Source organism: Martinezella rhizogenes (assembly GCF_027460065.1).
In the GTDB taxonomy this organism is placed as follows: domain Bacteria; phylum Pseudomonadota; class Alphaproteobacteria; order Rhizobiales; family Rhizobiaceae; genus Agrobacterium; species Agrobacterium rhizogenes_C.
The window spans coordinates 1-57,306 of record NZ_JAPYZZ010000023.1 but is presented as its reverse complement, the minus strand read 5'-3'; the positions used below and the strand labels follow the sequence as shown (position 1 = coordinate 57,306).

56 protein-coding genes, 1 tRNA gene and 1 pseudogene are annotated in these 57,306 nt (G+C 59.2%); 25 read left to right on the top strand and 33 right to left on the bottom strand.

The window, feature by feature from the left end; translation table 11 throughout:
* Positions 1–16 precede the first annotated feature (16 nt).
* A complete protein-coding gene (locus O8B93_RS24495) occupies positions 17–1,000 on the top strand; it encodes a polysaccharide deacetylase family protein (protein ID WP_269712422.1) in 984 nt (327 codons plus the stop codon).
* 54 nt (positions 1,001–1,054) lie between these two features.
* Here the strand turns inward: O8B93_RS24495 and sbmA are convergent, their stop codons facing one another.
* The 5 genes from sbmA to O8B93_RS24470 all read right to left on the bottom strand — a co-directional run bounded on the left by sbmA (position 1,055) and on the right by O8B93_RS24470 (position 6,086).
* A complete protein-coding gene (gene sbmA / locus O8B93_RS24490) occupies positions 1,055–2,323 on the bottom strand; it encodes a peptide antibiotic transporter SbmA (protein WP_269712421.1) in 1,269 nt (422 codons plus the stop codon).
* 183 nt (positions 2,324–2,506) lie between these two features.
* Entirely contained in the window at positions 2,507–3,697 is a 1,191-nt protein-coding gene (locus O8B93_RS24485; protein WP_269712420.1) for an MFS transporter, read from the bottom strand.
* Between the two features lie 316 nt (positions 3,698–4,013).
* Positions 4,014–4,766 carry a type I methionyl aminopeptidase gene (map, locus tag O8B93_RS24480; RefSeq protein WP_269701985.1) on the bottom strand — a complete coding sequence of 251 codons (753 nt, stop codon included), beginning with the start codon at positions 4,764–4,766 and terminating at the stop codon, positions 4,014–4,016.
* Between the two features lie 54 nt (positions 4,767–4,820).
* A complete protein-coding gene (locus tag O8B93_RS24475) occupies positions 4,821–5,882 on the bottom strand; it encodes an LLM class flavin-dependent oxidoreductase (RefSeq protein WP_174030060.1) in 1,062 nt (353 codons plus the stop codon).
* 24 nt (positions 5,883–5,906) lie between these two features.
* Complete coding sequence (locus O8B93_RS24470; protein ID WP_269712419.1) at positions 5,907–6,086, bottom strand: hypothetical protein; 180 nt, start codon at positions 6,084–6,086, stop codon at positions 5,907–5,909.
* 28 nt (positions 6,087–6,114) lie between these two features.
* Here O8B93_RS24470 and O8B93_RS24465 point away from each other — a divergent pair, with 28 nt between their 5' ends.
* The 5 genes from O8B93_RS24465 to O8B93_RS24445 all read left to right on the top strand — a co-directional run bounded on the left by O8B93_RS24465 (position 6,115) and on the right by O8B93_RS24445 (position 13,088).
* A complete protein-coding gene (locus O8B93_RS24465) occupies positions 6,115–6,891 on the top strand; it encodes a 3-hydroxybutyrate dehydrogenase (RefSeq protein WP_269701982.1) in 777 nt (258 codons plus the stop codon).
* 136 nt (positions 6,892–7,027) lie between these two features.
* A complete protein-coding gene (gene xdhA, locus O8B93_RS24460; protein WP_269712418.1) occupies positions 7,028–8,497 on the top strand; it encodes a xanthine dehydrogenase small subunit in 1,470 nt (489 codons plus the stop codon).
* A gap of 200 nt (positions 8,498–8,697) precedes the next feature.
* On the top strand, positions 8,698–11,037 hold the full coding sequence (gene xdhB, locus O8B93_RS24455) for a xanthine dehydrogenase molybdopterin binding subunit (RefSeq protein ID WP_269712417.1): 2,340 nt from the start codon (positions 8,698–8,700) through the stop codon (positions 11,035–11,037).
* 27 nt (positions 11,038–11,064) lie between these two features.
* Positions 11,065–11,904, top strand: a complete 840-nt coding sequence (gene xdhC, locus O8B93_RS24450) for a xanthine dehydrogenase accessory protein XdhC (RefSeq protein WP_269712416.1) — start codon at positions 11,065–11,067, stop codon at positions 11,902–11,904.
* 254 nt (positions 11,905–12,158) lie between these two features.
* Positions 12,159–13,088, top strand: coding sequence for a LysR substrate-binding domain-containing protein (locus tag O8B93_RS24445; RefSeq protein WP_269712415.1), 930 nt, complete (start codon positions 12,159–12,161; stop codon positions 13,086–13,088).
* On the opposite strand, the gene O8B93_RS24440 is transcribed toward O8B93_RS24445, so the two are convergent.
* Positions 13,064–13,402: a hypothetical protein gene (locus tag O8B93_RS24440; protein ID WP_269712414.1), complete on the bottom strand. Its 339-nt coding sequence runs from the start codon at positions 13,400–13,402 to the stop codon at positions 13,064–13,066. The genes O8B93_RS24445 and O8B93_RS24440 overlap by 25 nt on opposite strands.
* Before the next feature lie 463 nt (positions 13,403–13,865).
* Between O8B93_RS24440 and puuD the strand changes: the two genes are divergently transcribed.
* The 4 genes from puuD to O8B93_RS24420 all read left to right on the top strand — a co-directional run bounded on the left by puuD (position 13,866) and on the right by O8B93_RS24420 (position 18,673).
* The gene (gene puuD, locus O8B93_RS24435; protein WP_269712413.1) at positions 13,866–15,128 is read left to right on the top strand and encodes a urate hydroxylase PuuD; all 1,263 of its coding nucleotides are present in this window, start codon (positions 13,866–13,868) and stop codon (positions 15,126–15,128) included.
* The gene (guaD, locus tag O8B93_RS24430; protein ID WP_269712412.1) at positions 15,125–16,435 is read left to right on the top strand and encodes a guanine deaminase; all 1,311 of its coding nucleotides are present in this window, start codon (positions 15,125–15,127) and stop codon (positions 16,433–16,435) included. Before puuD ends, guaD begins: the two co-directional genes overlap by 4 nt.
* Positions 16,436–16,739: 304 nt before the next feature.
* Positions 16,740–17,459, top strand: coding sequence for a sulfite exporter TauE/SafE family protein (locus tag O8B93_RS24425; protein ID WP_269712433.1), 720 nt, complete (start codon positions 16,740–16,742; stop codon positions 17,457–17,459).
* An 80-nt stretch (positions 17,460–17,539) separates the two neighbouring features.
* On the top strand, positions 17,540–18,673 hold the full coding sequence (locus O8B93_RS24420; RefSeq protein WP_181423864.1) for an alpha-hydroxy acid oxidase: 1,134 nt from the start codon (positions 17,540–17,542) through the stop codon (positions 18,671–18,673).
* A 196-nt stretch (positions 18,674–18,869) separates the two neighbouring features.
* Here the strand turns inward: O8B93_RS24420 and O8B93_RS24415 are convergent, their stop codons facing one another.
* Entirely contained in the window at positions 18,870–19,214 is a 345-nt protein-coding gene (locus tag O8B93_RS24415) for a DMT family transporter (RefSeq protein WP_269712411.1), read from the bottom strand.
* Complete coding sequence (locus O8B93_RS24410) at positions 19,211–19,795, bottom strand: TetR/AcrR family transcriptional regulator (RefSeq protein ID WP_269712410.1); 585 nt, start codon at positions 19,793–19,795, stop codon at positions 19,211–19,213. The genes O8B93_RS24415 and O8B93_RS24410 overlap by 4 nt, the downstream gene beginning before the upstream one ends.
* A gap of 189 nt (positions 19,796–19,984) precedes the next feature.
* Between O8B93_RS24410 and O8B93_RS24405 the strand changes: the two genes are divergently transcribed.
* Complete coding sequence (locus tag O8B93_RS24405; protein WP_269712432.1) at positions 19,985–21,256, top strand: D-alanyl-D-alanine carboxypeptidase; 1,272 nt, start codon at positions 19,985–19,987, stop codon at positions 21,254–21,256.
* Between the two features lie 3 nt (positions 21,257–21,259).
* Here the strand turns inward: O8B93_RS24405 and O8B93_RS24400 are convergent, their stop codons facing one another.
* The 11 genes from O8B93_RS24400 to O8B93_RS24350 all read right to left on the bottom strand — a co-directional run bounded on the left by O8B93_RS24400 (position 21,260) and on the right by O8B93_RS24350 (position 27,851).
* Entirely contained in the window at positions 21,260–21,544 is a 285-nt protein-coding gene (locus tag O8B93_RS24400) for a Txe/YoeB family addiction module toxin (protein WP_269712409.1), read from the bottom strand.
* Between the two features lie 49 nt (positions 21,545–21,593).
* Positions 21,594–21,845 (bottom strand): type II toxin-antitoxin system Phd/YefM family antitoxin, encoded by a 252-nt coding sequence (locus tag O8B93_RS24395; RefSeq protein WP_269712408.1) that lies wholly within the window; start codon positions 21,843–21,845, stop codon positions 21,594–21,596.
* Positions 21,846–21,897: 52 nt separating this feature from the next.
* Complete coding sequence (locus tag O8B93_RS24390) at positions 21,898–22,647, bottom strand: metallophosphoesterase family protein (protein WP_269712407.1); 750 nt, start codon at positions 22,645–22,647, stop codon at positions 21,898–21,900.
* A gap of 5 nt (positions 22,648–22,652) precedes the next feature.
* On the bottom strand, positions 22,653–23,009 hold the full coding sequence (uraH, locus tag O8B93_RS24385) for a hydroxyisourate hydrolase (protein ID WP_269712406.1): 357 nt from the start codon (positions 23,007–23,009) through the stop codon (positions 22,653–22,655).
* The gene (locus tag O8B93_RS24380) at positions 23,006–23,506 is read right to left on the bottom strand and encodes an ureidoglycolate lyase (RefSeq protein ID WP_269712405.1); all 501 of its coding nucleotides are present in this window, start codon (positions 23,504–23,506) and stop codon (positions 23,006–23,008) included. The genes uraH and O8B93_RS24380 overlap by 4 nt, the downstream gene beginning before the upstream one ends.
* 3 nt (positions 23,507–23,509) lie before the next feature.
* A complete protein-coding gene (locus O8B93_RS24375; RefSeq protein WP_269712431.1) occupies positions 23,510–23,836 on the bottom strand; it encodes a HepT-like ribonuclease domain-containing protein in 327 nt (108 codons plus the stop codon).
* 32 nt (positions 23,837–23,868) lie between these two features.
* A complete protein-coding gene (locus O8B93_RS24370) occupies positions 23,869–24,162 on the bottom strand; it encodes a nucleotidyltransferase family protein (protein WP_269712404.1) in 294 nt (97 codons plus the stop codon).
* A 53-nt stretch (positions 24,163–24,215) separates the two neighbouring features.
* The gene (gene uraD / locus O8B93_RS24365; protein WP_269712403.1) at positions 24,216–24,713 is read right to left on the bottom strand and encodes a 2-oxo-4-hydroxy-4-carboxy-5-ureidoimidazoline decarboxylase; all 498 of its coding nucleotides are present in this window, start codon (positions 24,711–24,713) and stop codon (positions 24,216–24,218) included.
* Positions 24,713–25,636: an allantoinase PuuE gene (gene puuE / locus O8B93_RS24360; RefSeq protein WP_269712402.1), complete on the bottom strand. Its 924-nt coding sequence runs from the start codon at positions 25,634–25,636 to the stop codon at positions 24,713–24,715. The genes uraD and puuE overlap by 1 nt, the downstream gene beginning before the upstream one ends.
* A gap of 196 nt (positions 25,637–25,832) precedes the next feature.
* Entirely contained in the window at positions 25,833–26,540 is a 708-nt protein-coding gene (locus O8B93_RS24355; RefSeq protein ID WP_269712401.1) for a DUF1045 domain-containing protein, read from the bottom strand.
* Positions 26,541–26,636: 96 nt separating this feature from the next.
* Positions 26,637–27,851: an NAD(P)/FAD-dependent oxidoreductase gene (locus O8B93_RS24350; RefSeq protein WP_269712400.1), complete on the bottom strand. Its 1,215-nt coding sequence runs from the start codon at positions 27,849–27,851 to the stop codon at positions 26,637–26,639.
* Between O8B93_RS24350 and mnmC2 the strand changes: the two genes are divergently transcribed.
* Positions 27,850–28,593 carry a tRNA (5-methylaminomethyl-2-thiouridine)(34)-methyltransferase MnmC2 gene (mnmC2, locus tag O8B93_RS24345; RefSeq protein WP_269712399.1) on the top strand — a complete coding sequence of 248 codons (744 nt, stop codon included), beginning with the start codon at positions 27,850–27,852 and terminating at the stop codon, positions 28,591–28,593. The two genes, O8B93_RS24350 and mnmC2, sit on opposite strands and share 2 nt — an antisense overlap.
* A 27-nt stretch (positions 28,594–28,620) precedes the next feature.
* Here mnmC2 and O8B93_RS24340 read toward each other — a convergent pair whose 3' ends face one another.
* Positions 28,621–32,316, bottom strand: coding sequence for a response regulator (locus O8B93_RS24340; protein WP_269712398.1), 3,696 nt, complete (start codon positions 32,314–32,316; stop codon positions 28,621–28,623).
* Positions 32,317–32,780: 464 nt separating this feature from the next.
* Between O8B93_RS24340 and O8B93_RS24335 the strand changes: the two genes are divergently transcribed.
* Complete coding sequence (locus O8B93_RS24335) at positions 32,781–34,253, top strand: DEAD/DEAH box helicase (RefSeq protein ID WP_269712397.1); 1,473 nt, start codon at positions 32,781–32,783, stop codon at positions 34,251–34,253.
* A gap of 261 nt (positions 34,254–34,514) precedes the next feature.
* Here the strand turns inward: O8B93_RS24335 and O8B93_RS24330 are convergent, their stop codons facing one another.
* From O8B93_RS24330 to O8B93_RS24315, 4 genes are all read right to left on the bottom strand, one after another.
* The gene (locus O8B93_RS24330; protein WP_269712396.1) at positions 34,515–35,423 is read right to left on the bottom strand and encodes a DMT family transporter; all 909 of its coding nucleotides are present in this window, start codon (positions 35,421–35,423) and stop codon (positions 34,515–34,517) included.
* 164 nt (positions 35,424–35,587) lie between these two features.
* Entirely contained in the window at positions 35,588–35,977 is a 390-nt protein-coding gene (locus tag O8B93_RS24325; protein ID WP_269712395.1) for a DoxX family protein, read from the bottom strand.
* A 241-nt stretch (positions 35,978–36,218) separates the two neighbouring features.
* On the bottom strand, positions 36,219–36,836 hold the full coding sequence (locus O8B93_RS24320; protein ID WP_269712394.1) for a L,D-transpeptidase: 618 nt from the start codon (positions 36,834–36,836) through the stop codon (positions 36,219–36,221).
* A gap of 78 nt (positions 36,837–36,914) precedes the next feature.
* Positions 36,915–37,811, bottom strand: a complete 897-nt coding sequence (locus O8B93_RS24315; RefSeq protein WP_269712393.1) for a DMT family transporter — start codon at positions 37,809–37,811, stop codon at positions 36,915–36,917.
* Between the two features lie 444 nt (positions 37,812–38,255).
* Here O8B93_RS24315 and O8B93_RS24310 point away from each other — a divergent pair, with 444 nt between their 5' ends.
* From O8B93_RS24310 to O8B93_RS24290, 5 genes are all read left to right on the top strand, one after another.
* Positions 38,256–39,665, top strand: coding sequence for a circularly permuted type 2 ATP-grasp protein (locus O8B93_RS24310; RefSeq protein WP_269712392.1), 1,410 nt, complete (start codon positions 38,256–38,258; stop codon positions 39,663–39,665).
* A 3-nt stretch (positions 39,666–39,668) separates the two neighbouring features.
* A complete protein-coding gene (locus O8B93_RS24305; RefSeq protein ID WP_269712391.1) occupies positions 39,669–40,610 on the top strand; it encodes an alpha-E domain-containing protein in 942 nt (313 codons plus the stop codon).
* Between the two features lie 21 nt (positions 40,611–40,631).
* Complete coding sequence (locus tag O8B93_RS24300) at positions 40,632–41,447, top strand: transglutaminase family protein (protein ID WP_269712390.1); 816 nt, start codon at positions 40,632–40,634, stop codon at positions 41,445–41,447.
* A 3-nt stretch (positions 41,448–41,450) separates the two neighbouring features.
* Positions 41,451–42,047, top strand: a complete 597-nt coding sequence (locus O8B93_RS24295; RefSeq protein WP_269712389.1) for a class I SAM-dependent methyltransferase — start codon at positions 41,451–41,453, stop codon at positions 42,045–42,047.
* A 117-nt stretch (positions 42,048–42,164) separates the two neighbouring features.
* The gene (locus O8B93_RS24290; RefSeq protein ID WP_269712388.1) at positions 42,165–42,629 is read left to right on the top strand and encodes a GNAT family N-acetyltransferase; all 465 of its coding nucleotides are present in this window, start codon (positions 42,165–42,167) and stop codon (positions 42,627–42,629) included.
* A gap of 80 nt (positions 42,630–42,709) precedes the next feature.
* Here O8B93_RS24290 and O8B93_RS24285 read toward each other — a convergent pair whose 3' ends face one another.
* A complete protein-coding gene (locus O8B93_RS24285; protein ID WP_269712387.1) occupies positions 42,710–43,222 on the bottom strand; it encodes a GNAT family N-acetyltransferase in 513 nt (170 codons plus the stop codon).
* Positions 43,223–43,381: 159 nt separating this feature from the next.
* Between O8B93_RS24285 and O8B93_RS24280 the strand changes: the two genes are divergently transcribed.
* Positions 43,382–43,792: a VOC family protein gene (locus O8B93_RS24280; protein ID WP_269712430.1), complete on the top strand. Its 411-nt coding sequence runs from the start codon at positions 43,382–43,384 to the stop codon at positions 43,790–43,792.
* A 201-nt stretch (positions 43,793–43,993) separates the two neighbouring features.
* On the opposite strand, the gene araD1 is transcribed toward O8B93_RS24280, so the two are convergent.
* The 4 genes from araD1 to chvE form a co-directional block, all read right to left on the bottom strand.
* Positions 43,994–44,989: a 2-keto-3-deoxy-L-arabinonate dehydratase AraD1 gene (gene araD1 / locus O8B93_RS24275; protein WP_269712386.1), complete on the bottom strand. Its 996-nt coding sequence runs from the start codon at positions 44,987–44,989 to the stop codon at positions 43,994–43,996.
* A gap of 119 nt (positions 44,990–45,108) precedes the next feature.
* Positions 45,109–46,305, bottom strand: coding sequence for a sugar ABC transporter permease GguB (gene gguB, locus O8B93_RS24270; protein ID WP_110756204.1), 1,197 nt, complete (start codon positions 46,303–46,305; stop codon positions 45,109–45,111).
* Positions 46,302–47,840 (bottom strand): sugar ABC transporter ATP-binding protein GguA, encoded by a 1,539-nt coding sequence (gguA, locus tag O8B93_RS24265; protein ID WP_269712385.1) that lies wholly within the window; start codon positions 47,838–47,840, stop codon positions 46,302–46,304. Before gguA ends, gguB begins: the two co-directional genes overlap by 4 nt.
* 90 nt (positions 47,841–47,930) lie before the next feature.
* Positions 47,931–48,995, bottom strand: a complete 1,065-nt coding sequence (gene chvE / locus O8B93_RS24260) for a sugar ABC transporter substrate-binding protein ChvE (RefSeq protein ID WP_269712384.1) — start codon at positions 48,993–48,995, stop codon at positions 47,931–47,933.
* 254 nt (positions 48,996–49,249) lie between these two features.
* Here chvE and O8B93_RS24255 point away from each other — a divergent pair, with 254 nt between their 5' ends.
* Positions 49,250–50,254 (top strand): LysR family transcriptional regulator, encoded by a 1,005-nt coding sequence (locus O8B93_RS24255; protein ID WP_269712383.1) that lies wholly within the window; start codon positions 49,250–49,252, stop codon positions 50,252–50,254.
* Positions 50,255–50,327: 73 nt separating this feature from the next.
* Positions 50,328–50,801 (top strand): hypothetical protein, encoded by a 474-nt coding sequence (locus tag O8B93_RS24250; RefSeq protein ID WP_269712382.1) that lies wholly within the window; start codon positions 50,328–50,330, stop codon positions 50,799–50,801.
* 55 nt (positions 50,802–50,856) lie between these two features.
* On the opposite strand, the gene O8B93_RS24245 is transcribed toward O8B93_RS24250, so the two are convergent.
* A complete protein-coding gene (locus tag O8B93_RS24245) occupies positions 50,857–51,120 on the bottom strand; it encodes a hypothetical protein (protein ID WP_269712381.1) in 264 nt (87 codons plus the stop codon).
* Between the two features lie 257 nt (positions 51,121–51,377).
* Complete coding sequence (locus O8B93_RS24240) at positions 51,378–51,884, bottom strand: MarR family winged helix-turn-helix transcriptional regulator (protein WP_269712380.1); 507 nt, start codon at positions 51,882–51,884, stop codon at positions 51,378–51,380.
* Between the two features lie 523 nt (positions 51,885–52,407).
* Here O8B93_RS24240 and O8B93_RS24235 point away from each other — a divergent pair.
* Both O8B93_RS24235 and O8B93_RS24230 read left to right on the top strand, forming a co-directional pair.
* A tRNA-Arg gene (locus tag O8B93_RS24235) sits at positions 52,408–52,484 on the top strand.
* A gap of 87 nt (positions 52,485–52,571) precedes the next feature.
* The gene (locus tag O8B93_RS24230; protein ID WP_269712379.1) at positions 52,572–53,120 is read left to right on the top strand and encodes a DEAD/DEAH box helicase family protein; all 549 of its coding nucleotides are present in this window, start codon (positions 52,572–52,574) and stop codon (positions 53,118–53,120) included.
* 17 nt (positions 53,121–53,137) lie between these two features.
* On the opposite strand, the gene uppW is transcribed toward O8B93_RS24230, so the two are convergent.
* Positions 53,138–54,541, bottom strand: coding sequence for a Wzy-type polysaccharide biosynthesis protein UppW (gene uppW / locus O8B93_RS24225; RefSeq protein WP_269712378.1), 1,404 nt, complete (start codon positions 54,539–54,541; stop codon positions 53,138–53,140).
* A gap of 462 nt (positions 54,542–55,003) precedes the next feature.
* Between uppW and uppZ the strand changes: the two genes are divergently transcribed.
* Positions 55,004–55,987 (top strand): polysaccharide biosynthesis acyltransferase UppZ, encoded by a 984-nt coding sequence (gene uppZ, locus O8B93_RS24220; protein WP_269712377.1) that lies wholly within the window; start codon positions 55,004–55,006, stop codon positions 55,985–55,987.
* Between the two features lie 97 nt (positions 55,988–56,084).
* Positions 56,085–56,942, top strand: a complete 858-nt coding sequence (locus tag O8B93_RS24215) for a PhzF family phenazine biosynthesis protein (protein ID WP_269712429.1) — start codon at positions 56,085–56,087, stop codon at positions 56,940–56,942.
* A 90-nt stretch (positions 56,943–57,032) separates the two neighbouring features.
* Here O8B93_RS24215 and O8B93_RS24210 read toward each other — a convergent pair.
* Positions 57,033–57,306 (bottom strand): annotated as a pseudogene (locus O8B93_RS24210) (methyl-accepting chemotaxis protein); the annotation flags it as partial.

The following is a 57,306-nucleotide window of genomic DNA, read 5'->3' as shown; positions in this document are numbered from 1 at the left end:
ATATGACGGATGACTGATGTTTCGCCAATTTACCGCTTTTTCCCTGTCGCTTCTCGCCGCCCTGCCCGCTTTTGCCGAGGAGGCGCAAAAGCCGAAGCAACTCGTCATCGTCTCCTTTGATGGGGCGGGCGACAATACGCTGTGGGAAAGAAGCCGGGCGACCGCGAAAGAAGTTGGCGCGCATTTCACCTATTTCCTCGCCTGCACGCTGGTCATGGACCGCAAGACCAGCGCCAAGACCTATCAGGGTCCGGGCCAGAAGGCAGGTCGCTCCAATGTCGGCTTCGGCCAGTCGCCGGAAGAGGTGGAGGCAAGGCTCAGAAACATCTGGGCCGCCTATCGCGAAGGTCACGAGATCGGCAACCACACCTGCGGCCATTTCGACGGAGGCCAATGGACCGCCGAACAATGGGACGGCGAATTCACCACCTTCACCAGCACGCTGGAAAATGCCTGGCAGATGATCGGCAAGAAGGGCGAGGAGCCCGAAGGCTGGCGCGAGATGGTGAAGAAGATCAACGGCTTCCGTGCCCCCTATCTGTCGCAGGGGCCAGCGCTGACCACCGCCCAGAAAAAACACGGCTTCGTTTACGATGCCACCAGCATCACAAAGGGGCCGGAATGGCCGGCGGAGCGCGACGGTATCGAGCATTTCGGCCTGCCGCTCATTCCCGAAGGGCCGGGCAACCGCCCCATCATCGCCATGGACTACAATCTCTTCATCCGCCATTCCATCGGCGTCGAGACGCCGGATCGCGCCAGGGAATTTGAAGACCGCGCCTATACGGCCTTCCGCAACGCTTTCGACAGACAATACAATGGCGAGCGCATTCCGCTGCAGATGGGCTTTCATTTCGTGAAGATGAATGGCGGCGCCTATTGGAACGCCTATGAGCGCCTGCTGCGCGAAGTCTGCCGGAAACAGGATGTAGCCTGCGTGAGTTATGCCGAGGCGATGCCGATGATCGAGGCACGCAAGAAGCAAAAGACCGAGGGTTAAGCGGCTCTCAGTTCATATAAAAAGGCGGCCGCGCGGCCGCCTTTTTTATATGTTTTAGGGCTTATTTGCCGCCAGTTCACCAGCTTCCGCTTCCCGTTGCAGATAGCGCTCGTCGATGTCAGGCAGGGGCTTGTCGTCGATCGCCGCTTCGAAGGCCACGAGACGTTTATGAATGGAAAGCAACTCGATGATCGTCGTCCAGGAATTGACCAGATACTGGAACGAATTGCTGACCTGGCCGAAGGCCGTGGCGATCTGCTGGTAGATACCATAGGTGATCTTGCCGGCGACGATGGTGGGAACAAGCATCAGGAGCAGGAACACCGCATCGGCCTGAATGTAGAAATACCGTGCGACGTTGAAATAGAGATAGTGCCAGTACATGCGGAAATAGTTTTTCCGCACATTGGAATACAGTTCCTTCACTGTCGGCGGCTGGGCGCGGTCGGCGTGATCTTCGCCATAGACCAGTTCTTTACGATAGGCAGCTTCCACGCGCTGGTTGCGGAAGTTCAAACCGGGCAGTTTGATGCCGACCGTTGCCAGAAGCACCGTACCGAATATCGACCAGACGATCGCCAGCCAGAACAGCGCATGCGGCACTTCACCGATGATCGGCAGTTCGGAGACATAGGAAGACAGCGCAAACAGGATCGGCAGGAAAACGACGAGTGTCATCACCGAATTGATCAGGGTGATGCCCAATGCCTCCAGCGTGGAAGAGAACCGCATCGTATCTTCCTGAACGCGCTGGGAAGCACCTTCGATATGGCGCAGCTTTTCCCATTTGGACATGTAAAAGTCGTTCATCGCGGTTCGCCAGCGGAAGATGTAATGGCTGGTGAAGAAATCCGTCAGGATCGAAACCGCCATGCTGAGAAAGGCAATCTTGGCGAAGACGATCTGGAGGCTGTAGAAATCCCAGACTTCGATACCAGGTTGTTTGGAAAGGGCATTTTGCAGAAGGTCACCGAAAGGCCGCCGGAAATTGTTGATGACGACGGAAATCTGAACGCCGAAATAGGTCACCGCGATAATCAGCAGCGATCCCCAGATAGACCAGAGCTTCCAGGCGTGATCCTTGGCGATGATGGTCCAGACAACGCCGAATAACACCAGGCACGATGCGAGATAGCCGTAAAAGAACAGATTTGCCGGAACCAGAAAATAGCTGAGATCGTAGGGTTCCTGCTCGGGCATTACATAACCCCAGGACGCCCCTAGCCTTTCAAAGATGAAATACCAGGCAAGAATGGCGAAGAAGGCCCAAACGATGGCGGAGGTAAAGAAGGCTTTCGGCTTGGGAAAGAAGGAATGAAACACGTTTTCGAACTCACGCGCGTTTGAAATCAGCCATTATTGGCGAAGCACTAGATGGCCCGAACCTAGGGCAGAAATTTGTGCACAGCAACGGAGAAGCGCGGACCTTAACAAGATGTAAGGCGAAGCTGGCGAAACGAGCCGCGATGGAACACCGCAGAAAGACGGGGAGAGACCGCCCGCTGCTTAACGCCGCCGCTCGGTAGCGAGCACCGGCAGCATCAGGAGAATGCTGACGACGAGCACCGCGGAAGCAAGAATACTGGGTGCGGTAAAACTGCCCGTCACCTCGGCAATCCAGCCGGCGGCCAGCGGCCCGACGATCTGGCCCGTTCCGAAGGCCGCCGTCATCAGCGCGAAGGCGCGGCGCGGGCTTGGCCCGGCAAATTCCCGGCCGAGCTGCAGGCCATAGGCGGTGATGACCATGAAGGTCAGCCCCAGAAGCAGACCGCCCGCGAGAATACCAGGCACCGGCGGCAGCATCACGGAAGCGAAGACGCCGATGGCTTCGACGGCGAGAACGATCACGAAAGCGCGTTTCAATCCCTGCGACTTCAGCACCGGTTTCCACAGGAACAGTGAAATGGCGGCGGCGCAGCCGGTGATGAACCAGGCCAGAAACTCCACGAAGGCACCGGCAGTAGCCATGCGCGCAATCGCCACGATGAAGGTGGCGGTGATGACATAACCAAAACCGAAAAGCCCGTAGGCAAGCGTCGTCAGAAACAGCGGCCGCGTCCATTGGAGTGGCGGCTCGGCCACCGAGGACGCATGCCGCGGCGGGCCTGCGGGCAGCACCCGCCAGACAAGAAGGAATGTCAGGAAGGAAAAGACGGCACCGGCGATCCACTCCTCCCGCCAGGAGGCACCGCCGCCATCAAAAACCACGCCGATCAGATAGACCGCAAGCGATGAGATGGCGATACCCGCGCCAMCCCCGCCATAATGCAGCGCCTGAATATGGTCCTTGCCAGCCTTCATGGCGTGGCCGATGACCATCTGCGACGTGAAGATCATGGTCAGCGCGCTGGCGACACCGGCCAGAAACCGGATGACGGTGAAGGCCACGACGGAATTGAAAGCGGCCATGGCCAGCAGCAGCGCGGCGGTGGAAAACAGCCCGCCAAGTGCTACGAGCCGCTCCCTCCCCGAACCCCAGGAATAGGCCGACAGCACCGCACCCGCCAGATAACCGGCAAAATTGCCCGCCGCCACGATGCCCGCATCGCCCGCCGAAAGCGGCACATCCGCCATCATGCCGGGCAGAATGGGGGTGAAGGAAAAGCGGCCGAAACCCATGGCGGAGGCCATCATGAGGGCGCCTGCGAAACCGAGTACAGTCAGATGTCTGGCGGAAAGTGGCTTGTCGGTGGTCATGCATGGCTTATCGCAACCGGGCGGATAAGCGACAAGCGAGTTATTTTGATCGGCGTCATAAGCGGTCGTTATCTGTCATGAATGGTCGGATGTTGCGCCTTGTTTCTTCTCCCCGCCGGGGAGAAGGTGGCCCGAAGGGTCGGATGAGGGGGCAAGCTCTCCGAAATCCAGCGAGGGCGCCCCCTCATCCCGCTGCCGCGGACTTCTCCCCCTCGGGGAGAAGAAACAAGGGGCACCCGCTCGCCCCACTAAAGGGCCAGAACACGAAGATAGACGTTTGTAGTTGCCCTTGATGAACGGAACTCAGCTCCACCCCTCACTCAACCAGCGTCAGCACCAGCGGCCCGTTCTTCGTCGCCACCACCGTATGCTCATATTGCACCGTCGGAGCGCTCGGATCGCTATAGAGCGTCCATGGATCATCGTCGCCGTCTTCGGCCCAATAGGCACCGGTCGAAAGAAACGGCTCGACGGTGAACACCATGCCTTCCTGCATGATGCGGCGCTCGCCCTTGTCGGGCCAGGTCGCCAGTTCCTTCGGCTCCTCATGCAGGGAACGGCCGATGCCGTGGCTGGCGAGGTTGGTGATCAGCGTATAGCGGTTCTTTTTGGCAAAAGCGCCGATGGCATTGCCGATATCGGCAAAGGGCCGGCCGGTTTTCACCTGCTGCAAGCCCGTCCACATGGCGCGTTTGCCATCACGGCACAGGCGCTCGATATCCTTCTTCACCGGCGGCACGGCGAAAGACGAACCCGTATCGCCGAAAAAGCCGTTCTTTACCGCCGAGACATCGATATTGACGAGATCGCCCGCCTTGATGATGCGTGGCCCCGGAATACCGTGGGCCACTTCCTCGTTGACGCTGATGCAGGTCGCGCCGGGAAACTTGTAGCAGAATTCCGGCGCCGATTGCGCGCCGTTATCCTCCAGCACCTTGCGGCCGATAGCATCCAGTTCGGCCGTGGTGATGCCGGGTTCCAGCGCGTCCGCCATGGTCTGCATGGCAACGGCGCACAAACGGCCGATATCCTTCAGCAGAACCAGTTCTTCTTCGGTGGAAATGACCATGTCTCTGTCCGTCGTTCTATTTGGCGGGTCTGAAAACGCCCGCCTTGGTAATCATCAGGCCGTGGCTTTCACCGGATCGGCACTCCCCGTCAATTCTTTTCTGACGATCGGAGCGACTTTCGTACCATAAAGCTCGATGCCGCGCATGATCTGGTCATGCGGCATCAGGCCGATGGCCATCTGCAGCAGGAAGCGATCATTCCTGAACACTCCATGTGCCTTGATGATCTTTTCCGCCACCAGTTCCGGCTCGCCGAGGAAAAGATTGCCCTCCGGCCCGCGTGCCGCATCGAAGTGCGCGCGGTTCGTCGGCCCCCAACCACGCTCGCGGCCAATGCGGTTCATCACCTCCGCCTGCGGGCCGTAAAACTGGTCCGCCGCCTTATCCGTGGTGTCGGCAATGAAGCCGTGCACATTGATACTGGTGCGCAGCTTGGTCTTTTCCTGCCCCGCCCGGCGTGCTGCCTCATGGTAGAGATCGAACAGCGGCGCGAAACGGCGATATTCGCCGCCGATAATGGCAAGCGCCACCGGAAGGCCCATGGCCCCGGCCCGCGCCACCGATTGCGGCGTGCCGCCCACCGCGATCCACACCGGCAGACGTTCCTGCAGCGGACGCGGATAGACGCCGCGCCCGTTGATGGCCGGATGTTTGGTGCCGGACCAGGTGACGATTTCCTGCTCGCGCAGCGCCAGCAGCAGATCGAGCTTTTCAGCGAAAAGCACGTCGTAATCTTCAAGGTCGTAACCGAACAGCGGGTAGGATTCGATGAAGGAGCCGCGCCCGGCCATGATTTCGGCGCGACCGTTCGAGAGAAGATCGACGGTCGAAAATTGCTGGAACACCCGTACCGGATCATCCGAACTCAACACCGAGACGGCGCTGGTGAGACGAATGTTCCTGGTTTTGACAGCCGCAGCCGCAAGCACGGTGGAGGGCGAGGAAGCGACATAATCCGGGCGGTGGTGCTCGCCCAGCCCGAAAACATCGAGCCCGACCTGATCGGCAAGCTCGATTTCCTCGAGAAGATCCTTCAGCCGGCGCGCGCCTTCCGGCCCGCGGCCATCGGCGGGGTTGGGATTGACATCCGCGAATGTGTAAAGACCGAGTTCCATAAACGATACCTCTGTTTGCCTGCCTCAGAGATAGGGACGCACAGCCCCCCAGACAAACGCAAAATCTGGAAGCTTAGCTTCGAAAAAATGGATAGGCGCAGCCGGATTCGCCACCGCGCCGCCCTTGCCTGAAATGGCCCGCGAGATGACGCCCGAAATGGCGATTGCCAGCCCGCCCCCTTTGGGCATAACCTGCTTAAACATGTGCGAAGTAATGCAAAAAGGGGAAAGCATGCATCGGACAGTTATCGTGACAGGCTCCACAAGCGGCATCGGCCTTGCCATCGCCCAGAGATTTGCAAGGGAAGGCGCCAATATCGTGCTGAACGGTTTCGGCGACGAAGACGAGATTGAAAAACTCCGCCTTTTGCTGGAAGCCGAAAGCGGCGGGCGCGTGCTTTATCACCCGGCCGATATGACGAAACCGGACGAGATCGCCGACCTTATCAATTCCTCCCACGAAAAACTCGGCTCGGTGGATGTGCTCATCAACAATGCCGGTATCCAGCACATCGCGCCGATCGAGGACTTCCCGACGGAAAAATGGGATTGGATCATCGCCATCAATCTGACCAGTTCCTTCCATACCATGCGTGCCGCGATACCGCTGATGAAGAAGGCCGGCAAAGGCCGCATCATCAATATTTCCTCGGCCCACGGTCTCGTCGCCTCGCCGTTCAAATCGGCCTATGTGGCGGCCAAACACGGCATTATGGGCCTGACGAAGACGGCAGCGCTGGAACTTGCGCAGACGGGCGTCACCGTCAATGCCATCTGTCCGGGTTATGTGCTGACGCCGCTGGTCGAAAAGCAGATACCTGAAATGGCCAAGATGCGCGGCATCAGCGAAGAGGCGGTGAAGAACGACGTGATGCTGGAATTGCAGGCGACCAAGCAATTCGTCACCGTCGATGACGTGGCGGCGGCTGCCCTGTTTCTGGCAAGTGACGCCGCAAGCAACATCACCGGCACGCATATTTCCGTCGATGGCGGGTGGACGGCGCAATAATTGCCGGATTTTCTTTCCGTTATGGAAACAATGAATTGCCAAAACGGAAATCGATATGCACGCGCGGTCGTGCATAGATATGCAGAGATAACGACAAGAAACCGGCTCGGCAGCCGGACAAAAAGCAGGGCATTGCATGAAAGACGCGATCAGCTTCATCCTCAACAGCGAAACCATCTCGCTCAGGGATTTCGGACCGACGGACACGCTTCTCGATTACCTCCGCATCAGCAAGCGGTTGACCGGGACCAAGGAAGGCTGTGCGGAAGGCGACTGCGGTGCCTGCACGGTGCTGGTCGGGCGGCTGCTGGATGGTTCGCTGCGTTATGAAAGCGTCAATGCCTGTATCCGTTTTCTCGGCTCGCTGCACGGCACCCACATCGTCACGGTAGAGCATCTGGCCGCGCGCGATGGCACGCTGCACCCCGTGCAGCAGGCCATGGTGGACTTCCACGGGTCGCAATGCGGTTTCTGTACGCCGGGCTTCGTCATGTCGCTTTACGGCCTCTGGCTATCAAGCGAAAAACCCGGCCGCGCCGATATTGAAAAGGCGCTGCAAGGCAATCTCTGTCGATGCACGGGTTACGAGCCGATCGTGAAGGCCGCCGAAAAAATCGCCGCGGCCCGCCCGAGTGCGCTCTTCGATCCGCTGCAACGGGACCGCACCGACATCATGGCACGGCTCTGGGCGATCCGCGAAAACGAGACGATCACCGTCGTCAGAGGCGAGGATCGCACCATCATTCCGGCGACGCTTTCCGATTTGACCGAGATTTACGCTGCTGAACCAAAGGCCACCATCGTCGCTGGCTCCACCGATGTGGGCCTGTGGGTGACGAAGCAGATGCGGGCGCTGAACCCCGTCATTTTCATCAACAATCTCGGCGATTTGCAGGCGATTACGGTGGATGAGGATGGCGTGACACTCGGTGCCGGCGTCACCTACAGCCAGGCCTTCAAGACCATTGCAGACCATTTCCCACCGCTTGCCCGGCTGTTTAACCGCCTCGGCGGCGAGCAGGTGCGCAATATGGGAACCATCGGCGGCAACATCGCCAACGGCTCGCCCATCGGCGACACGCCACCGGCGCTGATCGCGCTTGGCGCGACGCTCACCCTGCGCTCGTCTTCCGGCGGCCGCACCGTGCCGCTGGAGAGCTATTTCATCGATTACGGCAAACAGGATCGACTGAGCGGCGAATTCGTCGAAGAGCTTTTCATTCCGTTCCAGAAGCCGGAAAGCCACTACGCCGTCTACAAGATTTCCAAACGCCGGGATGAGGATATCTCCGCGCTCTGCGCCGCCTTCAATCTGACGCTCGACGCTGACGGCACCATCGAGGACATCCGCATCGCCTTTGGCGGCATGGCCGGCACGCCGAAACGCGCCGCGCATCTGGAGGCAGCCCTTCTCGGCAAGGCGTGGTCGCAGGATGCCATCGACGCGGCGCGCGATGTGCTGGACGAGGATTTCACACCGCTGACCGACTGGCGCGCCACCGCCGAATATCGCCAATTGACGGCCAAGAACCTGCTGACGCGGTTCTTCCTTGAGACTTCGGGCGAGAAGCAGGAACTCGCGCGCTTCACGCTGGAGGAAGCGTGATGATGGCGATGGTGATGGCGACACCCACAACCTCCCTCATTCCTGTGCTTGTCACAGGAATCCAGCCAGCCCAAGTCCTTGGGCTGGAAGGACTCTCTCGACGCGCAGACGCGCGGCGGCTGGATTCCTGTGACAAGCACAGGAATGAGGGGTCATTGTCACTGCCCCATGCCATCATTCCCAAAGAAGGAGCTTGAACCATGGACACCACAAGCTTCGACAAGACCAAGACCGAAATCGACGGCCCCATCCACAGGTCGCTACGGCACGACTCCGCCCATAAGCACGTAACCGGCAGCGCCGAATATATCGATGATATCCCTGAGCCCGCAGGCCTCGTCCACGGCGCACTCGGCCTTTCCGACCGGGCGCACGCCGAAATCGTCTCGATGGACCTTTCCGAAGTGGAGGCCACACCGGGCGTGCTCTGGGTCATGGTTGGCAAAGACGTGCCCGGCGAAAACGATGTCTCGTCCGGCGGTCGCCACGACGAACCATTGCTCGCCGAGACAAAGGTCGAATTCCACGGTCAGCCGATCTTCGCGGTTTTCGCCGAAACCCGCGATATCGCCAGAAAGGCGGCCCGCAAGGCGAAGATCACATATAAGGACCTGCCGCATTTCACCGATATCGATACGGCAATTGAGAATGGCGGCGCGCTCGTCATCAATCCTATGACGCTGAAACGTGGCGATGCGAAGATCGAAATGGATGTCGCACCGCGTCGTCTCACCGGCACGATGCGGATCGGCGGGCAGGAGCATTTTTATCTCGAAAGCCACATCGCCATGGCCGTACCGGGCGAGGATGACGAGGTGACGTTGTGGAGTTCCACCCAGCATCCAAGCGAAATCCAGCACATTGTCAGCCACATCCTGCAGGTGCCGTCCAATGCCGTCACGGTGCAGGTGCGCCGCATGGGCGGCGGGTTTGGTGGCAAGGAAACGCAGGGTAACCAGTTCGCCGCCCTTTGCGCCATCGCCGCCAAGAAGCTGAACCGGGCCGTGAAAATCCGTCCGGACCGCGACGAGGACATGAGCGCCACCGGCAAGCGCCATGATTTCCGCGTCGATTACGAGTTGGGCTTCGATGAAGAAGGCCGCATCCACGCCGTCGACGCCACCTATGCCGCGCGCTGCGGTTTTTCCTCCGATCTGTCCGGCCCGGTCACGGATCGCGCGCTGTTCCATGCCGATTCCAGCTATTTCTACCCGCATGTGCATCTCACCTCGCGGCCGCTGAAAACCCACACCGTCTCCAACACCGCCTTTCGCGGTTTCGGCGGGCCGCAGGGCATGCTGGGGGCGGAACGGTTCATCGAGGAGATCGCCTATGCCGTTGGCAAAGACCCGCTCGATATCCGCAAGCTGAATTTCTACGGCGAGACCGGCTCCGGCCGCACCACGACGCCCTATCATCAGGAAGTCGAGGACAACATCATCGCCCGCGTCGTCGAGGAGCTGGAGACGTCAAGCGACTACCGCGCACGACGTGATGCAATCATCGAGTTCAACAAAACCAGCCCGATCATCCGCAAGGGCATCGCGCTCACCCCTGTCAAATTCGGCATCTCCTTCACCATGACCGCCTTCAATCAGGCGGGCGCGCTGGTGCATATCTATAATGACGGCTCCATTCACCTGAACCATGGCGGCACCGAAATGGGTCAGGGCCTTTATACCAAGGTGGCGCAGGTGGTGGCCGATGCCTTCCAGGTGGATATCAACAGGGTGAAGATTACAGCCACGACGACGGGCAAGGTGCCGAATACGTCGGCCACCGCCGCCTCCTCCGGCACCGACCTTAACGGCATGGCGGCCTATGACGCCGCCCGCCAGATCCGCGAGCGGCTCGTCAAATTCGCCACTGAGAACTGGAACGTGCCGGAAGAGGAAGTCGTCTTCCTGCCGAACCGGGTGCGCATCGGCCTTGAGGAAATCGCCTTCAACGATTTCATCAAAAAGGCCTATTTCGCCCGCGTGCAGCTTTCCGCCGCCGGTTTTTACAAGACGCCGAAAATCCACTGGGACCGTGCCGCGGGCCGGGGCACGCCGTTTTATTATTTCGCCTATGGCGCGGCCTGCTCGGAAGTATCGATCGATACGCTGACCGGCGAATATCTGATGGAACGCACCGATATTCTCCACGATGTCGGCAAATCGCTCAACCCGGCCATCGATATCGGCCAGATCGAAGGCGCCTTCGTCCAAGGCATGGGCTGGCTGACCACCGAGGAATTGTGGTGGGACGGCAAGGGACGGCTGCGCACCCACGCGCCTTCCACCTACAAGATCCCGCTCGCCTCCGACCGGCCGAAGAGCTTTAACGTCAAGCTGGCGGAATGGGCGGAAAATGCCGAGCCCACCATCGGCCGTTCCAAGGCCGTGGGCGAACCGCCCTTCATGCTGGCGATCTCGGTTCTCGAAGCCCTCTCCATGGCCGTCGCCTCCGTCGCCGATTACAAGGTCTGCCCGCGCCTCGATGCACCGGCAACGCCTGAGCGGGTGCTGATGGCGGTGGAACGGTTGAAGAAGGTGTGAGGGGAGTACCCATGCGGCCAAGCCCCAATGCCTGACACCTCCCTCTCCGCCTTCCTCGCCCGCCCAGCCCCCGCAATCCTCGTGGAAATCGAGGCCGTAAAAGGCTCATCCCCACGCGAGGCCGGCACCTTCATGCTGGTCTCACAGGCTGACCTGTGGGAAACCATCGGCGGCGGACAGTTCGAATATATGGCGATAGACCACGCCCGTGCCATGCTGCGAACAGGTGCTGCCGAAGACCGCATGGATATTCCGCTAGGGCCGGAAATAGGCCAGTGCTGCGGCGGTCGCACCCTTATCCGCTTCCGACTGATGACGGCAGAGATCGCTGCCGGGCTTGAGGCGCGGCTGAAGGGCGAAACCGAACAGCAGCCCGCCGTCTTCATTTTTGGCGCAGGTCATGTCGGCAAGGCGCTGGCAGATGCCCTGTCGCTGTTACCGCTGACCCTTACTGTGGTGGAAACCCGTGAAAGCGAGCTACGCGACATTCCGGCAGGCATCGCATCCATCCTCACGCCTATGCCGGAAGCATTCGTTCAAAAAATCCCGGCAAACGGCGCGGCGATCATCGTCACCCACGATCACGCGCTCGATTTCCTGATTGCGAAGGAAGCGCTTGCCCGCGACGATCTCGCTTATGTCGGCATGATCGGTTCGAAGACCAAACGCGCCACCTTCGCCCATTGGCTGGCGGATCAGGCAGAACCCGCTTCCCGCCTTGCAAGACTGACGCTACCCATCGGTGGCATCGGCGTCAGGGACAAGCGTCCCGCCGTCATAGCGGCCCTTGTGGCAGCCGAGTTGCTTCAAGCGTTTTCTGCCACCGAAACTGGGAATCCCCGCAAACACCAGCCCGCCCATCCCTGAGGCCGAGATCGCGCTTCAACGCATCAGGCAGGCTTTCATCGGCCAGATTGTCCGGCCGAAAGCTCTCAAAAGCAAAATGTTCCGCTGTCCGCAGACCCGCGCGCAAGCGGGACCACGCGCGCAAGAATGCTGTGCGCATGTTCATCTCCATCCGAATTTTCAGAAGCTCAGTTGATCTATGGAACTGAAAATGACTTGATTTTCGGATAAAAACCAATGAAACCTTTGGTATTTAGCATAAAGAGAACTTATCCATGAAGATGTCTCGCCAGTTCCCGCTGAATGCGTTGCGTGTGTTCGATGCCGCCGCCAGGCATCTGAGTTTCACCAAGGCCGGTGAAGAGCTGGGCATGACGCAAACGGCTGTCAGCTATCAGGTGAAGCTGCTGGAGGAGAATATCGGTGAGCCTCTCTTTATCCGCAAAGCACGGCAGGTTTTACTGACCGAGGCCGGGCAGAAACTGGCGCCGAAAGTGGCGGAGGCCTTCAACAGCCTGCGGGAGGCCGTCGACAATGTGCGCGACACGTCCGACGCCACCCTGACCATCCATTCCACGGCGACCTTCGCGTCGCGCTGGCTGTCGCGGCATCTCGGCGCTTTCCAGCTCGAGCACCCCTCCATCGCCGTGCGGCTCGATACATCGAGCGCATTGATCGATTTTGCCCAGTCCGACTGCGATGTCGCCATTCGCTGGAGCCGCGACGATGGCAAGGGGCTGGCGTATCATCAATTGCTACGCGGCGTTTATACGCCGATGCTGCATCCAAACCTCGCCGAGAGCATCGGCGGATTGCAGAGGCCGGAAGATCTGCTACGCCTGCGCATCATCGATCCCGGCGATATCTGGTGGAGCCAGTGGTTTCGCGAGGTGGGCGTCGAAAATCCGGGCCTTGACCGTTATCCGCGCAGCCGCCTCAATGTGCAGGCCTTCGAAGCCGCCGCGGCAATTGCCAATCAGGGGGTGGCCATGCTCACCCCTGAACTTTACGCCGATGAGATCGCGCTCGGCCGCCTGTACCAGCCCTTCGAGCATCTCAGCAGCGAAGGCAAGAACTACTGGCTTGTCTATCCCGAAAACCGCAGGAACATTCGCAAGATAAGGCTGTTTCGCGACTGGATATTAAAGCGGATCGAGGAAAGCCGGCCGCAGCAGCCCCATCAATACCCCATGTCAGGCGCATAAAAGCAGCGTGGCGTATCCTCATCCGGAAACAGACAGAGATGATATTCGCCGTCCTCGGACCGCCTCGCCTCGCTTTGCGACCAGTTGAAGACATGGCGTCGCGTCACCATGCGATGATCGCCGGGGGCGAGTGAAACCTCATAACCATCTGGCGTCACGCGCACACTTCGCGTGGGGATCATCTGGCAATCTCCCGTCTGGGCGTCGCCATTGCAGCAATAGCTCTCATATTTGAACCCCTTGTGGGATTCATGGGCAAGTGCTGTGGCACTGAACGCCAGCAGCAGAAGGAGGACCGTCAGAACAAGGCGCATCGGCATGGTCTCCGTTGAAAACAACGGCGGCTGCCGGAAGGTCATTGCGTCCCTTCATTCAAATTCCACACATCAACACGTACCCGGACACAACGGCACCGGAAACTGCGACACCTGCCCCTGATCTGCCCCCGCCACAGGGTTCGCAGCACCCGCTTTCGGAATAACCGCCAGCGAAACATGTCATGGGAGCTTTAAAAGCTCCGCAGCCCTATATTTTAGCACATCGGCGGGCCGCTTACAGGATAATAGCTGAGTCGCGTTAGCCAGCTAAGCACAAACTATGCGGCAGGAAGCACGCATTGCAACTTTACCGGGCTTGCGGCGGTCCCCTCGCGGCCCGAACCGGGTTGTGGACACAAGACCATCGGATTGTGAACAATCACTCCCCGACCGCTGCTTTTCCCTTTCCTAACGGTCAAATTTCTCGCAAGGTGCGCTGCACAAGGATCAGGGGAACCGCATGTACGAATACGCCATTGCGTGGGAATGGATGGCCTTTGCCGTCCGCTGGCTCCACGTCATCACCGCCATCGCCTGGATCGGCTCATCCTTCTATTTCATTGCGCTCGATCTCGGGCTGGTCAAACGGGCGCATCTGCCGCCGGGGGCTTATGGCGAGGAGTGGCAGGTGCATGGCGGCGGTTTTTACCACATCCAGAAATATCTGGTTGCGCCTGCCCAGATGCCTGAGCACCTGACATGGTTCAAATGGGAAAGCTACGTCACCTGGCTTTCCGGTTTCGCCATGCTCTGCATCGTTTATTATGGCGGGGCGGATCTCTTCCTGATCGATCATTCCGTACTGGCGCTTACCCAGTTCCAGGCCATCTGTCTGTCGCTCGCCTCGCTTGCCATCGGCTGGCTGTTTTACGATTTCCTCTGCAGATCCCCACTCGGCAACAATACCTGGGGCCTGATGATCGTGCTTTACGTCGCGCTGGTGGCGATGGCATGGGGTTATACGCAGGTTTTCACCGGCCGCGCCGCCTTCCTGCATCTCGGTGCCTTCACCGCCACCATCATGTCGGCGAATGTGTTCTTCATCATCATTCCGAACCAGAAGATCGTCGTGGCCGACCTGATTGCCGGGCGCACGCCCGACCCGAAATATGGCCGCATCGCCAAGCAGCGTTCACTGCACAACAACTACCTGACGCTGCCCGTCATCTTCTTCATGCTGTCGAACCATTATCCGCTGGCTTTCGCGACTGAGTTCAACTGGATCATCGCAGCGCTGGTGTTCCTGATGGGCGTCACTATCAGGCACTGGTTCAACACCACCCATGCCCGCAAGGGTAAACCAACATGGACCTGGCTTCTCACCGCCCTCATCTTCATCGTCATCATGTGGCTTTCCACCGTGCCGAAAGTGCTGACCGGCGAGGAGGAGCAGAAGGCCGCGACGCTCTCCCCCATGCAGCAGCAATTCGTCAGCGACGCTCATTTTACCAAGGCGCGTGATGTGGTTCAGGGTCGCTGTTCCATGTGTCATGCGGCCGAGCCTGTCTGGGAAGGCGTGCCTTTCACACCCAAATCCGTGAAGCTCGAAACCGACGAACAGATCGCCGCCCATGCGCGCGAAATCTATTTGCAAGCCGGCCGCAGCCATGCCATGCCTCCCGGCAACATCACCGCCATCACCCCGGATGAGCGCAAGGTGCTGACCGCATGGTATGAAAGTGCGGTTTCCGGGGCTGGAAAAGCCGAAGGAAAGACTGAATGAGCATGGTTCTGCTGCGTGGCCGCCTGCTGAGCTTCCGCCGCGCGCCGCTCGCAATCGACGATACGCAAAGCTATCTCTATATCGAAGATGGCGGCCTGCTGCTCGAAAATGGCAGGATCGCCGCTATTGGCGAATATGCCGATATCCGTAAGACAACCCCCGAAGACGTCGAGGAAAAGGATCACCGGCCGCATCTCATCGTGCCCGGCCTCATCGACATGCACCTGCATTTCCCGCAGATGCAGGTTATCGGCTCCTATGCCGCCAACCTGCTGGAATGGCTGAATACCTATACTTTCCCGGAAGAATGCCGCTTCGTTGAAAGCGCCCATGCACAGCGCATCGCCACGCATTTCTACGACGAGCTGCTGCGCCACGGCACCACCACGGCCGCTGCCTATTGCTCGGTGCACAAGACCTCCGCCGACGCCTTTTTCACGGAGGCCATGAAGCGCAACATGCTGATGGTGGGCGGCAAGGTGATGATGGACCGCAACGCCCCGCAGGGCCTGCTGGACACGCCGGAAACCTCCTATGACGAGACGCGCCAGGTGATTGCCGACTGGCACGGCAAGGGCCGCAACCACGTCGCCATCACGCCGCGCTTCGCCATAACCTCCACCCCAAAGCAGATGGAGGCCGCCCAGGCGCTGGCGCAGGAATTTCCCGATCTCTTCATCCAGACGCATCTCTCCGAAAATCTGGACGAGATCAAATACACCTGCGAGCTTTACCCCGAAGCGACCGACTATACCGATATCTATGTGCGATACGGCCTGATGGGCAACAAGACCCTGCTCGGCCACGCCATCCACCTCTCGGAGCGCGAAGCGGACGTACTGTCGGAAACCGGCGCGGTGGCCGTACATTGCCCCACCTCGAACCTCTTCATCGGCTCCGGCCTCTTCCCGATGAAAAAGCTACAGCGGCGTGAAAAGCCGGTGCGCATCGCAGTTGCGACCGATATCGGCGGTGGCTCCAGCTATTCCATGCTGCGCACTATGGATGAAGCCTACAAGGTCCAGCAATTGTTGGGCGAGCGCCTGAACCCGCTGGAAAGCTGGTATCTGATGACGCGCGGTAATGCCGAAGCGCTTTCCATGGTCGACCGCATCGGCACGCTCGACGCCGGCACGGATGCCGACATCACCGTGCTGAACGCCTCCTCCACACCCGCCATGGCCCTTAAGATGGAAGTGGTGAAAAGCCTGACGGAAGAACTGTTCCTGATGCTGACCATGGGCGATGACCGCACCGTGGTGGAAACCTATGTGGCCGGCAGGGCAATGAAAAGCGTGCTGGCATAGTTCGGCTGGGGCCGAAACATAAAGCCGCAACGTCATTTATATCAAGGCTATCTATGGAGCGATCGGACGCTGCTTGTTTCTTCTCCCCGCCGGGGAGAAGTCCGCGGCAGCGGGATGAGGGGGCGAGGGTGCGGTCCATCGCTAACGCTGCCCCCTCATCCGACCCTTCGGGCCACCTTCTCCCCCTCGGGGAGAAGAAACCCGGCGCAACGCCGAGCTTCATGCGATTGCCGCCGCCGGTCGGCCGAAATGCGAATGACCTCTGGAGTGCCCCGTGCTGAATCTAGACACAACCACCATGCTCATGGTTCTCGCGACCTTCATCATCGCAGGCATCGTCAAGGGCGTGACCGGCATGGGACTGCCCACGGTCGCCATGGGCGTGCTCGGCCTCTTCATGCCACCGGTCATTGCCGCCGGCCTGCTCATCCTGCCCTCCTTCATCACCAATATCTGGCAATTGCTCGCCGGGCCGGATTTCCGGGCCATCGTGAAACGGCTGTGGCCGATGATGATCGCCATCGCCGTCGGCACCCTCATCGGCATCCGGCTGATGACATCAGGCACCGGCGTCTGGACCACCTCGGCGCTCGGCCTCTGCCTCGCTGCTTACGCGGCCTATAGCCTGCTTGCCAGACCCGTCTCGATTCCGTCCGGGCTGGAACCAAAACTCTCCCCGGTCATGGGGCTGGCAACCGGCCTTTTGACCGGCGGCACCGGAATTTTCGTTGTGCCCGCCGTGCCCTATATCCAGTCACTCGGTTTCAGCCGGGATGATCTCGTGCAGGCGCTTGGCCTTTCCTTCACCGTCTCTACCGTCGCGCTCGCCGCTGGCCTCGCCTCCCAGAATGCCTTTCACGTCGAGCATCTGTCGCTTTCCGCGCTGGCCGTGCTGCCGGCCCTTGCCGGAATGTGGCTTGGCCAGAAAATCCGTACCATCGTCAGCCCGGCGACATTCCGGCGCTGGTTTCTCATCTGCCTGCTCATACTGGGAGCCGAGCTGTTTTTGCGGGCGTTCTGGTGATGGAAATCCGTCGATTTTGATGTCGTGACCGCCACATTCATGTTATGTGAAGCCATCATTCAAATGTGAAGGCTTTATCCATGGGCAAAATCCTGACCATAGCGGACCTGAAGCAACAGGCTCAGCGTCGTGTGCCAAAAATGTTTTTCGACTATGCCGATAGCGGCGCGTGGACGGAAAGCACCTACCGCGCCAATGAGGATGATTTTGCCAAGATAAAGCTGCGCCAGCGCGTGCTGGTGGATATGACCGACCGGTCGCTGGCCACCGAAATGGTGGGCGAGAAGGTTTCGATGCCGGTCGCGCTCTCCCCCACCGGGCTCACCGGCATGCAGCACGCCGATGGCGAAATGCTGGCCGCAAAAGCGGCGGAGGAATTCGGCGTGCCCTTCACGCTCTCCACCATGAGCATCTGCTCCATCGAGGATGTCGCTTCCGTCACCTCGAAACCCTTCTGGTTCCAGCTCTACGTGATGAAGGACCGGGACTTCGTCAATAATCTGATCGATCGCGCCAAGGCCGCCGGATGCTCGGCGCTGGTGCTGACGCTCGACCTGCAAATTCTCGGCCAGCGCCACAAGGACCTTCGCAACGGCCTGTCGGCACCGCCGAAATTCACGCCGAAGCACATCTGGCAGATGGCGACCCGGCCGCAATGGTGCCTGGACATGGCTCGCACCAAACGCCGCAGCTTCGGCAATATTGTCGGCCACGCCAAAAACGTCTCAGACCTGTCATCGCTCTCCTCATGGACGGCGGAACAGTTCGATCCGCGCCTGTCCTGGAAAGATGTCGAATGGATCAAGGAACGCTGGGGCGGCAAGCTGATCCTCAAGGGCATCCTTGACGAGGAAGATGCACGCGCGTCGCTCGACACAGGCGCCGACGCCATCATCGTCTCCAACCATGGCGGCCGCCAGCTCGATGGCGCCCATTCCTCCATCGCCATGCTGCCGAAAATCGTCGATGCCGTCGGCGACAGGGTTGAGGTGCACATGGACGGCGGCATTCGCTCCGGTCAGGACGTGCTGAAGGCCGTGGCGCTCGGCGCCAAAGGCACCTATATCGGCCGCCCCTTCCTCTATGGCCTCGGCGCTGATGGCAAACAGGGCGTGACGACGGCGCTCGAGATCATCCGCAAGGAAATGGATGTCAGCATGGCACTATGTGGCAAAAGGCTGATCACCGATGTGGATCGCAGCATTCTGGCGTGATGGTGACGTCGACTAGATGGTGCAGAGCCTCAGAGTCGGCGCCATAAAGTCCCGCCCTGCGCTGCCTCCCTCATCCCTATGCTTGTCACAGGGATCCAGCCATCCCAAGTCCTTGGGCTGAAAGGAGTCTTTCCGTCGCGCCGACGCGCGCCGGCTGGATTCCTGTGACAGGCACAGGAATGAGGAGGAAGAGAGCCTAGTGCCCCACCGTCTTCGAAAACACATTCACGATCACCACCCCGGTGATGATGAAACCGAGACCGATGACTGCGGCAATATCAAGCGTCTGGCGGAACACGAAATATCCAATGACGGAAATCAACACGATGCCAAGCCCGCTCCAGATCGCATAGGCAACGCCGACCGGCAGTGCCCGCAGCGTGAACGACAGCAGGTAAAAAGCGGCACCATAAAAAACCGCCATCAGCACCGTCGGTAATAGCCGGGTGAATTGCTGCGACTGCTGCAGGAAAGAGGTCGCTATGACCTCGCAGATAATGGCCGCGACAAGCGCCCCATAGGTAAAAACAGCCGCGTTCATCGTTCCATTTCCTTTTTTGTCTGGGCGATCATCCGTGCCTTGAGAGCCGCCCTGTCGCCGCCTGCCCTGCCATCATCGGCCAGAAGATCGGCAAACCAGATGCCGTCAGCCGCAAGCCGCACCATCTCCAGTACCACCCCGCCATCCGTATCTTTATGACGAGCAAGACGCCCCTCGACCCAGCTGGTCCACATGCGCCGAAGCGACGGCTCGCCGACCATGGAAACCGAGATTGCCGCCCATTGCCTGCCCGAATCCCGGTCTCGATCATCGAAAACCGCGTTCAAATAGGCCCGGGTGAAGCATCCGTAAGCTTCACAATCCTGTGAGACGAGCGCATCGATTTCCGCATCCAGCGCGGTCAGAAGGTCTGTCATGACCGCTTCCAGCAAGGCTTGCTTGGAGGGGAAATGATGAAACAGCCCACCCTTTGTCACCCCCGCCGCATCCGCCACCGCCTGCACGGAAAGTGCTACAACGCCCTGATCGGCAGCAAGTTTCGCCGCGCAATCCAGAAGATTGCGGCGTACGATTTCGGGCTGCTTCCTGCGTTCATGTGCATTTGACATGCTCCAAAACATACCGGATGGTTGGTTTCTTTGCAAGGAAATTGTGGGGGCAGCCCTCGGGTTGAAATTCATACTTAATTAGGCATGAAAGCGATCTCTAAAGTTTTAGCGGTTTTGTTGCCGGAAAGTGTCAGTAAAACTTCGCCCATCGTGGCGGTCGAACAAAAGGGGTGGATTATGTCGGGAATGGACAAACGGGGAATGGCGGGTGCATGGGTCTTCGCGCTCACCTTCTTTTGCGCGATCCTCTCCTTGCAGGCATCGCCTACCCAGGCCGGTTACGCCCACTTCATCATGGATGCCAATACCGGCAAGGTGCTGGCCGCCCGCAATGCCGATGTACTGAACCACCCCGCCTCGCTCACCAAGATGATGACGCTATACATGACCTTCGAGGCGCTGCACGCCGGCAGGCTTCGCTGGGACCAGAAGATAACCATGTCCAAAAACGGCGCATCGGTCATCCCCTCGAAGCTCTACGTGCGTCAGGGCCAGACCTTCACCGTGCGCGAAGCCGTTTATGGCATGATCGTCAAATCCGCCAATGACATGGCGGAAGGCATGGGCGACCACCTCGGCGGCTCCGAGGCACGGTTCGCGGAAATGATGACCCGCAAGGCCCGCCAGCTCGGCATGTCGAAAACGGTGTTCCGTAATGCCTCGGGCCTGCCCAGCAAATCCCAGGTGACGACGGCGCGCGACATGGCCAGGCTCGGCCTGGCGCTGCAGCGCGACTTCCCCAAGGAATATGGCCTCTTCGCCATGGAATCCTTTAGCTTCCAGGGAAAACGCATCCGCGGCCATAACAATCTGATGTATCGTTATCAGGGCATGGACGGCATCAAGACCGGCTACACCAATGCCTCCGGCTTCAACCTCGTCAGCGCCATCAACCACAATGGCCGCCGTGTCGTCGGCGTTGTGCTGGGCGGCAAGACCGCCCGCAGCCGCGATGCCCAGATGGCCGCTCTTCTGGACAAGGCCGTGCCGCAGGCTTCGAGAAGCCGCAACACCGAACAGCTCGTCGCTAGTGCCAATGTCAGCCGCACCTTCGATGTGGCCGCAGCCCTGCCTCCAGCAGCCATACCATTGCCGATGTTCGCCGAACGCCGCGCCGATCCGGTCGCCATGCAGATTGCCACCGCCAACAGCCAGATGGCCGACATGATGCAGGTCTCCGCCATTCCAAGACCCGCTCCCACCGCGGCTACGACCGGCGAGAGAAGCCGCTGGGAAGTGCAGATTGCCGCAACGGACAGCGAAGCCGCCGCCCGCTCCCTGCTCGCCAATGCCCGTTCCAATATCGGAAACTATGCCGGGATCGCCCCCTATACGGAGGCCGTTCAAAGCGGATCGGCAACGCTTTACCGCGCCCGCTTCACCGGCTTCGAAGACCAGTCTTCGGCCGTATCGGCCTGCAAGGAACTGAAGGCGCAGTCCTATGCCTGCGTGGTGATGACCAGCGAGGGGTGAGGATTAATAATGGAAACGGCACTGATGGATGATCAGCACTGCCGCTTCCCCTTCGCCGCGAAGCTCATAAATAAGACGATGTTCCTGGGAAATCCTGCGTGACCACAGGCCCTTGAGCTGAAAGCGCAGCGGCTCTGGCTTTCCGATACCTTCAAACGGATGCCGTCTGCAGTCCTTGATGAGTTCGTTGATGCGTTGGAGCATCTTTCGATCATATTTTTGCCAGTGGAGATAGTCTTCCCACCCTTCGTGGCTCCAGCCGAGAGTAACTGTGCCGCTGTGCTGCATGAGGTTTTCTCCGGTTAGAAGCTCGCACTCATGCGCGACAGTTTAAAGATCAGTCGATGAGATCGTGACTTTCGAAAGCGCCAGCATTCACGTCTGACATCGACTTTCGTAGCCTGGCAAAATTTTCCGGTGAAGAGCAGAGGTGCAAGGTCTCCATCAGCCCTTCATATTCGTCCTTGTCGATAAGGACCGCGGAAGGCTTGTCGCGGCGCACAATTTCCAGCGCGACACGATCCTGCGATACCTCGTCCAGAAGAGATGCGAGAGATTCGCGTGCTTTCGAAAACATGACGGTGCGCATGGAAGAACCTCCAAGAGAGTTGTACAACAAATAGTACAACTCTTCGAAATATTCAAGACGGCTTGCGAAGCCACCCGTTCGTCAGCGCGTCGGCGAGATAGGGAATACCGTTGACCCGCGCCATTTCAGACATGGCCAAATTATCGTAGCGGATATTCCGGAAGTAGACCTGCCAGCCACGCCCGGTCTCTTCCAGTACGGCATAGGTGGCAAGCGCATGCCCGGCCTCGACATGATGGTCGAAAGGCGTGTCATCCTTCCAGCCGGGGCAGCCGACGCTGCCGGGATTGACGATCAGCCGGCCATCGGAAAGCTGCACCGCACGGGGAATATGGGTATGGCCACACAGCATCAGCGGCTGAGTGATACCTTGCGCCCTCTCCTCGATTTCAGCGAGAGGCCGCAGTTTCAGCATGCCTTCCGGCGACAGCGTTTCCAGCCAGTAGTCGAGATCGCCGAGCGGCGAACCATGGCAGCAATAGGCGACATCCCTGAACACCATGCTGAAGGGTAACGTCTGCAGCCAGTCCAGATGCGCGGCGGTGAGCTGCGCATGCGCCGGCTTCTCCCAGCTGCCCATCTCTTCCGGCGCACGCTCGATCAGCTCCCGGTCATGATTACCACGAATGCTCGGTATCCAGTTGCCCACAAGCACGTCGCCGGTAAAACCTGCCTCCAGCGGGCCGCTGAAACAATCACCGAGATTGACGATGTCCTTGATGCCCAGCTTGGCAATATCCTCCAGCACGGCTTCCAGTGCTGCGCAGTTTCCGTGAATATCGGCAATCGCGGCAAAGATCATGGCTATCAGCTTCCTCGATAGGTGGAATAGCTATAGGGCGAAAGCAGAAGCGGCACATGATAGTGGCCGCTTTCATCGGCAATGCCGAAGCGAATGGGGATGATGTCGAGAAAGGCCGGCTCCGCCAATTGAACGCCCCTGCCGCGCAGATAATCGCCGGCATGGAAAACCAGTTCGTATTCACCAGCCTTAAAACTGTCGCCGACAAGCAGCGGCCCGCCATCGACCCGACCGTCGCTATTGGTCTTCACTGTCTTGATCTTCTCCCGGCGATCCCCGGAGAGCCGGTAAAGCTCGATCGTCAGCCCCTCAGCGGGCACACCATGGGCAGCATCGAGGACATGGGTCGTCAAACCGGTCATAGGCTGGGCTCCGCGATCATAAAGGGCTCATCGAAAAAATACTCTTCCAGATTGTTACCCGGCCCTTCGCGATCGGCAACCAGAAAATCCGAAACCGCCTGCAACGGCATCAACGGATAATGCCAGACATTGCGGCGATAATTCACGCCCTGATCGCCCCGCGCCAGAAACACCTGTGGCCGGGTGGGTCGGCCGCCATCATCTTCCGCGACGACAACGAGGAAAGGTCGACCGGAGAGCGGCGAAAAGCTCTGGCTGCCGAGCGGATGCCGCTCCATCATGTCGATCCTGTGCGGAAAGACGCGTGGCTGGCCCCGGAAGATATTGAGAATGATGCGCGCGCCCTCGCCCGCAGCCTCCGGCGCTGCAAGCGCATGATGTCGCTCGGTCTGGCCACCATTGATGTGGCGCATGGAAGAGGGCGTTATTTCGATCACATCACCGAAGGACGCGAACGCCTCTTTGGTCAGAGGCTTGATCTCGAGAAAATCGGTCAAATGTCACTCACCTTGGGCATGCCAGTTGCGCATCGCCTCAAGTTTGGCGAGCAGATCGGGAATTGTGGTTTGTGCGGTTTCCCAGATGATTTCCATGTCCAGGGCAAAGTAGCCATGAGCGATGCGGTTTCGCAATCCACGCACCGCATGCCATGGGAAATCGGAATGTTCGACAACGAAATCCGGGGCGGTTTCTATCAGCCGAACCGCAGCCTCACCGATGACGATGAGGCACATTCCGATTGCATGCTGTGTTCGCACATCGGAAAAAAAATCATCCTTCTTCATTCCGGCAACGAAGCCCACGGCGGAGGTTGCAGCGCGCTCCATATCGGCGAGGTGATCAAGCCGGCGGTCCCCGCTCATATGGGTTTTGCCTCGGAGAGCACCCTGCCTCTCAAACGTTCGGGGAAATCCCCGGGCGTCAGAAGATGGATTTTAGTACCGAGCATCATCTGCTCCAACTCATCCTGCAAACCGCCAAGACTAAGCAGTGTCGTGCCCGGCAGGGCATCCACCAGAATATCGAGATCGCTGTCCGGCCTGTCTTCGCCACGGGCCACGGAGCCGAACACACGCGGGTTTGCCGCGTTGAAGCGCTTCGTCGCTTCGCGGATCGCCTCCCTGTTCTTTTCCAGCACCTCGGACGGTCTCATGATCTCAATCTCCAGACAGCGCGATCCTAGCAGAACCGCCCGTACTCGCCAATTCAGCCTTCCGGCAGCATCGAGGCAAGACGCAGCCAGGCGATCTTTTCCACCTGCGCTGTTGCGGTTGCGAATTCCTGCGCCGCGTCGTTGTCGATGCGGGTCTCGAAGGCGGAGAGAATATCTTGCCTGTTGAGCCCCTTCACGGCGATGATGAAGGGAAAGCCGAATTTTTCGGTATAGGCGCTGTTCAGCTGGGTGAACCGTGCGTGCTCCTCCGGCGAAAGCCGATCGAGCCCGGCACCGGCCTGTTCGTTGCGGCTGTCGGCGGTCAGTTCGCCCGCAATCGCCAGCTTGCCGGCGAGATCGGGATGCGCCCGCAAAACGCCAAGCCTTTCCGCCTCGGAAGCCACCCGGAACTGTGCGCAAAGGGCCCCGTGAACCGCCTTCGCCGTCAGTTCCAGGCCTGCGCCGCCAGCATCGTAGGCCCTTTCGGCGATGAAGGGCGAATGTTCGAACACGCCGCCGAAACGGGCGACAAATTCCTCGCGCGTCACCATCAAAGCGTCTCCGGCTTGTGGTGTTCATGCCAGTGGCGGGCGATTTCGAGGCGCTGCGGAATCCACACCTTCTCGTGACCAAGCACATATTCGATGAAACGGCGCAGCGCCGCGGCCCGGCCCGGCCGACCGACAAGACGGCAATGCAGGCCGACGCTCATCATCTTCGGCGCGCCTTCGACACCTTCCTGATAAAGCACGTCGAATGCATCCTTCAGATAGGTGAAGAACTGATCGCCGGAATTGAAACCCTGCGGCGTGGCAAAACGCATGTCGTTGGTATCGAGCGTATAGGGAATGATCAGGAACGGCTCATCGCTCGTCCCCTTCACCCAATAGGGCAGATCGTCGGCATAGGAATCGGATGAATAAAGGAAGCCGCCCTCCTCCATGACGAGGCGCAGCGTATTGTCGGATGGCTTGCCCTGATACATGCCGTAGGGACGCTCACCCGTCAGTTCGGTATGCAGGCGCACCGCTTCGATGATGTGCTTGCGCTCTTCCTCTTCGGAGAAGTCCTTGTATTCCAGCCAGCGATAACCGTGGCTGGCGATTTCCCAGCCCGCTTCCTTCATGGCGGCGACAGCCTCGGGATTGCGGGCCATGGCGGCTGTCACACCATAAACGGTGGTGGTGACGCCAAGCCCGGTGAACATGCGCCACAGCCGCCAGAAGCCGGCGCGAGAGCCGTATTCGTAGATCGATTCCATGTTCAGGTTGCGCTGGCCGAGCCAGGGCTGGGCACCGACAATCTCCGACAACAGCGATTCCGATGCCTTGTCATTGTCGAGAATGCAGCTTTCGCCGCCCTCCTCGTAATTGATGACAAATTGCACGGCGATGCGCGCCCCGCCCGGCCATTTCGGATCAGGAGCGTTGCGGCCATAGCCCACCAGATTGCGGGAGTAATTTTCGGAAATCATTCAGCCACCCAGAACATCTCTCCCGGGGCGCAAGCCGGTTGCGGGAGATAAGATAAACCTCCGAACCTTGCCGGGCCGGACAGGCAGGCGCGCTTCGGATATGCGATGTCGAACGGTAGCATTCGCATGCGGAATGTCGAGACAATCTTGCCGACATTCCTATGCTTTTTTGTATACGATTATGAGCAAGCGTGCTTCAGGCAATCTTGCGGGCGGAAACCCGGCCCATGGGATGCAGTGAATGCACGCGGAAAGGCGCACCCGGCTCATCCTCGATGAACAAAGCCAGGCTGGAAAATTGCAGCGACCGGGTCAATAGCGGTTCGAACACCTTGCGCACGGCCCGCTCGATCCTCTGGCTGCTGGAAGGTTCCACACCGCCCGTCAGCGACATCTGGAAACGGAACTCATCCATCACATGCGGGCTGCCCCAGCGATGCAGATTGGTGAGCTGCGAGGCCGATAGCCGGTCCGGATCCGCCCGCTCGATTTCCGCCTCGGAGAGCGGTGCGCGGTAGTGGTCGAATTCCTGCACCACGCGGGCCGCAAAAAAATGCAGCACTTCACAGGGACGCTCGGGAACGAGGCTGAAGACATTCTCCTGCCTTGCCACCACCAGTTGCGGCAGCGTGAAGGGATCCTGCCTGCCGGAAAAATACATCAGGTCGCGCAGCAACGCCGCCTCGGACTGGCCTTCGGCAAGGCGGAAAGGCGCCTTTATCGTGCCATGGAAACCGTAACGGCGCGGCAGGGCCGTATGGTAGGAAATCTCCTGCATACCGAGATCGATCATGCCCGGCGGTTCCACCGCATGACCTGAATAGGCATCGCGCCCCAGCCACGCGGCGGCAGCCTGCGTCAGGGGGTCATTGGGGGAAGGCGTGAAATGAATGGCGTATCGCATGCGCTGTCACCTCGCCGCAAATGCGGACAAACCGGCCTCTTTGCAGGCCAGCAGATAAGTGATTTGCGTGACAGATTAACGACGTAAGCGGTCCAATCAGAACTTTCTAAAGTCCGGGACGGCAATACTCACGTGTTCTTGAAGGCGAAAGCTCGAAGGGATGACAGCCGTGTGACCGCACACGGTTTGCAACGCCGCCTCGGCCAGGAAATGTGCAAGACCGAAGCTGACCTTGAAACCGCCGGAGAGCGCAACGAGTTTCGGATGGCCAGCCAGTGCCCCCACCATCGGGTCCCTCCCCACCGCCTTCGGTCGCAGCCCGGCCCAGCGTTCGAGCACCGGTGCGCCGGCAAGCGAAGGCACAACGGCGCAGGCGTCTACAAGCAGTTTTTCGAGCTTCTCATCGGTACTGAAGGGCTCGGAAAAACAATCTTCGCTGGTACTGCCGATCGCGACGGTGCCATCCTCATGCGGCACGATATAAAGACCGTTGAGGAACACAACCGGCATGGCCGGATCAGCAGCAGCGTCAAGAAGCGCCGCCTGCCCCTTTACCGCCTGCCCCAGCGCAACTCCCGCTTCCAGCCCAAGAGCGTCGCGGATCAGGGGAAAGGACTCATGACCATTGGCGACCACGACATGGCCGAAACCTATCTCCTCTCCCGAAGACAATACCGCCCGGCCGGCATCAGCATCAAGGGAAACGACCCGGCAGCCTTCCGCCAACTGCACATGCCGCGCCTTGCGGAGAAAAGCCGAGAGCAGCGCGATCAAGGCGCGCGGCGAGACCCTTGCCGCCAGCGTGTCGAAGACGAAACCAGCCTCGCCCGCCGCATCATCCACCCAACCCGCCACCGATGGCCTCTCTCCCACATGCCAATGGAACCGGCACTCGCCCGATCGCCAGTTTTCCGCCGCATCCCGCTCATGTCGCTCGGCAATGCCGCGCAGATGCGGCTTGGGCAGTGGAATAATCCGGCCGCAGCGGAGATAGCCGCCGGAAAGCCCCGTTTCCGCCTCCAGCCTCGCAATCTCCGCCTCCAGCGCGACCAGAGCATCGAACTGAAACTGTTTCTTGTCCGACCACCGGTCCGGCATATGCGGCATCAAGGCGCCAAGAAGCCCGCCGCTCGCGCCGCCGCCAAGACGGCCGGCCTCCACCAGAAGGGTATCGATGCCGAGCCGTTCTGCCTTCACAGCCGCCCACAGACCCATGATGCCGCCGCCGACGATGAGCAGCGGCACGGAAGCCGGCAAACGCATTCTTGGTGATTGACCCTGTTCGAAAGCGGGATTATCGGCTTTAGCCATGAAAAATTCCAACGACACTATCAGAGAGACTGGTTCGGCAACCGGGGAAAACCAGACCGCGCTCGACTGGCGTGACGGGGATATGCCCTATTCGCTGGCCTTTGACGATCATTTTTATTGCCAGACGGATGGCAGGCTGGAATGCGGCCATGTCTTCCTGTCCGGAAACGGGTTGCCGCAACGCTGGCTCGAACGGGACGGCGTTTTCCGCATCGGCGAACTGGGCTTCGGCACCGGCCTCAATCTCTGCGAGACCTGGCGGCAATGGAAAGAGGTCCGCAACGGCCACTCCACGCTGCATTTCATTTCCTTCGAACTCTACCCGATGAAGGCGGACGAGATCGACCGGGCGCTTTCCCGCTGGCCGGAAGTGGATGCCGAGCGCAAGGCGCTTGTCGCCCGCTGGCCCGCCGAGCCGCAAGGCCGGGTCGAGATCGAACTGGACGATGCAACGCGCCTGACCGTGGTCTGCGGCGAGGCGCTTGCCGGCATTTCCAGCAGCGATCTGAGTTTCGATGCCTGGTTTCTCGATGGCTTCGCGCCGGCGCGCAATCCGGACATGTGGTCGCTGGAGATCATGCAGGCGCTGTTCGCAAAAACGGCAGCGGGGGGCACATTCGCCACTTACGCCGCCGCCGGCTTCGTCCGCCGTAATCTCATCGCCGCCGGTTTTGACCTGGAGCGCAGAAAAGGATTTGCCGGAAAGCGGGAAATGCTCTGCGGCACCAAACCTTCGGCCTGATGCAATTCAGAAAAGGGTGCCGGATATTCACACGCCCGGAGCATCCCGCCGCAGCACGTTCTCGCCCAGCCATTGCGCGATCTGGTCTTCGAGGCTTTCGGGGCTGATCGGCTTCGACAGATAATCATCCATGCCCGCCTCCAGGCAACGTTCCCGGTCCGCCTCCTGCGTATGGGCGGTGACGCCGATGATAGGCACATGCCGGCCGTCGGCTGCAGATTTTTCAGCAGCGCGGATGGCCTGTGTCGCCTGGTGCCCGTTCATGACAGGCATGGAAACATCCATCAGGATAAGGGCGGGATTATATTCTTCCCATGCCTGAACGGCCCGCTTGCCATTGCCGACGATCAGGAAGCGCAGGCCTGCCTGTTGCAATATCTGGCTGAAGACAATCTGGTTGACGTCGTTATCCTCGGCCACCAGCACGTCGAGAAGGCACGGCCGGCTGCGTTCGGGAACCGTGGCCGGAGCTTCGGCCCGTTGTTTCCTTTCGGTGGGACGGCTTTCCGACCGGACCTGTTCACCACCCGTCCCCTGCGTAAGCGAATGCTGGCGGCTTCGCTTCAGCCGCACATCGCGCACCACGTCAAACAGAGTGGAGCGCAGCAGCCGCGCCCGCGCCGGTTTCATCAGATGCGCCTGCACGCTGAGATCGGTAAACAGCGTCTCGTCGCCCACGACATCCATCGAAGTCAGGAAAACAATGGCGATATCGTCAAACCGCTTATCCGCGCGGATACGCTCCACCACGTCGAGCCCGTTCATGACGGGCATATGATAATCGAGGATGATGGCGTCGATGGCAAAGCCGAGCGATGCCGCTTCCTGCAACACGGCGATGCCGGAGAGCCCATCCTCAACCGCGTGGCCATCTACGCCCCAGCTTCGAAGCTGCTCGGTCAGGATACGGCGGTTGACGTCGTTATCGTCGATGACCAGCACCCGGATATCGTCGATCGCCACGGAAAGCAGCGGCACGTCCCGCCGTCGCTCCATCACCTGAAACGGGATATCGACCTCGAAGGCCGAGCCCCTGCCAACTTCGCTTTCGACATTGATCTTGCCGTCGAACAGGCCGACGAGGCCGACCGTGATCGCAAGGCCCAGCCCCGTTCCCTCGTGCCGTCGCGTCGCCGAACCGTCGACCTGGCTGAACTTGTCGAAGATCGTTTCCAGCTTGTCGGCCGGAATGCCGATGCCGCTGTCTTCGACGCGCAGCGAAAAAATGCTTTCCGACGCCTCCGCCGACTGCGCCGAAAGCTCGACCAGCACATGCCCGGTTTCGGTGAACTTGACGGCATTTCCGACGATATTGGTGACGATCTGACGGAACCGGCCGGCATCGCCGATAACTTTGCCGGACACCGAGGAATCGATGCGGACGATCAGCTCGATGTCCTTTTCCAGCGCCGCCGAGGACAGGAGCGAGACCACATCTTCCACCGCTTCCGCGGGATCGAAAGGCACGCTGCGCAGCTTCATCTGCCCGGCCTCGATCTTGGAGAAATCGAGAATATCGTTGATGATCGTCAACAGCGCATTGCCTGACTTGACGATGATGTCGGTAAAGGTCTTCTGGCGCGTGTCGAGCTTGGACTTGGCCAGAAGCTCCGCCATGCCGAGCACACCGTTCATCGGCGTGCGGATTTCATGGCTCATATTGGCCAGGAATTCCGATTTGGCCCGGTCCGCCGCTTCCGCACGGGAAAGCAGCCGCTGCAACTCCTCCTCGCGCATCTTCATTTCGGTCACGTCAGTGACGATGATCAGCCAGTAATTGCCGGAACTGTTGGTGGCCTCCAGATTGAGCCAGGTTTTGCCGGCAACATGGACAAGCCAGGAAAACGGCCTGTTGGCCGCGATATTTTCTCTCCAGACCCGCAGCGTCTCGCCAGCCTCCGCGGCCGTGCCGAAATCGCCGCGCCCGGCGCAATGGGCAAAGAAGCCTGCCCAGTTGCGGCCCTTTTCCAAGAGATGCGGCGGCACCTCGAACATCCGTGCCATCGCCTCGTTGGACATGATGATCGTGCCCTGCTCGACCAGCACCAGCCCCTGCGCCATGGCGCGTGTGGCGCCCTGCATATATTCGCCGACGCGTTCCAGTTCCGCCTTCGCCCTGCTGATCTCGTCGTCGCGCATGCGCACATCGGTGACATCGGCATAGGTGCTGAGGATTTTCCCGCCTTCGAGGCGGGTTTTGGAAATGACGGTCACCCTGCCGCTTTTGCTGCGCACCTCGCGGGGAGCGAAGACTGTATCTTCGGCCAGCCGCTGCACCCGCTCGCCATAAACCTCGTCGAAGGACCGGTCGCCATAGTCGTAAAGGCCGCTATCGAAATTCATCTCCATGAATTCGCGATAGCTCTTTCCCACAAGCGACTTCTCACCGCCGATCTCCCCCCAGACCTGGTAGAAGTACGGATTGACGTATTCTATGACGAGATCGGCGTTCAGCAGAAGCACACCCACCGGTAGGGCGCGAAGAACCGCCTGGAGCTGCCGGTGCAGGGCCTCGGCCTCGGCCTGCGCGGCGATCAGCGCCTTTTCCCGGTCCTGCAACAGGCTGACATCGGTGACCGAACCCACCAGATAATATTCATCGTCAGGCGTTGCGACCCGGCCGAGCCGGGTGATGACGGGAATGGTGCTGCCATCCGAAAGCAGAACGCTTGCCGTTTTTTCAAGAGCAGCCCCGGTTTGCAGAATATGCTCGTTTTCCCGCTGGAACTGCGGCCCTTCCTCCGGAAACATCTCGCATTCGTTCTTGCCGATATAATCCGCAAGGTTGCCATCCAGGAATTTTTCATAAGCCGTATTGGCAAAGGTCAGCCGCCTGTGCTGATCCCTCAGGAACACACCGACGGGCAATTGCTCGAGTGCGGCGCGCAGCAGCCAGGTCTCGCGGATCTGGGTGCTCAGAAGCGTCTCATGTGCCTTGAACTCGGTGACATCGACACGCAGCCCGACCAGCATGCCGTTTTCCAGCCGCTTGTTGACGACACGCACCCAGCGGCCATCGGCGAATTGGTCCACCTTTTCGAAATAGGGCAGGGAAAAATCCTGCAGCTGCGCCTGCATCCACCCTTCGAAGGCCGGATCATCGTCCTTCGTGTCGCGATAGCCACTCGAAAAATAGAGGGCTTCCATCAGCGTCTCAAGCCGGACACCGGGCGTCAGTTCAATGCCGAGGGCGCGATAGAACTCGCGAAAGCGGGCGTTGCAATAGACCAGCCGGTTTTCGCGGTCATAAATGACGATACCGGCGTCGACGAGATCGATCACGCCGCTGCCGAACAGCAGATCCGAAGTGCCCCTGGCATCCGGAAATTCCGCCACCACGGCGGACGGCATCTCTTCGAACACCTCGAACAGGAAAATATTGCCGTCATCGCCGGTAAAACGCTCGCAGCGAAGCGAGTGAGGCACCGGGGAACCCACGACATGGCAGGCAATCATCTCATCGGTGGCGAAGACCAGCGAGCGGCGCTCCCTGTCCTCGCGCTCGGCGTCGCGAATATCGCCGGAAAGGGAAATGCCGGTGCGGCCTTCGAATGCCGCGGGCGCACGCCCCATCACCCGGCCATAGGCGGCATTGACCACGACATAGCGCAGCTCGCTGTCCTTGATGCACGCGGGCAGGTCCAGGGCGGCAACGGCCCTGCACGCTTTTTCCAGCAACCCGCAGCCTTCGGTCAATCGATACTCCACACCCCGGCAGTCCATCCCTGTCGAATCAAATATTTCCGGATGCCGTCACAAAAAACGTTATGTGAGAAAATCGATCTTTGCTATGTATCCGAAGGTCGCGTTACCCTTTTTTAACCACAATTCTTCGCCTGTGGGGGTGCGTTCCGATGATAGCCGGCAAACGATGCGCATGGCTGCCATGCGCCATCAGGCGGCATCGTTACAAAACTATCGCTTGACTTTGATGCGCAAAACGCCCACATGCCCCTCAAGCTTTCACCTTCGGCAGCCGCGTGAGCTGCAGCGTATGAACCAAGACCCACTTGGACCGCATGAAGGAAAAGCGCAACGAATACAGAAGACGGCATTTGCCGCACTGATGCGCAGAAAGTTATTCCAACCCACAAGTTCCCAATTCACGCGGGGTTCTTGACGCCGAAACCACCGGACAGCAGCCCTGCTCCGGATGAGTTTGTTTTGGCGCCCCGAAAGGCAATATATTGACCAGTTTTAGCGAACTCGGCCTCTCCGAAAAGATTGTGGCCAGCGTTACCCAGCTTGGCTATACGACCCCTACCCCCATTCAGGCGAAAGCCATTCCGCTGCTGCTCGAAGGCCGTGACCTCATCGGCCTCGCACAGACCGGCACCGGCAAGACCGCAGCCTTCGGCCTGCCGATCATCGAAATGCTGATGAAGCAGGCGGATCGTCCGGCAAACCGCACCACCCGCACGCTGATCCTCGCACCGACCCGCGAACTGGTGAACCAGATCGGCGACAATCTGCGCTCCTTCGTGAAGAAGACGCCGCTGCGCATCAACCAGGTTGTCGGCGGCGCGTCGATCAACAAGCAGCAGCTTCAGCTCGAAAAGGGCACTGACATCCTCGTGGCGACCCCCGGCCGCCTGCTGGACCTCATCGCCCGCAACGCCATCTCGCTCTCGAAGGTGACGTATCTCGTTCTCGACGAAGCCGACCAGATGCTCGATCTCGGCTTTATCCATGATCTGCGCAAGATTTCCCGGATGGTTCCGCCCAAGCGCCAGACGCTGCTATTTTCGGCCACCATGCCGAAGGCAATTTCCGAGCTTGCCAGCAACTTCCTGACCGACCCGATCAAGGTCGAGGTCACGCCTCCGGGCAAGGCTGCGGACAAGGTCGAGCAGTACGTGCATTTCGTCGCCGGCAAGAACGACAAGACCGATCTCCTCAAGAAGTCGCTCAACGAGAACCCGGACGGTCGCTCCATCGTTTTCCTGCGCACCAAGCACGGCGCGGAAAAGCTTTACAAGCATCTCGAACATATCGGCTTCAAGGTCGCCTCCATCCACGGCAACAAGAGCCAGGGCCAGCGCGAGCGGGCACTGAAGGGCTTCAAGGACGGTGAGATCAAGGTTCTGGTCGCCACCGACGTTGCTGCCCGCGGCATCGATATTCCGGCCGTAACCCACGTCTTCAACTATGACCTGCCGGAAGTGCCTGACGCTTACGTTCACCGCATCGGCCGTACCGCCCGCGCCGGCCGCGACGGCATTGCCATCGCTTTCTGCGCACCGGACGAAACCCGCCTGCTGCACGACATTGAAAAGCTGATGAAGATCGATATCCCGGTTGCCTCAGGTGAACGTCCGGCCGGTCTTGCCAGCCCGACGCGCCCCAACAACAACCGTGGCGGCCGCAACAACAATGGCGGCCAGAGCCGTGGCCCGCGTGAAGGCGGCCGTCACAACGGCGAATCCCGCCCGTCCCGCAACCACGCGCCGCGCGATGCGGACAATGATCTCGAAGTCACGTCCGACTTCAAGCGCGTGAAGCAGGCTGAAGGCGACGCAGGTCGTCCGGCCGGCCCCCGCAAGCACCGTCGCCCGGCCCGCAAACCCGGTGGCAGCGGCGCCAACCGCCACGCACCTGCTGGCGGCAACGGCCAGGAAAAGCGCGCCTCCGGCAACGGCAATCGCGGCCGCAACCGTTAAGCATAGTTCCAGGACGGAGGGCGAGCGGCATTGCCGCTTGTTTCTTCTCCCCGCCGGGGAGAAGGTGGCCCGAAGGGTCGGATGAGGGGGCAACGTTGCCGTATCTCACTACCCTTGCCCCCTCATCCCGCTGCCGCGACCTTCTCCCCGGCGGGGAGAAGAAACAAGCGGCCCACGCTCGGTCCATATGCGGTTTCGCTGTGCCGGCACGTCTTTAAATACACCCCGCAAGCCACCAGCCTGCGGGGTTTTTCTTTGCCCTCACCCGCTCTGCACCACCGATCGACGGCGCGACGGCAAGGTCATCGCCAGCACGCCGGCGATGACGCAGACGAGACCCACCCACATGGCTGATGTCGGCACCTCGCCCAGAAACACCATGCCGATGGCAACACCGACCGGCACCCTGAGATAGGCCTGCGATGTGGTGCCGACCGAACCGAGCGTCTGCATCAGCCGGAAATAGATCATGAAGGCAAGCGCGGTGGAAAAGACGCTGAGGCACACAAGTGCCGTCAATGACGCCGCCGAAGGCGACAATGTCCAGGGCCGGTCTACGATCAGGCTGACCGGCAGCAGCAGCACCGCACCGCAGATCAGCGAGCCGGCGGCCGGCATGATCGGATCAAGCCCCTTGAAGTTCTTGCCAAATATCGCCGCGCAGGCGTAGGAAAATGCCGCCGTCAGCACCGCAAGCTGACTCCATATCGCCTCCCCTGCCCCACCAAGCGCTTCCATGCCGATGATAAGGCAAACACCGGTCATGCCAGCAATGGTGCCGAACAGCTTGCGCCCGCTCACCGCCTCATGCCGGATGACAAGCGCGGTGAGAAGGAAGGTGAAGATCGGCGTCGTGGCATTGAGAATAACGGCAAGCCCGGCATCGATGCTCTGTTCCGCCCAGGCGATCAACGTGAAGGGCAGGACGCTGTTGATGCAGGCCTGGATGAAGAACAGCCGCCAGGTGGCAAAATCAGTCGGCAGCCGCAACCCGCGCAGCCGGATCACCGCAAGCAGTAACAGGCCGGCAATCAGGGTTCTTGAGGCGATGAAGGTGACCGGCGGTATCGTCTCCACCCCGATCTTGATGAAGGTGTAGGATGCGGCCCACAGCGTGGACAACAGGGCGAGAAACAGCAATTCACGGGCGATGGTGTTTTGAGGGGTCACGGATCGATTTTCCAACTGCGTTCAGGATGTATCGTTCTTAACCCGAAAACAAGCATCTATGCTTCGGCGACGGCCGAAGTTTCAATCCTTCTTCAAAAAAGAAGCTCCGCACGGCGTGACCATGCGGAGCTTCGGCAAGAGAGATCGATGACAGGTCGAGCAGATCAGGCCCGGCGTTCATCCACCGAGAAAGCGCCCGGACCCGCAAAGACCAGATACAGGAAGATGAAGCTGAACAGGATGGCTGCATCACCGCCGTTCAGGGCCGGGAAGAAATTGCTCGGCGCATGCGCCATGAAATAGGCGACAGCCATCTGACCGGACAGGATGAAGGCGACCGGACGCGTGAAAAAACCGACCAGCACGAGAATGCCGCCGACGACTTCCAGAAGCGCCGCCACGAGCAGCATCGTCGGCAGGGCGCCGTCCATCTGCGATGCCGGGAAACCGAACAGCTTCTGCGTTCCATGTGCAATGAAAAGCAGCGCCGTCATGATGCGCAGCGCGCCCAGTGCCTGCGGGCGATAGCGAGAGAGATTGTCTAGAGTTGCCATGTTCATGTGTCCCCGTTGAAGTGGTTCGACGCTCGATACAGCGCAATTATGCGTTTATGGATACACGTCTCGAACACCGGAAATCACGTTTCCGATATAGCAGAACTCCCTTAAATACATAAAGGGAGGCATTCTACACATGGTTGATTTTCCACCATAAAACTGGGCTCATGTCGAAAAAATCAACCCAAGGATACAGGCATTTTCTGGGCTGGCAAAGGCGGAAAAATCCGCCTCTCCCTTACGCCTGCAACACGACGACCCTGGAGCCGACAGGAACGCGGCTATAAAGATCGATGATGTCGTGGTTCAGCATGCGGATGCAGCCGCTCGACATGGCGTGACCGATGGATTGCGGCTGGTTGGTGCCATGCAGGCGGAACATGGTGTCGTTGCCGCCGCGATAGAGGTAAAGCGCACGCGCGCCGAGCGGATTGTTCGGGCCGCCCGGCATGCCGCCGGCGAATTTCAGGTTGCGCGGATCACGGCGCATCATGTTGGCGGTCGGCGTCCACGAAGGCCATTCGGACTTGCGGCCGATATAGGCGTCGCCCTTCAGAGCAAGCCCCTGCCGGCCGACACCGACGCCATAACGCATGGCGCGGCCATCGCCCAGAACGTAATAGAGCCGCCGCGCCGGTGTATCCACCACCACCGTTCCAGCGGGATGGCTGGTGTCATAGGCGACCTCCTGCCGGCGCAGTTCCGGTTTGACCTTTTCGAGATGCATGGCGGGAAGCGGGAATTTCTCCTCCGGCTTTGCCGCATAATTCAGCCTCTGCTGGCCGATGCCGGTATTGGCGCAGCCGGCCAGGAACAGCGGCAATCCGAACAGAACACCACGACGTGAAATAGACATGTAACCCCCGCCAAATCTTTGGATTAACGAGAGGTATAATTTTATGGTTAATAAAACCCTAATATGAGGTTGTATTAATTAACGTGCGACAACCGCAGCGGTGGGGCGGCGATTGGCGAGATAAACCCCCGTCACCGCCAGAACCGTGCCGGCGATCATGGCAGGCGTCAGCGTTTCCCCGAAAAGCACGGCGGCTTCCACGGCGGCCAGCGGCGGCACCAGATAGATCAGCGAGGCGGCGCGTGAGACCTGCCCGCGCCGGATCAGATAAAGAAGCAGCGCCACGGCGCCGATGGAGATGGCGCCCACGGACCAGCCAAGCGTGGCGACAAGCCCGAGGCTCCAGTCCACATGCCCATCCTCCAGCAAAAGCGCGAAGGGAACGGTGACCAGTAGAGCGCCGACATATTGCAGCGTCGCCACGGCCATGATGTTTCCGCCATGGACATATTTCTTCTGGTAGAGCGTACCATAGGTCACCGACACCATGCCCAGCGCATTTACCGCCACAGCATAAAGCGGCACCGACATGCCAAGCGCGCCTGTGGCCATGACCTTCGGAAGCACGGCAATGGCGATGCCCGCAAAACCGAGCAGGAGGCCCACGCGTTGCAGCGGCGAAATTCTCTCCCCAATCATGAAACGGGCGGCCACCGCCGTCATCAGCGGCTGCAGGCCGGCGATGATACCGCCGATCGCGGCCGGCACGCCCTGCCCGATCGCCCACCAGATCATGCCGAGATAAATGCCATGCAAAAACACGCCGGAGAGGATCGCCCGCAGGACATCGGCACGCTGTTTCGGCCACGAAATGCCGGAAAACCGGCAGATCGCCCACAATAGCAGGCCAGCCAGCAGATACCGCAGACAGAGAAAGGTCAGCGGCCCGGTATAATAGACGGCATATTTGGCGGTGACCCAGCCGGTCGACCAGAGAAAGACGAAGATGGCCGGAGCCAGACGGTCGAGCGACATTGCACATCCCCTGTGCCGCGCGACAATGCCACGGGAGATTGCCCCGATGGGTGCGATGCGGCGAATTGATCTTCCTGCGGCCAGGCACGAACCGGCAGATGATCCCGGCCGGTCAGCAAGGCGCTATTCCCCTCGCCATGAAAGGTCAAAGGTGTTTTTGTGATCCCATCTTTCAGATTTTCTGATGCGCAATCCGCAATCCATCAACCGAAAGCGAACGAATAAAATTTGTGCATTCGCCCATGCAGCACACAGGCCCTTCGCTCCCTTCGATCCCGCTACCGTGCGCAACCAATCTACCGGTGCTGCATTTATAAGCAAATACCGAAAAAACGCTTCTTTTTTAAAACTCTAGACCGGCGAAAAATCTTCAACGAGAGCTCCGCATAGTTCTTGCATTGCATTTCTCGTTGTATTCATATGGCAAAAAAGGGGACATCGAAGTTGGCATTTGACGAAATGATAAATGCGGACAACACGCCGCGAAGCCCATATGAAAACTATAACGAGTGGTACAGCCGGCAGGACAGGGCGCACCTGATCCAGAAATCAAAAGACGCGGAAAACATCTTTCGAAAAACCGGCATTACTTTCGCAGTCTATGGCCACGCCGACAGTTCAGAAAAACTGATCCCTTTCGATATCATCCCGCGCATCATCTCCGGCCGTGAATGGCGCAAGCTGGCCCAGGGTATTGAACAGCGCGTTCTCGCCCTCAATGCTTTCCTCGACGACATCTACCACAAGCAGGAAATCATCCGGGCCGGACGCATTCCCCGCGAAATCATCGAGAGAAACGAAGCCTTCCTGCCGGAAATGATCGGTTTCACCCCACCCGGCGGCGTTTACACCCATATTGTCGGCACGGATATCGTCCGCACCGGCGAAGACCAGTTCTATGTTCTGGAAGACAATGCCCGCACTCCGTCAGGTGTCAGCTACATGCTGGAAAACCGGGAAACGATGATGCAGATGTTCCCGGAACTCTTCCATGAAAACCGGGTGCGGCGGGTGGAGGACTATCCTTACCAGCTTCGCCAGTCGCTTGCCTCGCTGGCGCCACCCGGCTGCACCGACAAGCCGCGCGTCGCCATCCTCACCCCCGGCATCTACAATTCCGCCTATTACGAACATTCCTTCCTCGCCGACATGATGGGCGTGGAGCTGGTGGAAGGCTCCGACCTGCGTGTCATGGACGGCAAGGTCAAGATGCGGACCACACGCGGTTACGAGGCGATCGACGTGCTCTATCGCCGCGTCGACGACGACTTCCTCGATCCCCTGACCTTCCGGCCGGATTCGGCACTCGGTGTGCCAGGTATCATGGATGTCTACCGCGCCGGCAACATCACCATCGCCAATGCCCCCGGCACCGGCATTTCCGACGACAAGGCGATCTATTCCTACATGCCGGAGATCGTGGAATTCTACACCGGCCGCAAGCCGCTTCTGGAAAACGTGCCGACCTGGCGCTGTTCGGAGCAGGACAGCCTGAAATATGTGCTCGACAACCTTGCCGAACTGGTCGTCAAGGAAGTCCATGGTTCGGGCGGTTACGGCATGCTGGTCGGCCCCACCGCGACGAAGAAGGAACGGGCGCAGTTTGCCGAAAAGCTGAAAGCCCGCCCCTCCAATTACATCGCGCAGCCGACGCTGTCGCTTTCCACCGTGCCGATCATGGTCAAGAACGGCATAGCGCCGCGCCATGTCGATCTGCGTCCCTATGTGCTGGTGTCGGACAAGGTGAAGATCATCCCCGGCGGCCTGACCCGCGTTGCCCTCAAGCAGGGTTCGCTGGTGGTGAATTCCAGCCAGGGCGGCGGCACCAAGGACACCTGGGTACTGGAGGATTAAGCCATGCTGGCCAGAACGGCAAACGGGCTCTACTGGATGTTCCGGTATATCGAGCGCGCTGAAAACATCGCCCGGCTGATCGATGCTGGCCTGCGCGTTTCACTGACGCGCAGTGGCAGCGGCGATGAGGACTGGGACGGCGTGTTGCAGAGCGCCGGCGTGCATGAGGCCTTTCTCGAAACGCGCGAGAAGGTGACGGCAGCCAATGCGATCGACTATCTCCTGCGGGACAAGGCCAACCCTTCCAGCGTCATGTCCTGCATCGAGGCGGGCCGTAACAATGCCCGCATGGTGCGCACCGCGCTGACGCGCGAGACATGGGAAGCTACCAACGAATTCTGGATAGAGCTGAAAAACATCCTCGGCCGCAAGCTCAGCCATGCGGAACTGCCGCAGACCATCGATGTCATCAAACATCGCGCCGGTCTGGTGCGCGGCGCCTTCCACGGTTCGATGCTGCGCAACGATCTCTACAATTTCTCCCGCATCGGCACCTTCATCGAGCGTGCCGACAACACCGCCCGCATTCTCGACGTGAAATATTACGTGCTGCTGCCGGCGATGGCGCATGTGGGGTCATCGCTGGACAATGCGCAATGGGAATCGATCCTGCGCTCGGTCTCGGCGCATCGCTCCTATGGCTGGGTTTATGATGCGGAATACAAGCCGGCCAATATTGCCGACTTCCTCATTCTCAATGGCCGCATGCCGCGTTCGCTCGCCTATTGTTATGAGAAAATCGCCAGCAATCTCAATTATGTGGCAGAGGATTACGGCGAAAGGCACAAGGCTCACGACACGGCGGAAAGCATCCGCGACGGCCTGCGCAGGACGACCATCGCCCGCGTCATGGATGAAGGTCTGCACGAGTTTCTGGAGAGATTCGTCAACCGTAACGGCCAGCTGGGGCAGGAAATCATGGAAGGCTACCGCTTTTACCAATAAGCGCGTGGACGGGGACAGCTTATGCGTCTGAAAATCACCCATACGACCGAATATGTCTATGACGAGCCGATGCCCTATGCGTTGCAGCGGCTGCGCCTGACGCCGCAGACCGGCCCGTGCCAGACGGTTGAGGACTGGGATGTCTCGGTCGATGGCGCCACCGTCGAAGTGACCTATGACGACCATTTCGGCAACCGGGTCGCGCTGGTGGAAACGGAAGGCCCGCAACGCAAGGTCAAGGTCGTGGCGAGCGGCCTCGTCGCCACCGAGGACAAGGCCGGCGTGGTCGGCCCTCATGTTGGCAATGCGCCGCTGTGGCTTTTCCTGCGCGAGACACCGCTGACCAAGCCGGGCAAACTGGTGCGCGAGCTGGTGAAGGTCAACACGGGCGACACCGAACTTTCCCGCCTGCACGATCTCATGGAAAACATCCATCGCAAGGTGGAATATGTGCCGGGTTCGACCGACACCGAAACCACGGCCGAACTGGCATTGGAGGCCGGCAAGGGCGTCTGCCAGGATCACGCCCATATCCTCATTTCCGCCGCCCGGCTGATGGGCCTGCCCGCCCGTTATGTTTCCGGTTATCTGATGATGGAAGAGGTTGCGGAACAGACGGCCACCCATGCCTGGGCCGAGGTACATCTTCAGGGGCTGGGCTGGGTCGGCTTCGACGCCGCCAACAATATCTGCCCCGATGACCGTTACGTCCGCATCGCATCCGGCCTCTGCTACCGCGATTGCGCGCCGATATCAGGCATGCGCATCGGCCCGGCCGGTGAAACCTTGAATGTATCGGTCACTGTGCAGCAGTCACAGAGCCAATCGCAGAGTTGAGACATGACCGCCAAGGACGACGAGACGATCGGCTTTTATACCGGCCATGCCACAGCCTATACGTCACGGGGACAGGAACCGGACCGCCCGCATCTGGAGACATTCCTGGCGCGGCTGCGAGCCGGCGCGAGCATCCTCGAATTGGGATGCGGCGGCGGACAGGACAGCGAATACATGCTGTCTGGCGGTTTCGATGTTCACCCCACCGATGGAACGCCTGACATTGCAAAGGCGGCGGAGGCCCGGCTCGGCATTCCCGTCAGGACATTGCTGTTCGAAAATATTGAGGACGTGGCGCTTTATGATGGCGTCTGGGCCAATGCCTGCCTGCTGCACGTGCCCCGCCCTGCCCTGCCGGGAATTATTGGCCGCATCCACACAGCCCTCAAACCGGGCGGCGTTTTTTATGCGAGCTTCAAGGCGGGAGAAGCCGAAGGCCGCGACACCTTCGGCCGTTATTACAACTATCCTTCCAAAACCTGGCTTGAGGAAGCCTACGGGCAATTCGCCTGGACGGAAGTGGAGATCGAAGCCCGGCACGGCAGCGGTTACGACAATCTTCCCACCGACTGGCTGCATGTGACGGCCACGAAAGCCTGACCCGGCGCGACAAGTTGGCGGTTGCGAAAGCACCTCGCGACCGTTTAAATCCCGGCATCGATTTGCATGCATGCTCCAGCATCCGCCCGCTCGTGGCACGCTGGACGGGAGAGGGTTTTGTACAGGATTTCCGACTATCGCGACTGCCAGTCCCATGGCCCCACCATCGCGGAGCGCGTCTGGACGGCATGGTGGCAGGATAGCGGCCTCAAGGTCGGGGACGTCGCCGAGCACCTGCAGGACATGACCAATCCCCATAAGCTGCCCACCGGCTTCGTCGCCCATGATGGCGATGCCTATGTTGGCTCCGCCTTCCTCATTCATTGCGATCTGGAAGAACGCCCGCAATATCTGCCGTGGGTCGCCGCATTATGGGTGGAAGAAGACCGCCGGCGCTCGGGCGTTGCGCGCGCCCTGATGCAGGCAGCAACGCAAAGGGCCGCCGAACTTGGTCATGAGACCAGCTATCTCTGCTGCCAGCGCGATCTCGAAACCTATTACATCAATTGCGGCTGGACCGTTCTGGAACGCGGTGTCGGCAAACACGATCTGACGGTGCTGACCTACAGCACGAAGATCTGAGCGGCTGGGCACTCCGACCTGCCGGGCCGGACATCCGGCAGGCAGGACCGCGCAATGTTCCCGGCTGCTCTCTCATTCTGTCATTTGCCCTCGGCATCCACACGACAGGCCATCATGATATCGTCGATTTCCCGACCTTCGTGCAGAATCCCGCCCGGCACGCATCCTATCTGCGAAAAGCCGGCCCGTTTATAGAAGCTGGCAGCGGCGGGGTTTTCAGCGCTCACCGCAAGCTCGATCTGGCGGACGCCGTTGTCGCTTGCAAAAGACTTCACGGCCTCCAGAAGCGCACGGGCAATGCCCGTTCCCCGTGCTTCAGCCCGTACATAAACCATGATCAGCGTCGCCCTGTGCGCCATCTTGCTGGAACCCTGGCGCACCAGCCCCATGATCCCCACCGGCGCACCGTTCCAGAACGCCGCAAACACATTATTCTGGGTCAGCCGCGCGCGCCATTCGTCTGCCGACAGCTTCTCCCAGTCGGCTGCCGTGCTCGCATAGGCCGCAGGTTCGGTCCGGAGCGCTTCGAGCCGCATTGCGCGGAAGATGTCCACATCTTCCTCCGTCAGTCGCCTTATACTTGTTTCACCCACCTTGAACTCCGTCTTTCATCGGCCATCCGTGAGAAGTGCCCCAATTCCATAGCCGATCCGCAACACCGGAGAAACAGCCCCATGGTCCCTACGCCCTGGCCGTGGCATATGGATGTCTGACGGTACGAGAGAATTTATCATCTTGGGAAGAGGACGATGATGAAACCACCATCCGCAATTATGGAAACCGCGCTCTATGCGGATGATCTCGACGCCGCCGAGGCATTTTACCGGGATGTGTTCGGGCTTGAAATGGTGCTGAAACTACCCGGCCAGCTGGTTTTCTTCAAATGCGGCCGGCAGATGCTGCTGCTCTTCGATCCGCAGGAATCAAGCCGGGCGGACGCCAACAACCCAATCCCGCGCCATGGGGCGATAGGGCAAGGCCATTTCTGTTTCTATGCTGACGACAAGGCGGAAGTGGACGAATGGAAGGCGCGCTTCGAGGCGCTCGGAATTCCCGTCGAACATTATCATCGCTGGCCGAATGGCAGCTATTCCGTCTACATCCGCGACCCCGCAGGGAATTCCGTGGAGGTGGGCGAAGGCAAGTTGTGGGGGTTCGAGTGAAGTCCGGGGCACCTGTCACACAACGGTCGAGAAAGAAACGGTGATCCCTTCCTCCGTCATCCCTGGGCTTGTCCCGGGGATCTAACCACGTCGCGTAAAATCAATCGGTTGCAGATCCTCGGGACAGGCCCGAGGATGACGTCGAGGGAGAGTGACCCAAAGCGCCCCACCCTCGACCAATGTCATGCGCAGTCCGTCAGATCAAATCTGCCGAACCACGATCTCTTCTTCCGCATCCACAGCCAGCGGGTTCCGCAGCGGCAGGCCGAAACCGGCGGCCTCGATCTCAAACACATCTCCTGCTTCCGGCTTGATACCGTCTGCGAAGGAGAGAGTCGCCGTGCCGAACATGTGCACATGCACATCGCCCGGTGCGCGGAACAGGCCGTATTTGAAGTGGTGATATTCGAGGTTCGCGAAGGTGTGGGACATGTTGTCCTCACCAGAAACAAACGGCTTTTCGAAGATGACCTCGTCGCCACGACGGATGCGCGATGTGCCGCGAATGTCCGACGGCGGGGCACCGACGCGGATTTCCGGGCCGAAGCTTGCCGGGCGCAGCTTGGAATGGGCGAGGTAGAGATAGTTGATCCGCTCGGTAACGTGATCGGAAAATTCGTTCGAGACGGCAAAGCCGATACGCACAGCCTCGCCCTTGTCGGAAATCACATAGATGCCGGCCATCTCAGGCTCTTCGCCGCCATCCAGCGCGAAGGACGGAGAGGTGAGAGCCGCACCCGGTGCTGCCGCCACATGGCCGTTGCCCTTGTAGAACCACTCGGGCTGAACGCCCTTTTCGCCAGCCTTCGGCTTACCGTTTTCCAGACCCATGCGGAACATCTTCATGGAATCCGTCAGGCTTTCCTCGGCGGCTTCCGTGGTCTTCTTGTGCATGCTGTCGCGGGTCGCGGCAGAGCCAAGATGGGTAAGACCAGTGCCGGTCAGATGTAGATGCGCCGGATCGGGATGGGTGATCGGCGGCAGGAAACGGCCTTCGGCATAGGCCTTTTCGAGATCGACGGCGTCGCCCAGACCATGGGCGGAAATGACATCGGCAAGGCTCATGCCGCCGTTGGCGGCTTCCATGGCGAGCGCGTAAACTGAGCTGGCACCCTTAACCGCCTGCGCCTGCCCGCCTTCTTCGCGAACCGCGACGGTGATGTTGCCACTGGCATCTTTGATCTGTGAAATGAGCACGGGATTTCCTTCCTGCGGCGCAATGCGCCTTGTCTCTTCTACGCGGTGCATTGCACCTGCATCTTATGAAAGTGGCCGGAAACCGGCCACTTTTTTGACTGCGATAGGAGTTTGGCCGATCAGCCCTTGTTCTTGTTGTAAACGTCGAAGAACACGGCAGCGAGCAGCACGAGGCCCTTGACCATCTGCTGGAAGTCGATGCCGAGGCCGACAATCGACATGCCGTTGTTCATGACGCCCATGATGAAGGCGCCGATGACCGCACCGGTGATCTTGCCGACGCCACCGGAGGCCGAAGCGCCGCCGATGAAGCAGGCCGCAATCACGTCGAGCTCGAAGCCCACGCCGGCTTTCGGCGTCGCCGAGTTGAGGCGGGTCGCGATGATCATGCCGGCAAGACCGGCCAACACGCCCATGTTGACGAAGGTGAGGAAGCTCAGGCGTTCGGTGTTGATACCGGAAAGCTTGGTGGCCTTCTCATTGCCGCCCATGGCGTAAACGCGACGGCCGATGGTCGTGCGGCGCGTCACGAAGCTGTAAAGCGCAATCAGAACCAGCATCACGATCAGCACGTTCGGCAGGCCGCGATAGGTGGACAGCTGGTAGCCGAGGAACAGGATAGCGCCCGAGATCAGCAGATTTTGCACGATGAAGAAGCCGAACGGCTCCACGTCGATGCCATGCTTCACGTTCACCACGCGGCGGCGCCACGCCAGGTAGAACAGCACGACCGTGATCAGCACGGTCAGGATCATCGAGGTGGTGTTCAGACCTTCGATACCGCCGATGTCAGGCAGGAAGCCGGTGCTGATGATCTGGAAGTCGGTCGGGAACGGGCCGATGTTCTTGCCGCCGAGCACGAACAGCGTCAGGCCGCGGAACACCAGCATGCCAGCCAGCGTCACGATGAACGACGGAATGCGGTGATAGGCGATCCAGTAACCCTGGGCAGCACCGATGATGCCGCCGATGACGAGACAAATCAGCGCCGCCAGAAACGGGTTCATGCCCCATTGCACGGTCAATATGGCCGCGATCGCGCCGACGAAGGCAACGATGGAGCCGACCGAAAGGTCGATATGCCCGGCAACGATGACCAGCAGCATGCCCAGCGCCATGATGACGATGAACGAGTTCTGCAGGATGAGGTTGGTCAGGTTCACAGGGCGGAACAGGATGCCGCCGGTGTAGAACTGGAAGAAAACCATGATAGCGACGAGCGCGATCAGCATGCCGTATTCGCGGATATTGGAGCGAATATACGACCCGACCGAGATGACGTTGCTTTCTTCGTTTGTGGTGTTTGCCGAACTCATGAGTTCTTCTCCCCTGAGCGCATGATAGCGCGCATGATGCTTTCCTGGCTCGCCTCTCCCTTCGGCAATTCAGCGACGATGCGGCCTTCGTTCATGACGTAGATGCGGTCGCAATTGCCAAGCAGTTCGGGCATTTCCGATGAGATCATCAGAACGCCTTTACCATCGGCAGCGAGCTGGTTGATGATGGTGTAGATTTCGTATTTTGCGCCAACGTCGATGCCGCGTGTCGGTTCATCGAGGATAAGCACATCGGGATTGGAGAACAGCCACTTTGACAGCACAACCTTTTGCTGGTTGCCGCCTGAAAGATTGACCGTTTCCTGGAAGATGCCCGAGGAGCGGATGCGAAGACGCGTGCGGAAATCGCTCGCCACCTTCATTTCCTTGATGTCGTCGATGATGCTGGCCTTCGACACGCCGGCCAGATTGGCAAGCGTGGTATTGTGCAGGATGTTGTCGTTAAGCACGAGACCGAGATGTTTGCGGTCTTCTGTCACATAAGCGAGACCGGCGTCGATCGCCTTGCGCACGGTGCTGACATCGACACGCTTGCCATCGATCAGCACGTCGCCGGTGATCTTGTGGCCATAGGACTTGCCGAACACGCTCATCGCGAACTCGGTGCGCCCTGCCCCCATCAGCCCGGCGATACCGACGACTTCGCCCTTGCGCACGGTGACGTTGATGTCGTGCAGAACCTGGCGGTCGCGATGCTGCTGGTGATAGGCGTTCCAGTTCTTCACTTCGAGAATGGTCTCGCCGATCGGCACGTCACGCGGCGGATAACGATCTTCCAGATCGCGTCCCACCATGTTGCGGATGATGACATCCTCGCTGATTTCTTCCTCATGACAGTCAAGCGTCTTCACCGTCATGCCGTCGCGCAGCACGGTGATCTGGTCGGCCACCTTGCGCACTTCGTTCAGCTTGTGGGTGATGATGATCGAGGTCATGCCCTGATTGCGGAATTCCATCAGGAGATTGAGCAGCGCCTCGGAATCGCTCTCGTTGAGCGAAGCCGTCGGCTCGTCGAGGATGAGCAGCTTCACGCTCTTCGACAGCGCCTTGGCGATTTCGACCAGCTGCTGCTTGCCCACGCCGATATCGGTGATCAGCGTCTCCGGCGATTCCTTCAGACCCACCTTCTTCAGGAGTTCGCGGGTACGGTTGAAGGTCTGCTGCCAGCTGATGACGCCGTTCGAAGCGACTTCGTTGCCGAGGAAGATGTTTTCCGCAATCGACAGGAGCGGCACGAGTGCAAGCTCCTGGTGAATGATGATGATACCAATATCTTCACTGTCGTTGATGGCGCGAAAATTCCGCACTGCGCCTTCATAGTGGATTTCGCCCTCATAGGTGCCGGCGGGGTAAACACCGGAAAGGACCTTCATCAAGGTCGACTTCCCCGCGCCGTTCTCACCGACGAGTGCGTGGATTTCACCCTCTTTAACCTTCAGGTTGACGTTCTCAAGCGCTTTCACGCCCGGAAACGTCTTGGTGATGTTCCGCATTTCGAGAATGGTATTGGCCATATCGCAATCCAGCGCCCGATTAATTCAGACGTTTTTATTTTTATGGAAAAACGGGGATGACGCCAAGCCATCCCCGCATGTGTCTTCAGCTTATTTCAGCTGATCTTCCTTGTAGTAACCGCCGTCAACGAGAACCTGCTTGTAGTTCTCCTTGGTCACTGCAACCGGCTTCAGCAGGTAGGACGGAACGACCTTGACGCCATTTTCATAGGTCTTGGTGTCGTTCACTTCCGGTTCCTTGCCTTCCATGACAGCGTTGACCATGTTCACGGTCACCTTGGCGAGTTCGCGGGTGTCCTTGAAGATGGTGGAGTACTGCTCGCCGGCAATGATCGACTTGACGGAAGGAACTTCAGCGTCCTGACCGGAAACGACCGGCAGCGGCTGGTCCTTCGTGCCATAACCAACGCCCTTCAGCGAGGAGATGATGCCAATGGAAAGACCGTCATAAGGCGACAGAACGGCGTCAACCTTGGCGTCGGTGTAGTAGGCCGAGAGCAGGTTGTCCATACGAGCCTGGGCCGTTGCCGGATCCCAACGCAGCGTGCCGACCTTGTCCATGCCCATCTGGCCGGACTTTACGACCAGCTTGCCGCTGTCGATGTAGGGCTTCAGGACCGACATTGCGCCGTCATAGAAGAAGAAGGCGTTGTTGTCGTCCGGGGAGCCGCCGAACAGCTCGATGTTGAACGGACCCTTGCCATCCTTCAGGCCGAGCTTGTCGACGATCGAAGTTGCCTGCAGAACGCCAACCTGGAAGTTGTCAAAGGTGGCGTAGTAGCTGACGTCGCCGCTGTTACGGATGAGGCGGTCATAAGCGATGACCTTGATGCCCTGCTCGCCGGCCTGCTTCAGAACGTCAGACAGCGTGGTGCCGTCGATCGACGCGATCACGAGGACCTTGACGCCCTTGGTGACCATGTTTTCGATCTGGGAAAGCTGGTTCGGAATATCGTCGTCAGCATATTGCAGGTCGGTCTTGTAACCGGCTTCCTGCAGCTGCTTGACGATGTTGTTGCCGTCGTCGATCCAGCGTGCGGACGACTTGGTCGGCATCGCGATACCGACAGAACCCTTGTCCTGTGCGAAAGCCGGCGCTGCGAAAGACGCAGCACCGATGGCACAAGCTGCCATCAGCGAAATAATGGACTTCATTAACTCTCTCCCTTGAGCCTTCTCTGGAGCCCGCATGCTGCGATGCACCATGAAATTTATGCCATCACAAGTAAGGAGCCGCGCTGCGCTCGCTCCATTTCGCAGTTGCGAAAAGAAACAGCTGCCGCTCCTCCCCGGCATTCCGCAAATTGTTCTGAATCCATATAACTGTCAAATAGAATATATCGGTTTCCATATATCAATTATGATATATTAAATCGATACAAAAAACGATGAGGGGTATAAAACCACCGATGAGCAACCAGAAAGTGTATGAGCAGGCGCAAACAACAGAGGCTCTTTTCGTCTTTGAAGACAACCCTTTGCTGCGCGCCGGATTGAAGATGAGCCATCTGCGCATGCTGGTCATGATCGAGGAGCATGGGCAGGTCAGCGCGGCAGCGGCGGCCATGAACATGACGCAGCCCGCAGCCTCGCGCATGCTCTCGGAAATGGAAGCAATCGTCAAATCACCACTCTGTCAGCGCGCCTCGCGCGGGGTGGTGCTGACGAAATTCGGCGAGGCACTGGCGCGCCGGGCGCGCACCATATTGCTGGAACTGCGCGAAGCCAGCCGCGAACTCAACCAGATGAAATCAGGCAGCGGCGGTTCGGTCTATATCGGTGCCGTCACCGCGCCGGCGATCAGCCTCGTCGTTCCCGCCATCAGGCGCGCCATGGACACCTATCCCGGCATCGAAATCAACGTGCAGGTGGAGAGCAGCAACGTGCTGGCCCGCGAACTTTTGGCGGCGCGTCACGATTTCATCATCGGCCGCATTCCCGATGATTTCGATCCCGGCCTCTTTTCCATCCATGAAATCGGCATAGAGCGCGCCTGTCTGGTGGTGCGCGAAGGCCACCCGCTGCTGCGCGGCGAGCCCGTGACCCTGCAGGATCTCTCCGGTTACGACTGGGTCTTCCAGCCACCCGGCGCGCTTTTGCGCAGAACCATGGAGGATGTCTTCCTCACCCATGGCGTCGCCATGCCGCGCAACGTCATCAACACGCCATCCGTGGTGCTCACCCTCGCCCTCGTCTGCAATACCGATGCCATCGCCCCCATCGCGCAGGACATGGCCGAATTCGTTGCCGGACAACAGGCGGATATCGGCCGAACCCGTATCTTGCCGACGGATTTCGAACTCGTGGTCAAGCCTTACAGCATCATCACCACCAAGGGCCGGGTGCTGCCGCCCAGTGCCCGCCTGCTTTACGATCTGGTGCTGGATGAGAGCCGCAAGCTGACCAACCTGTGAAGACGGCAAGCCCGACACCACCTTCATCCCCTATAAAAGCCGGATCATTGAGGCCGGCGCAGGGAACAGCCGCATGCTCTTCGGACAATCCGTCTTCCAGTCGGTCGTCGAAAGACTGAAACAGGACAGAGAAGAAGACGCGGAGGCTTCACCGCCCGCGGGCCACCGCATTGCCGGTTTCAGCTCGGGTTTCGTGATCGATACACATATAGAAGCGCCGCAGCCAGCAAACGGCAATCTCGATGCCTATCTCGCCTTCCTGGCCGATCCCGCGCCACCGCCGGAACCTCAAGCCGAGCCCGAACCGGAACCGATGCCGGCCCATCTCGAAAAAACCGCGCTTGCGGATGTGTCCGCGGAACTGGCGATCCAGGAAACCGATACAGTCGCGACCCTTGCGGAAAAACGCCGGGCTTTCGCACGGCTCAATCATCCCGATCGGGTAAAACCGCAATTCCGGCACAATGCCACACTGCGCATGACGGCCGCCAATCTGCTAATCGACCAGGCGCTGCGCATGCTGCGGACCCGGGCGCATTTCCGCTGAAAACGGGCGGTGAGACTAAGAGGGGAAATACTTCAAACCGAAAATGGGGGTCGCTTCAGCCCGCATCGTTCTTGTCAGTGGAGGCGCTTTCGGCAGCGGGCTCGCCAGCATCATCCTTGGGCGCGACGGCATTGCTCGCGGGTTTGAACTTCAGCAGCAATTCATAAGCCGCATAAGCGCCGATGCCACCGACGATGGTGCCCCAGAAAAATTCGCGATTGACGAATTCGATGACGGCCCACGCGGCGCAAAAGCCGACGATGAGCAACCGGACCCACAGCGGGCGATAAAGCGGGTGACTCGTATCGATATTCAGCATGGCGTTCCGGTCCCCGGCCTTTCCAGTCGATCGCATGGTAGCGGCTCTCGTGCCGAAGGGCGCGAAGATATCCATGCGTCTTGGCGGTTTCGCAGGAAAATTGCAACGCAATTCAGCCCGCTACCGATCAGGCTACCGTGAAAAAGCGGGAACGGAAGACGTTACTGCGATTGCAGACGACGGGAAAAACACCATGGACGCCACACGTCCATCTCGCGGCCGCCGGGATTTTCGATTGTCGTCGACCTCTTCGACTTTCAGTCGCGCAGGCGTCCCAGCAAGGCCAGAAGCTGATCGCGGGCCTTCTTGCCGCCGATCCTGTCGATCAGCTTTTCCTCACGGTCCCGCCATGTATTGGAAAGCCGGTCGAGCAGGCTGCTGCCCTCCTGCGTCATGTCGAGGAAATGAACGCGCCTGTCCTCTTCCGACTTGCGACGGACGAGCAGCCCCTTCTCTTCCATGTTATCGACGATCGCGACAAAATTGGCGCGCTGGATGCCGAGCGCTTCCGCCACATCGCTCTGTTTCAGGCCCGGATTACCGCCGACGATGACGAGAACGGAAAAATCGGCCGGTCGCAAACCTTGCTCCGCCAGCACATCGGCAAAACCATTTGCCACGGCAAGTTGCGAGTGTCGCAAATGATAGCTGATCGCAGTCGTCAGCAACCCATAGTCGATTGCCGTATCATGCGCGGCTTCCGCGCTGCCGCTTTCGCTCTTTTCCGTCCGCGGCCCGTTGCTATGTGCCAGTCGCAAAGCCATCCGATCCCCCGCCTGATTCGTTCCCTTACCTTGTCGAAGTTATAACCGACAACGCTGCGAAACTGTATCCCAAATAAATGTAGATGATACTAATATTGTATAATAATTTGACAGTTAAACGCCGGCGAAGCAAACCGGAACCCAAACCCGGCATCCGGCGAACAAAAAAAGTATGACTATTTACCCACCAATTTTAAGGGGATAAAATCGCCTCCGGCACCGGGCTTGAAGGGCATTGCCGCAATCTGGCCGCCACTTCACGAAAGGGACAAAACAACAGGCGGGCCGGGCAATAAGATACTACTTATAAGAGAAAATCGATTCCACTAAAAAAGCAATACGTCAAACGACGCATCACCCGCATTGCCGCGGAAAAAGCCCGCAACCACTCCACAGAAGGCCACCCTATGTGCCCCCACCAGAAAACAGGCAAGGTTTCGCAAATCTTTGATTTTTAGACATTGATGCAAAAACAAAGCTGGGGTATGAACCAACCGCTGCACGCGATTCAAGCGTGTCCGCTGCACCCGTAGCTCAGCTGGATAGAGTGTTGGATTCCGATTCCAAAGGTCACAGGTTCGAATCCTGTCGGGTGCGCCATTTTACTAAAGGCTTCAAGCGCCTTACTTTTTATCCCATTATATGATTGCCAACCGAATTCTCGACCGTGACAGCGAAAGCAGAACCATGACGGAATCGGAACCTTCGACGCAAGAATTGCCTTTGGCTGAATGGAGAACCAGGCATATTCACTATGTCCTTGGAGCGCCGGGTTCTGGGAAAACTGCGATCATCCCTTACCTTCGACGCCTCCTTCCCGATTGGATTATTATTGATTGGGATGAATTGATGTTGCCCGCTGAAAGGCTCGCTGGATTTCCGATCCGCGATAACGAGGCTCTCTGGAAGCCCTACGAGGATCTTATGAAGTCAGTGACGGAGATGCTTGCTCCCAATCCGGTCCTTCTTCTTGGAGTATGCACGCCTGACCAACTCGCAGAATGGCCCATAAGCGGATGGACGGTACTTGATCTCGATGATGGAGAGCGAGCTATGCGGCTTCAGCGGCGGGGAGAAGCGATCGATGCAATTCACGAGGCCAACAGCGATGCGGCGGAGTATCGCGCACTCGGCTTGCAAACAATCGACGTCACCTCTTTCACCCCCGAAGGAGCGGCAAACGCCTTAGCCACGAATATCGACACGTTCCCACAGACCCTGTCGCGCAGACCCTAATCTCGCTCAACACCTCTTCAGTCAGCCTCTGCATCTGGCATCGACTGCACAGTCGCGAGCTTTTTTCGAACAACGGGAAATCCGGGATGCGGTATCTTGATCCCGTCCGCATCTGTGCCAGCTCGAGCAGGCTCGGGTTCGGCCTCATCCTCCACGAGGCTGGCATTCGCCTGCAGATGCAGGCCCATCACCGCCACCAGCAGGAAAAACCAGACGAAACCTGAGCTGAGCAGGAACAGGGTTTCCAGAAAGCCGTAGAGCAGCACATAAAGCCAGACACCGACAAAGAGCCGCGTCAGCGGGCTGTTGCGTGTGGCGCCGTTCATTTTGCCGAGATAGTGGAGCGGCAATACACATATCCACATCAGCACCAGAACAAGTCCGGGTATGCCGCCCGCAAGCAACAGGTCGAAATAGCCACTGTGGGAAGCCGGCGCGGTCGTCGCCCAGGTGTTGTTTTCGGTGAAGCTCGACATCAGGGTGTCGCTGCGCCAGAAGGCCTGGTATCCATATCCGAGGATCGGGCTTTGGCGGATATAATCGATGGCGACGGTCCAGATATCGGTTCTGCCCGTAAAACTGGCGTCGATACCCATCCGGGTCAGCATCTGCGCAAACACCGGATCGACCGTGGTGCCCACGGTCACGACGGTGCAGACCAATAGAAGCGAGGCCACGACCGTATATCGCCAGCGGGGCCAGCGCACGATGAACCAGCCGGCCGAGACGACGATCGGCATCAGGCCAAGCACCGTCTTGCCACCCGACTTGACGAGAAAGATCAGCGACAGCAGCAACACCAGCGAGCCGCCGATGAAGGACCAGCGCCTGCAGAGATAGATCGCCACGATGATCAGCACCGCCATGACCGAGGCAGCCTCGTTCTTGTGCTGAAAAACCCCGCGCCAGTTACCCGCCAGAAGCGGCTCCAACGCGTCGCTTGCCTGGTGGATAGACCGCGATGGCAGCACGATGACACCGAAGTAACACAGGAACAGTATAATCATCACGCAGCCCGCAAGCAGCGTGGTGAATTGCCGTTCCGTACGCGGCAATTGCAGAAAGCAGCCGGCAAGCACGCAGATGATGGCACACATGACAAGCCGCCTGATCGAAAACATCGGCGCTTCCCCCACGATCGAGGTGAAGACAAACCAGCCGAAAATCGCCGCCATCAGCAGGCGCGGCGTGAAGATCAGGGAAAACGAATGCTCCTTCGCCATGAATGCCACGAAGCTGAATAGCAGGATGATCGCGGTGAGCTGATTGAGCAGGTTGGACCCGGCCGCCATGGCCGATCCCTCATAGGTCGAGGAAAGCGAAACATAGGGCGAGAAGCCGACCGTGAAATAAAGGAACGTCACATAAAACAGTGTATTCCGCCAATATCCACGCGCCTGTTCTTCGTGCGCTGCATCCATAAGGGGGTCTTCTCTGCCTTTTTCCATGCGGCCCACATCGTATCCGATGCTTCATCCGTGAATATGAATATCCCGCCAAAACCCTATTTTTTAGTTATTTATAATACACGGAGGAATGGCAGATTTTTGGACATGTCGACGGATGGGCATGGGATGAAAGGCATCTGGCCGGGGAGACGGCGCCGCGCGCCGATTACCCGAACGCTGCCAAAAGTCGACCTTGCCGCGGCATTTAGCACCCTTGATCAGGATGGTTGCGCAATTGCGCGCACGACTGCCGCTTCCAGAAAGAATAATTATGATCGCCGAGTTCTTCAGATTTTAAGTATTTTTTGAACATATACACCATCAATTCTTGCAAGCATCGGATGAGGATAATGCGGTGACTTTTCGATGGGGTCCGAGCTGCTGCCTCGTTTTTGAGGCAAGGAACGTGAACGGTTGAGATTCTCAGGGGTGTCGATGCAAAAGGTTTATTCCATCCAGTTTCTGAGGGCGCTCGCGGCGTTTTCGGTGCTGTTGTTTCATATAATCGGCGAACCGTTCACGATTGGCGCCGCCGGCGTGGACGTCTTTTTTGTCATCTCCGGCCTCATCATGGGATCTTTCGCGACGACGGCGGGGCCGGGAGCGTTTTTATACCACAGGCTGGTCCGCATTGTGCCCCTGTACTGGGCAGTGACCCTGGTGATGTGCGCCGGGGCGATGGCGGGCGTTTTTTCCACCTTTACCTTCACCCTCGACCATCTATGGAAATCGCTGCTTTTTATTCCTTATGCTGGCGATAACGGCGAGGTGGTTCCCCTTTTGGTCGTTGGCTGGACCCTCAATATGGAAATGTTCTTCTATATTGTCTTCGCACTTGGACTTGCCCTGCGTGCACCGCTGGCGGTAACGGTCGGCATCCTGTCCGTCATGGCCCTGGCAGGGCAGGTTTTCCCTTCGCAATCCCCCTTCGTGCAAACCTGGACCTCGCCGCTCTTGCTGGAGTTTCTGGGCGGGCTGCTGCTGTCGCGTTTCATGTTCCAGGGCGTGCAAGCGGGTATCGCCGCGCTTGTCATATCAATCACCGGTTTCGTTGCGGCGGCTATGATAAGCGAGCAGTCTGGAATGTTGCGCCTGATGACCTGGGGCGTGCCTGCCTTTTTCCTCGTGGCCGGATGCGTATGGCTGGAGAACGGCGGATTATGGCCCAGACGCGTATTGAAACCGGTCGAGATCGTCGGGGATTCGTCCTACGCCCTTTATCTTCTGCACGGCCTGGTGATTTCAATCGTCCACAAGATACTGGCGCCCGGATTTCTCGCGGGCGTCGTCATCATCGTGGTTGCACTGGCCGTATCGGTCTCTGCGCATTTCCTGTTTGAGAAACCGCTGATCAGGCTTTTCAGACGCGGATATGGCGGAAGGTCGCCGCAGCGAGACCAAGCCGTATCGATGCGTTGACGCAAATCCGCTTTGCAAACGAGGTTGCGAAACGCCACCCATTCCTGTGGATTTCGCGGCATATCAAGTGAAATGTTTCAAACACAGTAAATCGGGTATGAACGTGTACAAGTCGGGCAGCAGGAAGTTCAGATTTCAACAAGTCGATGTTTTCTCATGCGAGCCGATGCTGGGTAACCCCCTGGCGGTGGTTATCGATGCAGATGATTTACCCGTAGAGACGATGTTGAGTTTCGCTCGATGGACGAACCTCAGTGAAACAACCTTTCTTCTCCGGCCGACCGTTCCCGGCGCCGATTACCGGGGCAGGATTTTCACGCCCGCCGGAGAGCTTCCTTTTGCCGGACACCCGACTTTGGGAACTTGCCATGTTTGGCTCGCCAATAATGGAGGCTCCAGAAGCAACGATATCATCCAGCAATGCGAAGCAGGTCTCATTCGTATTCGCGACATTGACGGAAGATTGGCTTTTGCCGCGCCGGCGCTTGTCCGGCAAGGATCGATTGATCCCGGACTTCTCAAGCGGGTGTGTGCCGGTCTGCACCTCCAGGAGGACACTGTCATTGACGCACAATGGGTAGACAATGGCCCCGGATGGTTGGCACTTCTTCTTAAAACGCGAGCCGACGTTCTGGCGGTAAGGCCGGATTTCGCGGCAATTTCGGGAGTAAGGGTCGGCATCGTGGCCGCATGCGAGGATGAAGGGGGAAGCGATCATGTGGATTTCGAAGTTCGTGCCTTCACCGCGGCTGGTTTCGAAGATCCGGTCACAGGCAGCCTGAATGCAGGCATTGCCCAATGGCTCATCGGCAGCGGCATTGCTCCACCGTCCTATGTGGCTGCTCAAGGCACAGTCGTCGGCCGAAAAGGACGGCTTCACGTCTCTTCGGACGGGCAGGACATCTGGATTGGCGGAGACGTAGCCACCTGCATAGAAGGCACGGTCGCCCTGTAATCGGCTTTGACAAAACGGTTTTCGACTACGCGAAATCTTCATCGGCGGGGATTTCTCCCCGCCGAAGCTCAATTGGCAGCCAATCGTCGCTCAGAATTCCTGCCAGTCATCCTTTGACGTATCAACAGCGGCATTGCCGGAGAATGCCGAAGCAAGCTTGCGGCCAAGCGCCCGCACGGGAGAGGCCACCGATCTGTCGCTGCCCGCGGCACTGCGCACCGGAGCCGGCTGGCTCTTCTGCTGATAGGCGCCCTCGGCCAGCTTGAACTGCGAAAGCAGCTGGTTGAGCGATGCCACCTCCTTGGCCAGACTGTGGCTTGCGGCATTGGTCTCTTCCACCATGGCCGCATTCTTCTGCGTGTCC

Coding starts and splice junctions, on each gene's coding strand:
- O8B93_RS24495 (WP_269712422.1), top strand. CDS start 17: ATGTTTCGCCAATTTACCGCTTTTTCCCTGTCGCTTCTCGCCGCCCTG.
- map (WP_269701985.1), bottom strand. CDS start 4,766: ATGGTCATTTCCACCGAAGAAGAACTGGTTCTGCTGAAGGATATCGGC.
- O8B93_RS24475 (WP_174030060.1), bottom strand. CDS start 5,882: ATGGAACTCGGTCTTTACACATTCGCGGATGTCAATCCCAACCCCGCC.
- O8B93_RS24470 (WP_269712419.1), bottom strand. CDS start 6,086: ATGTTTAAGCAGGTTATGCCCAAAGGGGGCGGGCTGGCAATCGCCATT.
- O8B93_RS24465 (WP_269701982.1), top strand. CDS start 6,115: ATGCATCGGACAGTTATCGTGACAGGCTCCACAAGCGGCATCGGCCTT.
- xdhA (WP_269712418.1), top strand. CDS start 7,028: ATGAAAGACGCGATCAGCTTCATCCTCAACAGCGAAACCATCTCGCTC.
- xdhB (WP_269712417.1), top strand. CDS start 8,698: ATGGACACCACAAGCTTCGACAAGACCAAGACCGAAATCGACGGCCCC.
- xdhC (WP_269712416.1), top strand. CDS start 11,065: ATGCCTGACACCTCCCTCTCCGCCTTCCTCGCCCGCCCAGCCCCCGCA.
- O8B93_RS24445 (WP_269712415.1), top strand. CDS start 12,159: ATGAAGATGTCTCGCCAGTTCCCGCTGAATGCGTTGCGTGTGTTCGAT.
- O8B93_RS24440 (WP_269712414.1), bottom strand. CDS start 13,402: ATGCGCCTTGTTCTGACGGTCCTCCTTCTGCTGCTGGCGTTCAGTGCC.
- puuD (WP_269712413.1), top strand. CDS start 13,866: ATGTACGAATACGCCATTGCGTGGGAATGGATGGCCTTTGCCGTCCGC.
- guaD (WP_269712412.1), top strand. CDS start 15,125: ATGAGCATGGTTCTGCTGCGTGGCCGCCTGCTGAGCTTCCGCCGCGCG.
- O8B93_RS24425 (WP_269712433.1), top strand. CDS start 16,740: ATGGTTCTCGCGACCTTCATCATCGCAGGCATCGTCAAGGGCGTGACC.
- O8B93_RS24420 (WP_181423864.1), top strand. CDS start 17,540: ATGGGCAAAATCCTGACCATAGCGGACCTGAAGCAACAGGCTCAGCGT.
- O8B93_RS24415 (WP_269712411.1), bottom strand. CDS start 19,214: ATGAACGCGGCTGTTTTTACCTATGGGGCGCTTGTCGCGGCCATTATC.
- O8B93_RS24410 (WP_269712410.1), bottom strand. CDS start 19,795: ATGTTTTGGAGCATGTCAAATGCACATGAACGCAGGAAGCAGCCCGAA.
- O8B93_RS24405 (WP_269712432.1), top strand. CDS start 19,985: ATGGCGGGTGCATGGGTCTTCGCGCTCACCTTCTTTTGCGCGATCCTC.
- O8B93_RS24400 (WP_269712409.1), bottom strand. CDS start 21,544: ATGCAGCACAGCGGCACAGTTACTCTCGGCTGGAGCCACGAAGGGTGG.
- O8B93_RS24395 (WP_269712408.1), bottom strand. CDS start 21,845: ATGCGCACCGTCATGTTTTCGAAAGCACGCGAATCTCTCGCATCTCTT.
- O8B93_RS24390 (WP_269712407.1), bottom strand. CDS start 22,647: ATGATCTTTGCCGCGATTGCCGATATTCACGGAAACTGCGCAGCACTG.
- uraH (WP_269712406.1), bottom strand. CDS start 23,009: ATGACCGGTTTGACGACCCATGTCCTCGATGCTGCCCATGGTGTGCCC.
- O8B93_RS24375 (WP_269712431.1), bottom strand. CDS start 23,836: ATGGAGCGCGCTGCAACCTCCGCCGTGGGCTTCGTTGCCGGAATGAAG.
- O8B93_RS24370 (WP_269712404.1), bottom strand. CDS start 24,162: ATGAGACCGTCCGAGGTGCTGGAAAAGAACAGGGAGGCGATCCGCGAA.
- uraD (WP_269712403.1), bottom strand. CDS start 24,713: ATGGTGACGCGCGAGGAATTTGTCGCCCGTTTCGGCGGCGTGTTCGAA.
- puuE (WP_269712402.1), bottom strand. CDS start 25,636: ATGATTTCCGAAAATTACTCCCGCAATCTGGTGGGCTATGGCCGCAAC.
- O8B93_RS24355 (WP_269712401.1), bottom strand. CDS start 26,540: ATGCGATACGCCATTCATTTCACGCCTTCCCCCAATGACCCCCTGACG.
- mnmC2 (WP_269712399.1), top strand. CDS start 27,850: ATGAAAAATTCCAACGACACTATCAGAGAGACTGGTTCGGCAACCGGG.
- O8B93_RS24350 (WP_269712400.1), bottom strand. CDS start 27,851: ATGGCTAAAGCCGATAATCCCGCTTTCGAACAGGGTCAATCACCAAGA.
- O8B93_RS24340 (WP_269712398.1), bottom strand. CDS start 32,316: ATGGACTGCCGGGGTGTGGAGTATCGATTGACCGAAGGCTGCGGGTTG.
- O8B93_RS24325 (WP_269712395.1), bottom strand. CDS start 35,977: ATGGCAACTCTAGACAATCTCTCTCGCTATCGCCCGCAGGCACTGGGC.
- O8B93_RS24320 (WP_269712394.1), bottom strand. CDS start 36,836: ATGTCTATTTCACGTCGTGGTGTTCTGTTCGGATTGCCGCTGTTCCTG.
- O8B93_RS24315 (WP_269712393.1), bottom strand. CDS start 37,811: ATGTCGCTCGACCGTCTGGCTCCGGCCATCTTCGTCTTTCTCTGGTCG.
- O8B93_RS24305 (WP_269712391.1), top strand. CDS start 39,669: ATGCTGGCCAGAACGGCAAACGGGCTCTACTGGATGTTCCGGTATATC.
- O8B93_RS24300 (WP_269712390.1), top strand. CDS start 40,632: ATGCGTCTGAAAATCACCCATACGACCGAATATGTCTATGACGAGCCG.
- O8B93_RS24295 (WP_269712389.1), top strand. CDS start 41,451: ATGACCGCCAAGGACGACGAGACGATCGGCTTTTATACCGGCCATGCC.
- O8B93_RS24280 (WP_269712430.1), top strand. CDS start 43,382: ATGAAACCACCATCCGCAATTATGGAAACCGCGCTCTATGCGGATGAT.
- gguB (WP_110756204.1), bottom strand. CDS start 46,305: ATGAGTTCGGCAAACACCACAAACGAAGAAAGCAACGTCATCTCGGTC.
- gguA (WP_269712385.1), bottom strand. CDS start 47,840: ATGGCCAATACCATTCTCGAAATGCGGAACATCACCAAGACGTTTCCG.
- chvE (WP_269712384.1), bottom strand. CDS start 48,995: ATGAAGTCCATTATTTCGCTGATGGCAGCTTGTGCCATCGGTGCTGCG.
- O8B93_RS24255 (WP_269712383.1), top strand. CDS start 49,250: ATGAGCAACCAGAAAGTGTATGAGCAGGCGCAAACAACAGAGGCTCTT.
- O8B93_RS24250 (WP_269712382.1), top strand. CDS start 50,328: ATGCTCTTCGGACAATCCGTCTTCCAGTCGGTCGTCGAAAGACTGAAA.
- O8B93_RS24245 (WP_269712381.1), bottom strand. CDS start 51,120: ATGCTGAATATCGATACGAGTCACCCGCTTTATCGCCCGCTGTGGGTC.
- O8B93_RS24240 (WP_269712380.1), bottom strand. CDS start 51,884: ATGGCTTTGCGACTGGCACATAGCAACGGGCCGCGGACGGAAAAGAGC.
- O8B93_RS24230 (WP_269712379.1), top strand. CDS start 52,572: ATGACGGAATCGGAACCTTCGACGCAAGAATTGCCTTTGGCTGAATGG.
- uppW (WP_269712378.1), bottom strand. CDS start 54,541: ATGGATGCAGCGCACGAAGAACAGGCGCGTGGATATTGGCGGAATACA.
- uppZ (WP_269712377.1), top strand. CDS start 55,004: ATGCAAAAGGTTTATTCCATCCAGTTTCTGAGGGCGCTCGCGGCGTTT.
- O8B93_RS24215 (WP_269712429.1), top strand. CDS start 56,085: ATGAACGTGTACAAGTCGGGCAGCAGGAAGTTCAGATTTCAACAAGTC.